This window comes from Paraglaciecola arctica BSs20135, assembly GCF_000314995.1.
Lineage (GTDB): Bacteria > Pseudomonadota > Gammaproteobacteria > Enterobacterales > Alteromonadaceae > Paraglaciecola > Paraglaciecola arctica.
Genome location: NZ_BAEO01000006.1, coordinates 115,343 through 173,013 on the forward strand (window position 1 = coordinate 115,343; position 57,671 = coordinate 173,013).

General features: G+C 38.9%; 45 protein-coding genes (2 of these 45 running past the window's edge). 9 read left to right on the forward strand and 36 right to left on the reverse strand.

From position 1 onward, the window contains the following. The 15 genes from GARC_RS01755 to GARC_RS01825 all read right to left on the reverse strand — a co-directional run. Nucleotides 1–569, reverse strand: the start of a protein-coding gene (locus tag GARC_RS01755) for a sodium-dependent transporter (RefSeq protein ID WP_007616114.1). The gene continues 769 nt to the left of window position 1, outside the view; only the first 569 of its 1,338 coding nucleotides appear in the window; it begins with the start codon at nt 567–569; the stop codon falls past the left edge of the window. Nucleotides 570–635: 66 nt separating this feature from the next. After that, nucleotides 636–2,675 (reverse strand): carboxy terminal-processing peptidase, encoded by a 2,040-nt coding sequence (gene prc, locus GARC_RS01760; RefSeq protein ID WP_007616115.1) that lies wholly within the window; start codon nt 2,673–2,675, stop codon nt 636–638. Nucleotides 2,676–2,679: 4 nt separating this feature from the next. Continuing rightward, nucleotides 2,680–3,324, reverse strand: coding sequence for an RNA chaperone ProQ (proQ, locus tag GARC_RS01765; protein WP_007616116.1), 645 nt, complete (start codon nt 3,322–3,324; stop codon nt 2,680–2,682). Between the two features lie 20 nt (nt 3,325–3,344). Next, entirely contained in the window at nt 3,345–3,632 is a 288-nt protein-coding gene (locus tag GARC_RS01770) for a hypothetical protein (protein WP_007616117.1), read from the reverse strand. Continuing rightward, nucleotides 3,629–4,129, reverse strand: coding sequence for a GAF domain-containing protein (locus GARC_RS01775; RefSeq protein WP_007616118.1), 501 nt, complete (start codon nt 4,127–4,129; stop codon nt 3,629–3,631). The genes GARC_RS01770 and GARC_RS01775 overlap by 4 nt, the downstream gene beginning before the upstream one ends. A gap of 53 nt (nt 4,130–4,182) precedes the next feature. Continuing rightward, nucleotides 4,183–4,878, reverse strand: coding sequence for an SIMPL domain-containing protein (locus GARC_RS01780; protein WP_007616119.1), 696 nt, complete (start codon nt 4,876–4,878; stop codon nt 4,183–4,185). A 131-nt stretch (nt 4,879–5,009) separates the two neighbouring features. After that, a complete protein-coding gene (locus GARC_RS01785; RefSeq protein ID WP_007616120.1) occupies nt 5,010–7,160 on the reverse strand; it encodes a prolyl oligopeptidase family serine peptidase in 2,151 nt (716 codons plus the stop codon). Between the two features lie 230 nt (nt 7,161–7,390). Continuing rightward, nucleotides 7,391–8,515 (reverse strand): pyridoxal-phosphate-dependent aminotransferase family protein, encoded by a 1,125-nt coding sequence (locus tag GARC_RS01790; RefSeq protein ID WP_007616121.1) that lies wholly within the window; start codon nt 8,513–8,515, stop codon nt 7,391–7,393. Between the two features lie 377 nt (nt 8,516–8,892). Continuing rightward, the gene (locus GARC_RS01795; protein WP_007616122.1) at nt 8,893–9,411 is read right to left on the reverse strand and encodes a gamma carbonic anhydrase family protein; all 519 of its coding nucleotides are present in this window, start codon (nt 9,409–9,411) and stop codon (nt 8,893–8,895) included. Continuing rightward, nucleotides 9,411–10,271, reverse strand: a complete 861-nt coding sequence (locus GARC_RS01800; RefSeq protein WP_007616123.1) for an acyl-CoA thioesterase domain-containing protein — start codon at nt 10,269–10,271, stop codon at nt 9,411–9,413. The genes GARC_RS01795 and GARC_RS01800 overlap by 1 nt, the downstream gene beginning before the upstream one ends. A gap of 38 nt (nt 10,272–10,309) precedes the next feature. Continuing rightward, nucleotides 10,310–12,169: a protein kinase domain-containing protein gene (locus tag GARC_RS01805; protein WP_007616124.1), complete on the reverse strand. Its 1,860-nt coding sequence runs from the start codon at nt 12,167–12,169 to the stop codon at nt 10,310–10,312. A gap of 14 nt (nt 12,170–12,183) precedes the next feature. Continuing rightward, nucleotides 12,184–13,059 carry a 23S rRNA (adenine(2030)-N(6))-methyltransferase RlmJ gene (locus GARC_RS01810; RefSeq protein ID WP_007616125.1) on the reverse strand — a complete coding sequence of 292 codons (876 nt, stop codon included), beginning with the start codon at nt 13,057–13,059 and terminating at the stop codon, nt 12,184–12,186. A gap of 99 nt (nt 13,060–13,158) precedes the next feature. Further along, entirely contained in the window at nt 13,159–14,382 is a 1,224-nt protein-coding gene (locus GARC_RS01815; RefSeq protein ID WP_007616126.1) for a 2-oxo acid dehydrogenase subunit E2, read from the reverse strand. Between the two features lie 52 nt (nt 14,383–14,434). Continuing rightward, nucleotides 14,435–15,412 carry an alpha-ketoacid dehydrogenase subunit beta gene (locus GARC_RS01820; RefSeq protein WP_007616127.1) on the reverse strand — a complete coding sequence of 326 codons (978 nt, stop codon included), beginning with the start codon at nt 15,410–15,412 and terminating at the stop codon, nt 14,435–14,437. Nucleotide 15,413: 1 nt separating this feature from the next. Then, nucleotides 15,414–16,598 (reverse strand): thiamine pyrophosphate-dependent dehydrogenase E1 component subunit alpha, encoded by a 1,185-nt coding sequence (locus GARC_RS01825; RefSeq protein WP_007616128.1) that lies wholly within the window; start codon nt 16,596–16,598, stop codon nt 15,414–15,416. Nucleotides 16,599–16,884: 286 nt separating this feature from the next. On the opposite strand from GARC_RS01825, the gene GARC_RS01830 reads away from it, so the two are divergent. Further along, complete coding sequence (locus GARC_RS01830) at nt 16,885–18,705, forward strand: M2 family metallopeptidase (protein WP_007616129.1); 1,821 nt, start codon at nt 16,885–16,887, stop codon at nt 18,703–18,705. 63 nt (nt 18,706–18,768) lie between these two features. Here GARC_RS01830 and GARC_RS01835 read toward each other — a convergent pair whose 3' ends face one another. The 5 genes from GARC_RS01835 to sohB form a co-directional block, all read right to left on the reverse strand. Further along, nucleotides 18,769–21,639: a TonB-dependent receptor plug domain-containing protein gene (locus tag GARC_RS01835; protein WP_007616130.1), complete on the reverse strand. Its 2,871-nt coding sequence runs from the start codon at nt 21,637–21,639 to the stop codon at nt 18,769–18,771. A 117-nt stretch (nt 21,640–21,756) separates the two neighbouring features. Next, complete coding sequence (locus tag GARC_RS01840) at nt 21,757–22,809, reverse strand: FecR family protein (protein ID WP_007616131.1); 1,053 nt, start codon at nt 22,807–22,809, stop codon at nt 21,757–21,759. Next, nucleotides 22,806–23,366, reverse strand: coding sequence for an RNA polymerase sigma factor (locus GARC_RS01845; RefSeq protein ID WP_007616132.1), 561 nt, complete (start codon nt 23,364–23,366; stop codon nt 22,806–22,808). Before GARC_RS01845 ends, GARC_RS01840 begins: the two co-directional genes overlap by 4 nt. A gap of 97 nt (nt 23,367–23,463) precedes the next feature. After that, nucleotides 23,464–26,037: a TonB-dependent receptor plug domain-containing protein gene (locus tag GARC_RS01850; RefSeq protein ID WP_039988392.1), complete on the reverse strand. Its 2,574-nt coding sequence runs from the start codon at nt 26,035–26,037 to the stop codon at nt 23,464–23,466. Nucleotides 26,038–26,391: 354 nt separating this feature from the next. Next, nucleotides 26,392–27,429, reverse strand: a complete 1,038-nt coding sequence (gene sohB, locus GARC_RS01855) for a protease SohB (RefSeq protein WP_007616134.1) — start codon at nt 27,427–27,429, stop codon at nt 26,392–26,394. A gap of 311 nt (nt 27,430–27,740) precedes the next feature. Here sohB and GARC_RS01860 point away from each other — a divergent pair, with 311 nt between their 5' ends. Next, nucleotides 27,741–28,484: a YciK family oxidoreductase gene (locus tag GARC_RS01860; protein ID WP_007616135.1), complete on the forward strand. Its 744-nt coding sequence runs from the start codon at nt 27,741–27,743 to the stop codon at nt 28,482–28,484. Between the two features lie 84 nt (nt 28,485–28,568). Here GARC_RS01860 and glnS read toward each other — a convergent pair whose 3' ends face one another. Further along, the gene (gene glnS, locus GARC_RS01865) at nt 28,569–30,239 is read right to left on the reverse strand and encodes a glutamine--tRNA ligase (RefSeq protein WP_007616136.1); all 1,671 of its coding nucleotides are present in this window, start codon (nt 30,237–30,239) and stop codon (nt 28,569–28,571) included. A gap of 248 nt (nt 30,240–30,487) precedes the next feature. On the opposite strand from glnS, the gene GARC_RS01870 reads away from it, so the two are divergent. After that, a complete protein-coding gene (locus GARC_RS01870) occupies nt 30,488–31,516 on the forward strand; it encodes a LacI family DNA-binding transcriptional regulator (RefSeq protein ID WP_007616137.1) in 1,029 nt (342 codons plus the stop codon). A gap of 21 nt (nt 31,517–31,537) precedes the next feature. On the opposite strand, the gene GARC_RS01875 is transcribed toward GARC_RS01870, so the two are convergent. The 5 genes from GARC_RS01875 to GARC_RS25770 all read right to left on the reverse strand — a co-directional run bounded on the left by GARC_RS01875 (nt 31,538) and on the right by GARC_RS25770 (nt 37,963). Continuing rightward, entirely contained in the window at nt 31,538–33,253 is a 1,716-nt protein-coding gene (locus GARC_RS01875; protein WP_007616138.1) for an alpha-amylase family glycosyl hydrolase, read from the reverse strand. A 10-nt stretch (nt 33,254–33,263) separates the two neighbouring features. Then, entirely contained in the window at nt 33,264–34,772 is a 1,509-nt protein-coding gene (locus GARC_RS01880) for an MFS transporter (protein ID WP_007616139.1), read from the reverse strand. Between the two features lie 135 nt (nt 34,773–34,907). Continuing rightward, nucleotides 34,908–35,375, reverse strand: coding sequence for an acyl-CoA thioesterase (locus GARC_RS01885; RefSeq protein WP_007616140.1), 468 nt, complete (start codon nt 35,373–35,375; stop codon nt 34,908–34,910). A gap of 8 nt (nt 35,376–35,383) precedes the next feature. After that, the gene (locus tag GARC_RS01890; protein WP_039988394.1) at nt 35,384–36,058 is read right to left on the reverse strand and encodes a rhomboid family intramembrane serine protease; all 675 of its coding nucleotides are present in this window, start codon (nt 36,056–36,058) and stop codon (nt 35,384–35,386) included. A gap of 153 nt (nt 36,059–36,211) precedes the next feature. After that, nucleotides 36,212–37,963: a hybrid sensor histidine kinase/response regulator gene (locus GARC_RS25770; RefSeq protein ID WP_007616142.1), complete on the reverse strand. Its 1,752-nt coding sequence runs from the start codon at nt 37,961–37,963 to the stop codon at nt 36,212–36,214. Nucleotides 37,964–38,458: 495 nt separating this feature from the next. On the opposite strand from GARC_RS25770, the gene GARC_RS01900 reads away from it, so the two are divergent. Beyond that, on the forward strand, nt 38,459–40,471 hold the full coding sequence (locus tag GARC_RS01900; RefSeq protein WP_007616143.1) for a hypothetical protein: 2,013 nt from the start codon (nt 38,459–38,461) through the stop codon (nt 40,469–40,471). A gap of 99 nt (nt 40,472–40,570) precedes the next feature. On the opposite strand, the gene GARC_RS01905 is transcribed toward GARC_RS01900, so the two are convergent. The 5 genes from GARC_RS01905 to GARC_RS01925 are packed head-to-tail and all read right to left on the reverse strand — an operon-like array spanning nt 40,571 to nt 45,393. Further along, nucleotides 40,571–41,179: a nucleotidyltransferase family protein gene (locus GARC_RS01905; RefSeq protein ID WP_007616144.1), complete on the reverse strand. Its 609-nt coding sequence runs from the start codon at nt 41,177–41,179 to the stop codon at nt 40,571–40,573. Then, nucleotides 41,176–42,183: an XdhC family protein gene (locus GARC_RS01910; protein WP_007616145.1), complete on the reverse strand. Its 1,008-nt coding sequence runs from the start codon at nt 42,181–42,183 to the stop codon at nt 41,176–41,178. The genes GARC_RS01905 and GARC_RS01910 overlap by 4 nt, the downstream gene beginning before the upstream one ends. A 5-nt stretch (nt 42,184–42,188) precedes the next feature. Then, nucleotides 42,189–43,361, reverse strand: coding sequence for an RDD family protein (locus tag GARC_RS01915; protein ID WP_007616146.1), 1,173 nt, complete (start codon nt 43,359–43,361; stop codon nt 42,189–42,191). 11 nt (nt 43,362–43,372) lie between these two features. Continuing rightward, nucleotides 43,373–44,557 (reverse strand): vWA domain-containing protein, encoded by a 1,185-nt coding sequence (locus tag GARC_RS01920; protein WP_007616147.1) that lies wholly within the window; start codon nt 44,555–44,557, stop codon nt 43,373–43,375. Further along, complete coding sequence (locus tag GARC_RS01925) at nt 44,557–45,393, reverse strand: AAA family ATPase (RefSeq protein ID WP_007616148.1); 837 nt, start codon at nt 45,391–45,393, stop codon at nt 44,557–44,559. Before GARC_RS01925 ends, GARC_RS01920 begins: the two co-directional genes overlap by 1 nt. A 251-nt stretch (nt 45,394–45,644) precedes the next feature. Here GARC_RS01925 and cysK point away from each other — a divergent pair, with 251 nt between their 5' ends. Continuing rightward, nucleotides 45,645–46,610 (forward strand): cysteine synthase A, encoded by a 966-nt coding sequence (cysK, locus tag GARC_RS01930; protein ID WP_007616149.1) that lies wholly within the window; start codon nt 45,645–45,647, stop codon nt 46,608–46,610. A 151-nt stretch (nt 46,611–46,761) separates the two neighbouring features. After that, the gene (locus GARC_RS01935) at nt 46,762–47,205 is read left to right on the forward strand and encodes a hypothetical protein (protein WP_007616150.1); all 444 of its coding nucleotides are present in this window, start codon (nt 46,762–46,764) and stop codon (nt 47,203–47,205) included. Between the two features lie 2 nt (nt 47,206–47,207). On the opposite strand, the gene ggt is transcribed toward GARC_RS01935, so the two are convergent. Next, a complete protein-coding gene (ggt, locus tag GARC_RS01940) occupies nt 47,208–48,953 on the reverse strand; it encodes a gamma-glutamyltransferase (RefSeq protein ID WP_007616151.1) in 1,746 nt (581 codons plus the stop codon). 180 nt (nt 48,954–49,133) lie between these two features. On the opposite strand from ggt, the gene rrtA reads away from it, so the two are divergent. Next, nucleotides 49,134–49,736, forward strand: coding sequence for a rhombosortase (rrtA, locus tag GARC_RS01945; RefSeq protein ID WP_007616152.1), 603 nt, complete (start codon nt 49,134–49,136; stop codon nt 49,734–49,736). Next, nucleotides 49,733–50,158, forward strand: coding sequence for a GFA family protein (locus tag GARC_RS01950; RefSeq protein ID WP_007616153.1), 426 nt, complete (start codon nt 49,733–49,735; stop codon nt 50,156–50,158). The genes rrtA and GARC_RS01950 overlap by 4 nt, the downstream gene beginning before the upstream one ends. An 83-nt stretch (nt 50,159–50,241) precedes the next feature. On the opposite strand, the gene GARC_RS01955 is transcribed toward GARC_RS01950, so the two are convergent. From GARC_RS01955 to GARC_RS01970, 4 genes are all read right to left on the reverse strand, one after another. Then, nucleotides 50,242–52,731 (reverse strand): S9 family peptidase, encoded by a 2,490-nt coding sequence (locus tag GARC_RS01955; RefSeq protein WP_007616154.1) that lies wholly within the window; start codon nt 52,729–52,731, stop codon nt 50,242–50,244. 230 nt (nt 52,732–52,961) lie between these two features. Continuing rightward, nucleotides 52,962–53,726 (reverse strand): SDR family oxidoreductase, encoded by a 765-nt coding sequence (locus GARC_RS01960; RefSeq protein WP_007616156.1) that lies wholly within the window; start codon nt 53,724–53,726, stop codon nt 52,962–52,964. 42 nt (nt 53,727–53,768) lie between these two features. Then, nucleotides 53,769–54,773 (reverse strand): NADP-dependent oxidoreductase, encoded by a 1,005-nt coding sequence (locus GARC_RS01965; protein ID WP_007616157.1) that lies wholly within the window; start codon nt 54,771–54,773, stop codon nt 53,769–53,771. 48 nt (nt 54,774–54,821) lie between these two features. Next, nucleotides 54,822–56,627 (reverse strand): acyl-CoA dehydrogenase, encoded by a 1,806-nt coding sequence (locus tag GARC_RS01970; RefSeq protein ID WP_007616158.1) that lies wholly within the window; start codon nt 56,625–56,627, stop codon nt 54,822–54,824. Between the two features lie 172 nt (nt 56,628–56,799). On the opposite strand from GARC_RS01970, the gene GARC_RS01975 reads away from it, so the two are divergent. Beyond that, nucleotides 56,800–57,671, forward strand: the 5' portion of a protein-coding gene (locus GARC_RS01975) for a GlxA family transcriptional regulator (RefSeq protein WP_007616159.1). The gene runs 103 nt beyond the window's last position; only the first 872 of its 975 coding nucleotides appear in the window; it begins with the start codon at nt 56,800–56,802; the stop codon falls past the right edge of the window.

Consider the following 57,671-nt stretch of genomic DNA (forward strand, 5'->3'; position numbering starts at 1 on the left):
GCACCGTCTAATGTAGATACATAAATAATCAATAAGGCAATAATGATGAAAAGAGCTGGCATTAAACGAACTGACCATAGTTCAATGCCTTGTCTAACGCCTCCAGTTACTATACTGGCGGTTAAACATAGAAATATACCAGAGAATAGAATATCTCTAGTGTAAGAAGACGATACTAACCAAGTTGAAATGGCATCTTGCCCAAACATATCACTGATAGTCTGCAAAAAGTGAGACAGCATCCAGCCAGCGACTAAAGCATAAAACGAGAGAATTAACGAAACGGTGATAAAACCCCAGACACCCGTTGCACGACCAATATTACTACCAGAAATTTTACCTAGTGCATCTACCATATTCGAACGAGTGGCGCGGCCTATGATTAATTCTGCCATCAGTACTGGGTAAGCCAAAAGAAAAGCCAAAATTATATAAACCAGTACAAATGCTGCGCCGCCGTTACTAGCAACTTGAGTTGGAAACCCCCATATATTACCTAATCCTACCGCCGAACCCGCAGCAGCCAGAACAAACCCCATTCGGGACGAAAACTCTCCACGTGCAGCCATGTGTTTCCCTTATTATTTTTATTATTATTTTTGAATCTGTAAGGGCTGCTTAACGCAGCCTCTTTTTTAATCTTCTTTGCTAGTAATTGCGTATTTACCCATGGTTAAAACATCATAGGTAATATTCGCAGCCTCTTCTAAAAACGGGTCCACCGATTCAAGCTCTTCTGGTAGGTCATCTAAGTTTTCTACTTTTTCTAAACCAAGACGAGCAAGACGTTCATTAGTACGAATAAGATTACGTTGTTCAATTTCAGCCTTTTCTTTTAATCGTTCGGTTTCGACCAAAGAAATTGTTTTATCTTCTTTTTTAATTTTGTATCGCACTATATCTTCGTTGATATAATTGAATTCTGTCTTAATCCTGTGATTGTGAAGTTCTGTTAAGCCTTTAAGGGTATTTTTATTTTCACCAAAAGTGGTGTAATTAGCCCTAGCAATACTGTCCCAAGGCAAAGCATTTTCTTCTTGGCTTTCGCCCCAGTCCGCATGTTCTATTACTGAAGGAAATAAGATATCTGGAATGACACCTTTATGCTGTGTACTGCCACCATTAATTCGATAAAATTTGGCTATTGTGAACTGCACACTGCCCAATGGGTTTTCATATAAGTCATAAATTCGACCTAAGGGACGGTGTTGTTGCACAGTGCCTTTACCGAAAGTCTGTTCGCCCAATATTATAGCTCGATTGTAATCCTGCATGGCCGCAGCAAATATTTCTGACGCAGACGCACTGTAACGGTCAACTAATACTGTTAAGGGTCCATTATAAAATACTTTACCATCAACATCTTTTTCTAAACGAATACGTCCAGCGCCGTCACGAATTTGCACCACAGGACCTTTATCAATAAATAAGCCTGAAAGTAATGTCGCTTCGGTTAGAGAGCCTCCACCGTTGCCACGCAAATCAACAATTACACCTAGAACTCCTTGTTCATTTAGACTGTCGATCTCTTTTTTAACGTCTTTGTGTAAGTTGTTATAAAAAGAAGGGATTGTGATAACGCCAAGTTTCTGATCTTTGTTTGGACCATCTTTAGGGATATAAACTTCAGATTTTGCAGCTCTATCTTCAAGCTTAATTTTGTCACGAGTGAGCTTAACAACCACTGGCACTGAGGATTCAGAAGATCCTTTTACCAATTGAAGTTTTACAATGCTGCCTTTAGGCCCCTTAATAAGCTCCACCACTTCATCCAAGCGCCAGCCTACAACATCAATAAACTCTTCGTCATCTTGAGCAACGCCTACAATTTTGTCTTCAGGTTTAATATTGTTAGATAAGTCGGCAGGTCCGCCAGGAACAACACTGCGAATAACCGTATAATCATCTTCACTAAGTAATACAGCACCAATGCCTTCAAAAGAGAGATTCATTTCCATTTGGAAACGTTCAGCATTACGTGGAGATAAATAACTAGTATGAGCTTCAATACTACGTGCAAATGATTGCATCACAGTTTGGAACACATCTTCGCTAGAGGTTTGTGTTAAACGTTTGATGGCGCGTTCGTAACGTTTTGTTAATAATTCTTGAGTTTTAGGCCAGTCTTTACCGGCTAGTTTTAAATTAAGGGCGTCATATTTAACTCTTTGGCGCCATAACTCATCTAACTCTTTAGTATTTTTTGGCCAAGCTGCGTCTTCACGATCATAAACAAACTTGTCATTAGCCAGTTCGAAGTTAAATTCCTTATCTAATAAGGTTAAAGCAAATTCGTATCTCTGTGCACGGCGCTGCATATTGAGTTGATAAATTTCATAAGCAATACTTAAATTACCTCGCTCAATCGCGTCATCAAACTTAGTTTTATACGCAGCAAAACCTTGAATATCCTTCTCGGTAAATACGTTGCGATTGAAGTCTAACGAACGAATAAAGCGATCAAATATCTTAAGCGATAATTCATCGTCTAAATCAATTTGTTTATAGTGAGCTCGTAAAAATTGCGAGGACACCCTTTTTGCCGAAGCCACATGTTGCGACTCTTGCGTTAGTTTGGGTAAGTCTTTAACACCCAAACTACTCTCTATCGCAATAGAGCCAGAACTCATCACCAATAATGCTGATGCCACAGAAATACGAATTGATTTAATCATTATTTTACCTTTTAGAACGAGCCAACCTCAGGTTTTCCAACTGAACTTTGACCACCATTCCTGTATCAAGTTGCACTTGAATGCCATCTTTACTGACATCAATAATAGTTGCTGGCATTGGACTCTTGCCAATTTTCACAGTTACAGCGGTTCCTTCTACGATATGTTGTTGCTCTAATCGTTCAGCTGGAGGCTGTTTTACCTTAGTTTGTTCTTTTTTTACTACTTTAGAAGTAGGTTTAAATTTAGGAGCGTCTTTCTTTTTGTAAGTATTCTTTACATCGGCACCATCTGCTTTTTGTTCTTTACGCTTTTCGGCAACTTTAGCTTTACTTTCATCAAGTTGCTTTTTAGCGTGTTCTACGTGTTCATCTTCAATAGCAGCGACATCATTGCCATCTAAATCAATACGTTGCGCACCTTTTTTGATGCTATGCAAATAGCGCCAACTATTAGTATAGTGCCGCAATGACGAACGTAGCAGTGTTTTACTGACTCGCTCTTCATTTGCTAAACGTTCTGCTAAATCTTGAAAAATACCTATTTTTAAAGGTTTTGCATCACCTTTATTACTAAAACAAGTGGGAAATTGCTCAACTAAGAAATTAATAACTTCTTTGCTGTTCGAAAATTTTTGTGGATTGTCCATTCAGTCTTCTAGTTAGTTCGTTAACGGGGTTCTTGGTGCTCATCATCCCAAGTTGCTAGAAGCTGGTCAACCCAGTCATACAAATCATCTTCATCTATATCGAGTAAATGTGCATCTTCTCGCCAATTTTCCCAAATATATTGGATCATATTCTCTAAAGATGTGGAATTTATGTCTTCATCTGCCTTATCGTAGAGCAAATGAAGAATTGTATTCATCCGATCTGTCGCTTCGTCAGCCCTATCATCCCAAAAATCCATATCTTCAACGGTTGCAAGTACAACTTGAATATCAATGGTATGTTTCACTTTACAACTTCCTTAGCTTCAAGATCATCTCCATGGCATAAGCTTGCTTGCAATATTTCTACAATTCGGCTTAAACCCTGTTTATCTTCTAAATCAAATCGAGCAATATCTGGGCTGTCGATGTCCAATACCGCGATAATTTGCTTATTTTGTACAATAGGCAACACTATTTCTGAATTAGATGCGGCATCACAAGCAATATGACCTGAAAATTGATGCACATCATCAATCAACTGTATGGATTTTTCTGATACTGCTGTACCGCATACTCCCTTGCCAATTGGAATACGAATACAAGCTGGTTGACCGTGAAATGGCCCCAAAACCAATTGCTGATCTTTTACCAAATAGAAACCAGCCCAATTGACATTCTCTAATGCCCAATAAAGTATCGCACTGATATTTGCCATATTGGCGATTAAATCTTTTTCTCCAGCAACTATAGCTTCGACTTGTTGAGCCAATTGAGCATAGTGTTGCTGCTTATTTTCTGTCATGAATTAAAACCTAATTAAAATGTAACTATTAATGTAATTATCTACGCAACTATTTATGTACCGTCTTGCAGTGCAAAAATCACTTTAACATTTGCCTGTGTAGACATTTCTCCAGGTTGGTAGCTTTCAGATGATTTGAATTGTCTGGATTGCATCATGATTGGTGTACCTTCACTTATAGATTGCTCTAATATGGATATCACTCCGGCTATTTTCAAGTCTAATACTTTAGCCATATTGGTGGCACGCTGTTTAGCATTTAACAAAGCGTGATTTAATGCTACTTGATAATTTTCATCCGCTTGACTGTTTGTAAAATTAAATTGATTAATATTATTAACGCCCAGGTTTAATACTGTATCTATTGATTGTTCGTACTGTGATAAAGAATTCACTGTTACGGTAATTTGCCTGGTTAAAATGAAGCCTTTTTGTTCCTGAGTTTGACCATTATATTCCACCCAAGGATTAAACTGCACCTGCAATGATTGCAGTGATTTTTTATCAATTCCAATTTTTAACAGGGCCTGCACTACCCCATTGGTTTTTTCAACTATAGCCTTATTGAGCTCAGCTGCTACCCTTCCCTTTTGTTCAATAGACATGCTGAAACTAAATCGATCAGGCACGCTAAAAACGCTACCTACACCTGTTACTTCAATTTGTCTTTGTTGTTGAACCCTAGAATGGTCTTTGGCGATTGCACTGTTAAACACTAATGTGAATAAAACTAAAAAATATATACGCATAGATTACCTCGGTAAATAGAAAATTCTGAATGAATTAGATATATCATGCCTATAGATTAATGAATGATTAATGAATCGACTATGAAAACTTTGACGATGGCAGCTTAAGGTCTAAGCTGCCATGGAGGATTCTAATCTATTAACTTCTGAGATAAAAAAGTATATTCCAATGCAGTTCTTTTGGCTTTTTCTTGCAAATTAGCTGACGCTGAATGCCCCCCATCAATATTTTCATAATATTCAAAATCATGTCCATACTGTTCTAACATGTAAGCCATTTTTCTCGCATGTCCAGGATGCACTCTATCGTCTTTAGTAGAGGTTACAAACATAATTGAAGGGTAATCACCCTGCGGATCAATGTTATGTAGTGGAGATATTTTTTCTAAAAACGCTCGTTCATTTGGGATATCAGGACTTCCATATTCACCAACCCAAGACGCCCCTGCCAATAACTTGTGATAACGCAACATATCTAACAGAGGTACCTGACAGACTACAGCGTTCCATAAATCTGGTCTTTGGGTGTACATCACGCCCATTAACAAACCACCATTAGACCCCCCCATTATGCCTAAGTGTTTGGCAGAGGTGATTTTTTTGGCGATTATATCTTCGCCAACAGCAATCATATCGTCAAAAATAACCTGTCGCTTGGTTTTAAGTCCGGCTTGATGCCAATTTGGACCAAATTCACCACCACCACGAATATTCGCCAATACATAAACACCGCCTTGTTCAAGCCAGTTTTTTCCAAGTAGCCCTGAATAACTAGGTTTTAGTGAGACTTGAAAGCCACCATAAGCGTATTGCAAGGTAGGGTTAGTGCCATCAAATATAATGTCTTTTTGTCGAACCACAAAATAGGGAATTTTTTCGCCGTCTTTTGAGCTAGCTTGAAATTGCTCTACTACAATATTTGACGCATCAAAACGAGCTGGGATAGATTTAATCGCAGCAATTTTTACATTGCTAACATCAACTTTAAATAGGGTGTCAGGCGCAACAAAACTTTCTTGGTTAATAAATATAATATCGCTATCTTGGTTGGCTGATGAAACTGACATCGAACCATTTTCTGGCATGGCCAATTTTTGCTGTGACCATTTTTTATTAAAGTCATAAACATAGATATTACTGACTACATTTTCTAACAGAGTTAATACTAGTTTATTGGCCGTAATAGATACACCGTCAACAGTGGATCTTTCGTTGGGATGGTAAACCAGATGTAAGTCTTTTATTTCTTGCTTTTGCAGCCAATGCTCTAGGTCAAAAGACACTAAATCACCACTATCAAAGGTTTCTTTTGAGTTCAGCGCAGACCACTGTTGCTTAAGAGATAACACTAGTTGCCCTTTGAAAACACCTTCAATGCTAACTTTTTGAGGAATGGGTAATTGAATGGCTTGGCTTCCATCATCAGGGAGCCAAAAATATTCTGATTCAAAAAATGTTACCGCGCGCACTACCATGTTTAAATTTCTATCTCCGAACTTAATAGAAAATGGCCATACACCTACATCGGTTTTAGTTCCCTCAAAGATATGCTTTGCGTCTGTAAGTTGTTGTCCTCTTTGTAATGACTTAATGATAAAAGGATAACCACTTTCGGTCAGAGAATCATCGTCCCAATTAGTAGCAATATTAATGTTGTTAATATCTTTCCAACTGACACCTGTTTTAGCCTCAGGAATAACAAAGCCATTCTCAACAAAATCCTGTTTTGAATGATCCCATTCGCGCATTTCAACTGAGTCTTTACCACCATCAGACAGGGATAAAAGGCACCTGTCATAATTACTTTCTAAACATTCTGAACCTTTATAAACCCAGTTTTTTTCTTCTAATGCAGATAGAGCATCTATACTCAGCAAGTCTTGCCATTTAGGTTGGGGTTTAGAATACTCATCTAAAGTGGTTCTTCGCAACATGCCTCTAACTTGGTTTTCGTCTTGCCAAAAGTTGTAAACAAAACCCCCTTTATAAGTACCATAAGGAATTTTATCTTTCGCATTAACGATTTCTAATCCAGCTTCTAGAAACTGAGCATAACGCTTATCAGCCATTAATTTATCGAGGGTAACTTTGTTCCACCCATTAACTTTAGCTAGAGCTTGTTCGCCTTCTACTTCTTCTAACCACAAGGGGGCTTCTACGACCTTTTCTGTCATGGGGAGGCTTTCTTCCAATTTGTTTTGTTGTTCTTTTTCGGAGTTACTGCAGCCAGCAATCAAACATGCACTGGCGATTGCAATGCTAGTAAATTTTAGTAGTTTCATTATTTGCGCTTTTAGGATTTTACTTGATGCTATTTATATCTAATATACAGTGTTTATTAACAATAAAAAACTCGGTCACGGCGACAGAGTTTTTATCATTAATTTGCTTTTAATTTATTTTTTGTGCCGGTCAATGGGCATGTCATGACTTCTAAAGATCCGCGTACTAGAAAATATATCAAGACACTTTTCTATCGTTCGTTAAGTTTATTTCATAAACTATGAACAATTTAGCCAAGTACCGCTTCTAGACTAGAAAGGCAATAATCGACATTCTTTTGGCTTGAACCACAACCCATTAAACCAATTCGCCATACCTTGCCAGCCAATGTTCCTAAGCCCGCGCCTATTTCCAGATTAAATTCATTTAGCAATCTACTACGAACTTGTCCATCATCAACACCGTTAGGAATACGTACAGTATTTAATTGTGGCAAACGATATTTCTGTTCAACAACCAACTCCAATCCCAGTTTATCTAACCCTGACTTTAAACTAAGGTGGTTTTGATGGTGTCTAGCCCATGCATGTTCTAGGCCTTCTTGTTGCAATATTAGCAGTGATTCGTGTAGCGCATATATACTGTTAACTGGCGCGGTATGGTGATAAGCGCGTTTCGTCCCTTTTCCCCAATAGCCCATTACTAGATCCATATCTAAAAACCAACTTTGCACAGGGTGTTTACGGTGTTTAATTACTTCGATAGCCTTTTCACTAAAAGACACAGGAGACAAGCCTGGAACACATGATAAACATTTTTGGGTACCAGAATAAATCGCATCTATATGCCAATCATCCACTTTTAACTCGCTACCTCCTAACGATGTCACTGCATCAACTATGCTCAAACAATCGAATTCTTTGGCTATTTGACACAACGCCTTAGCATCATTTAAGACACCAGTCGAAGTTTCAGCATGAACAAAAGCCAATGCTTTAGCATCGGGATTAGCCTGCAGAGCTTCCCTGACTTTATTAAGATCTGTAGGTTTCCCCCATTCATCTTGCACCATAATCGCTTGGCCACCGCAGCGCTGAACATTTTGCTGCATACGGCCACCAAACACACCATTTTGACAAACAATAACCTTATCGCCAGGCTCAACTAAATTAACAAACACAGCCTCCATACCGGCTGAACCTGGTGCTGATATTGGCATAGTTAACGCATTGTTGGTTTGAAATGCGTATTGTAATAACTGTTTGACTTCATCCATTAAATCGACAAATTTTGGGTCCAAATGACCAATAGTCGGTCTAGACAAAGCTTCGAGAACTTGAGGATATACATCAGAAGGGCCAGGGCCCATTAGTACACGTGTAGGTGGTATAAACGATGAAAATGACTGCGACATTAAGTACTCCAAAACTTTGCTAATTTATAATGTAATTTTTACAGGATTAACGCTTTGCTTCAAGACAAGCATACCGAGCATAGGTAAGATAAATACTTATACCTCAATGCATTCTTAGCTTGAATATCGAATTAACTTTTAATACTTAAGACTGCTCACAAAGCGCCATAAGATATTGTTTTTCATTGATGATTGAAATGAATTTGAAAATTATTCATTTTTTGTTCAGGCTTGGTCTATAGTTATTAGTCAAACCTCATGATTGTTTGTTTAGAGGTGTAAGAATTTATACTTAGCGCACGGCTCTAACAAAGCCATTCCCCTAAGCCCGAACTAGTAATAGTTTCGGGCATTTTTTTGTCTGGGCCCAAGTCAACCTAACATAGCTTTAATTCTGAAGAGAATCGTTTAGCATTTTTAACATAGTGTTCCGCTGATTGTTCGAGCATCTTTTGTTGCTGTTCAGGGATTGGTTTAATGACCTTAGCAGGTGATCCCATAACTAATGAACCATCAGGTATCTGCATGTTTTCAGTAATCAAACTGTTAGCGCCTATTACACAATACTTACCAATTATTGCACCGTTCAACACCACACTGTTGATCCCAATTAAACTGTAATCGCCTATTTCACAACCATGCAACATGACTTTATGACCAATGGTAACGCCTTTGCCTATGGTTAGAGGCACACCAAAATCAGTATGTAACACTGCTCCATCTTGCACATTACTATCTTCGCCAATTGTAATGACATCACAGTCGCCCCGCACCACAGTATTAAACCAAACACTGCTATTGGTTTTCATCACGACTTTACCTATGACGTGGGCACCAGGGGCGACAAATACTCCCTCTGCTAATTGAACATGATCATCACCCAAAGAGTAAATCATTACTTATCTCCTATTTTACGCATTAGGCCTTCTTGCATTGTTGAAGCGACCAATTTGCCTTGTCGATTAAAAAACTGCCCTCTCACTAAACCTCTGGCACCGCCAGAAAAGGGACTTTCAGCACAATATAATAACCATTCGTCAAAATCGAATGGATGATGAAACCACATCGAATGGTCAATAGTTGCCATGATCAGGTTTTTATCGCTAGTCGACACACCATGAGGGTGAAGTGCAGTTGATAAAAAATGATAATCTGATGCATAAGCCAACATCACTTGGTTAAGGTTAATATTGCCAAATAATGCTTCTTGTGCCTTCATCCAAATGTAACGTTTGGGTTGTTGCACTATGACTTTATCAGGATCAACAAAATCAACGGTGCGCATATCAATAGGTTTGTGATACCCAGCACTTTCACACATTCTATCTGACATAGCTTGATTGTTACCAAAGGCTTGGATATCGGATTTAATATCCTCCGGTTGCGGCACATCGGGCATATCGGCATATTGGTGATCTAGCCCCTTCTCAGGCGTTTGAAAAGAAGCGGTCATGTAAAATATGTTTCTACCATTTTGAATGGCTATCACTCTTCTAGTTGAAAAGCTGCGACCATCACGCACGTTTTCGACATCAAACACAACTGGCTTATTAGCATCGCCCGGAAGCAAAAAATAGCTATGAAATGAATGGCAGATACGACCTTCTGGTAAGGTGAGCTGAGCGGCGGCAAGCGCTTGACCTAATACTTGACCACCAAATAACGCTCGGAAACCTAAATCCCAACTTTGACCACGAAATAAGCCTTCTTCAAGTTTGTCTAAGGTTAATAATTCTACTAATTTTACTTCTGACATAAGTTCTCAGTCTATTCAGTACACTATGGGATCTTACCCTAAGTAAGTTGATAAGGATCTTTAGGGTAAAACTTATCAGGTAATTGACCTTGATGGGTAAAAAATCTGGTGTCTTTAAATGGTAACTTCATAAAGCCTGAGATCCCAAGCCCTTTAATAGTTGGAATAAGATCAATCACATCTTTTAATAAACTCTTAAACTCTAATTCCAAACCATGGTTAAGTAACTTGTAATCACTATGTATTTTAAGGTGTGTAGGTAAAGATTCAAATATGATACAGCCGGTATGATGGATACTGTTTAATTGCCTGATCACTGCCATTAATTGTTTAGGAAGCGTTAATAATTCGTCAGGATCATCACCATCTTCAAAATAAGAATGCATACGACTGTCGTGCTCAGTGAGTGAAACCGCACTCAATTCATAGGGAATTTGCATACTTTTATCTGGCATAAATGGTTTGTCTTCATCACTTCGTTCAACATGTAATGTATCTCGAGCATTAAACATACAGCACTTAAAAACACCGATTCGATTAATTGCCCTAGCGAAATATACAACATTATTAAGAGACGCTTCAAAAGATTTAATCAGGGTTACATCATACAAATTCAGGTTAGAATCTATATATACCCCGCTTGCTTCCCACCTTACCGCTAGACCACCTACAACAGGATACTTACCTAAGCGACTGACCGCAGCCACGAAAGCTTTTTCAGTATCGCCCATGCCCTGCATATAGTTTTTATAATAACGCTCAAATTGCGCGTCATCGATTAATCTAAGATCTTGTTCTGCTTGGTAAACCTCAATCCTTAAAAATGACTTTCGAGAACTGTAAACTACAGTATCAATTTCTTTTTCAAAGGGACTTACTCTACAGGGGATCAACGACACATGTGCATGCTCTATCTTTTCATTCAACACTACATTTTTCATGTATTGCATATTATGAATAAAATAATCCCCTCCTTGTTCACGCAACTTTGGAGAGTCACTCATCATTGCGGTTAACGTCTTGGCAAGTTCTTGAGGTAAACCAATGGAATTTGGGGTGATAACTTTATGCCCAAAACGACTAGATTGACCTGATGCCAAGGCATACAGCGTACTTGCTAATCCTTGTTCATCAAAGCGAACCGAAGATAAACCACCGTTTAATTGTTCTTCACCAATAAAATAGACATCTCCTAGGCGAGCATTAGTTTGTTGCATGTCACTAGACATTAAATCCATTACATTATTACCAACAAACTGTCCTTGATGGTCAATTTGCGCAAAAACAGATGACCCCCAATCTATCAGCCCAACTTGTTCGCTTATTTCATCAAAAACTATATTTGATGGTTTAATATCCCCATGTACTATTGGTTTACTTTGACCTTGTTGTTGATGCCCGCGTAAATACAATAATATATCCGCCAGTTGTGCGGCTATTTTAATCACTAGGCGTACCGACAATGGGCCGTATTTAAGAGATATTTTCTCTAAATCTGCACCTTTGGCCCTGTCCATAACTAAAATAGATTGTTTTTTGATCTTCTGATATTCAATTAGTCTAGGTACATAGGGGTGATTGACCAAGCTCAACATATAAGCTTCTTCTTCTAATCGGTCTTGAACGTGTTGAGGTAAATTTATTCTAGAAAATTTAAACACCTGCTGCTCACGCAAAGTACTATTTTGAGAAGCATTTTTTTTTGTAACTGTTCCCGCGAAAGCAAAACCAAAGGCTCCTTTGCCAATCAATTCAATATCTTGATAACCCAGTAGTTGCAGTTGCTCGGTACACAACTTAAACCAGTCTTTTAGCTTTTTGGCATCTTTATGGGACAGCAGATAAATAGACTGTTCATCGGGGATATAAAAATGTTTAATATTTGCAGGTGTCAGCATCACAGGGTTGCCAATTATTCCTCAATTAACCAATCAACTGTGAATGACGCGCTATCATTCTGTGCCATTAATGGTGTCAACTCCTGTAAACTTTCTCTTATTTGCTTATCTAACTGCCAAGGAGCATTAATAATAGCCATGCCAGAGCCATACATGCCTCCAGCCTGATTGGCACCGGTTACGCATAACTCAATTTTAAGCATATTCTTAAACGAGTGCTGAGTGAGGTTTTCTAGCATAGTCTCACTTTTACCTTTCTTACTGGTGCTGCTGTCAAAAGTTGAATCCGAGGTTTTCCTATCACTTATTAATGGATACCAAATCGCATAAATTGCTGAATTCCATTTTTTATAGGCAGCGACAACAGTATCAACAACTTGTTGATACTCACTAGCGACCTCATAAGAAGGATCGATCAGTACTATACCTCGCTGCATATCTGGTGGTGTTAAGGCTAATAAACCTTCATATCCATCTCTATGATGAATAGCGATATTTTTACCACCCATATTACTTTTTAAATTCTGTATTTCCTGATTGTGCCATTCCATCAGTATTATCTTGTCCTGTGGACGTAACATAGATTTAGCGATTTCTGGTGAACCTGGATATTGATTAAATTCTCTATAGGCGCTGACTAAAGACAAATAGTTGTTAATCGTTTTATTTTGTACTGAATGCCCTGTCAGGCGGTCAATTCCTTGTTTAAATTCGTTGGTTTTAAGGGATTCTTCAGAATTCAGCTGATACACCCCTGCACCACTGTGGGTATCAAAATAACAAAACCCTTTATCTTTGCTTTTAAGCTTGTCGATAAGCAACATCTGACAAAGATGTTTTAAGACATCTCCATGATTACCTGCATGAAAACTATGTCGATAACTTAACAATAGTGAATTCCTTCATAAATGGGGTTACTAAAAATGATGCTGTTAATTCTAAAGCAAAAATAAACCCGCTGTTAGCGGGTTTGAAATAAAATTTATAGCTTATCTAGTCATAGCTAACATAGTGATGGGATTTTCCAAGTAAGATTTCCAAAGGTTGTTAAATCTCACCATAGTCGCGCCGTCAATAATTCTATGATCTCCCGACCAACTCACGTGCATGATATTAACCGCTTTCACTGCGTCATTTTCATCAAATCTTGGTAGTCGCTGAATTTTACCAAGAGCCACAATGGCTGATTCAGGTGCATTAATAACCGGTGTGGCGACAGTACCACCTAGTACACCAATATTAGAAATGCTGATAGTACCACCTTTGAGATCAGCACTACTTAACCTTCCTTGACGGCCTAAGTCTACTAATTCGTTAGTTTTCTTAGCGACTTCCATTAAGGTCAAATGCTGCACTCCTTTAATATTGGGAACGACTAAACCAACCTTAGAGTCAACTGCTAAACCTATATTATGATCCTCAAAATAAGTCACTTCTGAACAATCAGCATTAACTTGGCTGTTAACTATTGGAAATTTTTCCAATGCCAATGACATCGCTTTGATGAAAAATGGCATAAAGCTGAGTTTAACGCCTTCTTTCTCAAAAGACGCTTTGAGTTGCGCTCTAGCCTGCATCAGGTTATCCATTTCAATTTCTTCACTGACACTAAAATGTGGCACTGTGAAAACTGAATGCATCATATGTTTTGCCATTGCGGCCTGTATGCCACGAATAGGCTCTACTCGTTTTCCGCCTGTTGTCACTGGAATGATAGCTGCAGATTGATCGATTGGTGATGAGCTTGCACTAAGATCATCTTTTAATACTCGGCCTTTGTCTCCGCTGCCGGCTATCTTGGACAAATCAATGTCTAATTCTCTGGCTAAGCGTCTAACCGCAGGGCTAGCTAATGCTTTTCCTGACTCTGGTTTAACCCTATCCATATGAGTTTGAGTAGCAGTAAACTTATTATCTTCAGGCTTAGCTGCATTGTTTTGATTCTGTATCATTGGAGCCGACTGTTGCGCGTCTTCACCAATAATCTGCATAGCAAACAATGGAGAATGCACTTTTGCAATATCACCCTCGGCATAATAAAGTTTGGTGACCACACCACTGTACTTGGCAGGAATTTCTACAAGTGCTTTGTCAGTCATTACCTCAACCACGGGTTGGTCTTCGATAATGTTCTGGCCGTCAGCGACTAACCACTTGACTACTTCGCATTCCACAATGCCTTCACCAATATCCGGTAGAATAAAATCTTGCATAGTTTGCTCCTTATAATTGAGCTAAAAATAGTCTTATAACCTTTAAATAACGCTAAAAATTGACGGTGCGTTTTATCGCTTCGAAGGTTTTTAGGTGATCTGGCATATATTCTTTTTCATGAGCCAAGGGATATGGAGTATCTAATCCGCAAACTCGGCATATAGGCGATTCAAGATGAAGGAAACATTTCTCTTGCACACTGGCGGCTATTTCACTAGCAAAGCCAGCTGTTAGTGGTGCTTCATGATTGATCAATAATCGCCCTGTTTTCTCAACAGAACTACATACTGTCTCAATATCCCAAGGTAAAATGCTCTGTAAATCAATTACCTCACAAGAGATCCCCTGTTCTTCTGCCATAGCAGCCGCTTTTTCTATAATTTCAACTTGTGCTCCCCATGCCAATAACGTGATATCAGAACCAAGTTTAATAACATCAGCCTTGCCAAGAGGTAACTGGTAATCATCTTCAGGCACTTCTCCAACTGAAGCTCGATATAAACGTTTCGGCTCCATAAACAGAACAGGATTGTCATCACGAATTGACGCTAACAACAAACCTTTTGCCTGATAGGGATTTCGCGGGATAACCACTTTCATTCCAGGTACATGAGCAAAAAATGCTTCAGGTGACTGAGAATGGTAATGACCACCGGCAATACCACCACCGTAAGGGGTGCGAATAGTCAATGTACCGCAAGAAAACTGGCCACCAGAGCGATACCTAAACTTAGCAGTTTCGTTCACAATTTGATCAAAGGCTGGAAAGATATAATCGGCAAATTGAATTTCAGCAACAGGCACAGAGCCTTGTGAAGCAAGTCCTGTAGCAAAACCAATTATGCCTTGTTCAGTCAAAGGTGTATTGAAGCAGCGCCCTTTGCCGAATGTTTGTTGTAGGTTGCTAGTTGCTCTAAACACTCCACCAAAATGGCCTACGTCTTCACCAAAAACCATGACTTTTTCGTCATCGTTCATGGCTGTGATTAATGCATTATTCACAGCCTGTAGCATATTCATTTTAGCCATGTTATAGCCTCCCTGACGTTTTTGGATAGGCTTCTGGGTACTTCTTGATATGTGTTTTTAGCTCAGCTAATTGTGCTTTTAAGTGCCACGGTGGTGTGTCGTAAACATCTTCAATGATTTGCTCTATTGGACAAATCGGCACTTGTTCAGCAAGTTTAAGTTCTTTTAAAATTTCTTGTCTGGTTTGCTCGATAAATTCTAAGTTTTGCTCTTTATTAAGCCAACCTTTGGCATCTATCCATGTTTTAAATCGCAGAACCGGATCTTTTAACCGCCAACGCTCTTCTTCATCTTTGGAGCGGTAGCCTGTTGGATCGTCAGAGGTTGAGTGCGCTGCAAGTCTGTAGGTCATGGCCTCTATTAACACTGGGCATTGATGTTCTAAGGCAATTTTTCTTGCTGCTTGGGTAGCTGAGTAAACCGCTAATACATCGTTTCCATCTACTCGTATAGTTCGCACCCCATAACCTATGCCTCTAGAAGCTATACCATCACCAGCGAATTGCTCTTCAGAAGGAGTTGAAATAGCGTAGCCGTTATTTCTACAAAAGAAAATGGCCGGACAATCCAGTACTGCTGCCATATTGACGCCAGCGTGAAAATCACCTTCTGAAGCCGCGCCCTCACCAAAATAACAAATGGTTACCGCATCAAGTCCAGCCATTTTTTGACCATATGCATAACCACTAGCCTGGGGGATTTGAGTGCCTAATGGAGAAGATATAGTCATGAAATTAAGGGCTTTAGAGCCATAATGGATAGGCATTTGCCTACCTTTATTTAACTCATTTTGATTGCTGAACATCTGATCCATAAATTCTTTAGTTGTAAAACCTCGGTAAGCCAGTGCACCTTGTTCACGATATTGCGACATAATCATATCTTGTGGCTCAAGCGCCGCAGCACTGCCTATTGTTGAGGCTTCCTCACCGGTACATGCGAGATAAAAACTTATTCTACCTTGGCGCTGAGCGGCCACCATTCTTTCATCTAAAAGCCTAATATATTGCATGGTATGCAGGATTTTGAGTGCGCAATGTTCAGTAATTTCAGGCAAGTCTGCTTTTGAATGCACTGAACCATCTGGTTGTAAGACTTGTAGCATTGGAATATCAATCAGGCCATTCTCAATAATGTTAACCTGATGAATCAGCCCAATATTGCCTAAATGATTTCTATCTTTCATTTATCTGCCTATAACTAATACAAACACAAATAATGTATTTGTATATTAATTGTAATCAAGATGTAAATACTAAATCAATATTAAAAACAGGGTCTTGCCAATTCTTTTTATAGCCAACAATAAAAAGAATAAATCCACTACTTACTCACCAATAAGATGATATCTATCCTAATCCATTGTAGACCAAGACGTTTTACCCGTTATTTTGTCAGTTGTACTTTTATATAAGAGATTTTGAGGTAAATTAGCTTAAGTACCTATCCAACAACAATTCTAAGAGGAAAACATGTTAAATGCCCCTTTGAGCGCGATGATGTTAGGCGTATCTATCGCTTTACTAGCCTGTAATCAAGAGCCAAGCACTGTTGCAAATACAGCTAAACCTAATGGTGAAGATGCCAAACAGTTTGTTGCAAAGGCACAACAAGATTTACAAAAGTTAAAGTTACCTGAATCACAAGCCGCTTGGGTCTATCAGACGCATATTAATCAAGATACCGCGGCCTTATCCGCTTATATTTCTGAAAAACATAGCAGTCTATCTTCTAAGTTAGCTAAGCAGTCGGCTAATTTTAATAAGGTAGAAGTAGACTCTGACACTCGCAGAAAATTAGATCTAATGCGTAATAGTTTAGTATTACCAGCACCTGCAGACCCAGAAAAATCAGCTCGTTTGTCACAAATCACTTCGGATTTGGAAGGCATGTATGGTAGCGGTAAATATTGTCGAACTGAAAATGACTGCATGGGATTAACTGACATGAGCAACATTATGTCGACTAGCCGCGATGAAGCACTATTACTAGAAATGTGGCAAGGCTGGCGCAACGTATCACCACCTATGAAAGCATTATATGAAGAGGAAGTCGCTTTGGCCAATAAAGGTGCCAAGGAATTAGGTTTTGCTGATATCAGCGAATTATGGCGTGGTAGCTACGATATGCCAGCTGACGATTTTGCCATTGAATTAGATCGATTATGGGGTCAAGTCAAACCTTTTTACGACGCTTTGCATTGCCATGTTCGAGCCGAGTTAGGTAATCAATATGGCACAGATAAAGTGCCACAAGACCAACCCATACCTGCGCACTTATTAGGTAATATGTGGGCACAGTCATGGGGTAATATTTATGACATAGTAAAACCTAAACAAGCGTTAGAGGTCATTGATGTAACTCAAGCATTAGCCACTCACAACTATGATGAAATTAAAATGGTTAAGCAGGCTGAATCTTTCTTTTCTTCTTTGGGTTTTGACCCGTTACCCGACACTTTCTGGGAACGTTCGCAGTTTATTAAACCCGTTGATCGCGAAGTAGTATGCCATGCCTCTGCCTGGGATTTAGACGATAAAGATGATTTACGCATTAAAATGTGTATTCAGAAAACGGGCGAAGAGTTTGCGGTTATCCACCATGAATTAGGCCATAACTATTATCAGCGAGCCTACAAAGATCAGCCTTTATTATACAGAGAATCAGCCAACGATGGTTTCCATGAAGCAATTGGCGACACAGTAGCGTTATCCATCACCCCTAAATATTTAAAAGAAATTGGTTTAGTAGACAATATTCCTGATGCATCAAATGATATCGGCATGTTACTTAAATTAGCGCTGGATAAAATTGCTTTTGTACCTTTTGGATTAATGGTCGATCAGTGGCGCTGGAAAGTATTTTCAGGCGAGGTAAAACCAGCAGATTATAACAAGGTGTGGTGGCAGCTAAGAGAAAAATACCAAGGCGTTATGGCACCCGTTGACCGCGCACCTGATGCGTTCGACCCTGGCGCTAAATATCATGTACCCGCAAACACCCCTTATACCCGCTATTTTATAGCCCACATTCTACAGTTCCAATTCCATAAAACGCTGTGTGATATCTCGGGTAATACCGATCCCATACATCGTTGCTCTATCTATGGCAGCAAAAAAGCGGGAGAAGCATTAAACAACATGTTGGAAATGGGTAAGAGTAAAACATGGCAAGAAGCATTGACTACTTTGACAGGAAAAGGTGAGATGGATGCCAGCGCAATACTGGATTATTTTGCGCCATTAAAGAAATGGCTAGACGAGCAAAACCAAGGACGAACCTGCGGTTTCTAATATTACCTAAGATTCAATTAATCTACAGTATCCACCACTTACCAATAAAGATGAGTGGTGGTTTTAAAATTCATAAATTGCCCTTAAATAGTAAAATCCACCATTAATTCCTATTGGTGAAGTGGCGGGGTATAATGCACCGGCGTCACCACTGAATGGATTATTATCAGGGCGGTTATCAAAGAGGTTTTTTGCGCCTAATGATAGTTTAAAGTTAGCATCGAGTTGATAACTTAAGTCTACATCTAGGGTTAATTCTGATCCTGCATAAATATCTAAACCTGCTGCCGCATCTAAGTGGTCTTCATAAAAGCCACCATAAAAATTAAGTCGAATATTGCTGCTAATTTTATTAAACGCTTGGATTATCGACAAACTGACCCGGTCGGCAGGTAGATTATCTTCAATCATTTGTATACGTTGTGGGGTAAGGTTTGACTCCAAATAAGACGAGCCGTCAACTCCAGTTCTAGTATATAAGGTCACTCTATCCACTTGTGTATCTGTCCAGTTGTAGGTAAACATTAAGCGGCTTGGAATATTAAACAGATAGGTTTCGTAATTTACGACCAAATCTAAGCCCTGAGTCTTAGTATCGAAATCGTTAGTGAAATATTTTGCGCTACCATAACTGATGGCTTCTGTGCTCCCCGCTGCTACTAGAGTTTGAATGTCCTGTTGAGTTAAAGTTAATGCCGAGGTGGTACTGATACGATCATGAAGTTTTATATTGAAGTAGTCCAATGTGAAGTAAAGCTGTTTATCAATTTCTCCTACTAAACCGAAACTAGTATTGATTGATTCTTCAGGTCGCAGAGGGGTAGCGCCAAGTTGGATGGAAATGGCATTAGTGGGTGGTAATGTCGCCTGATCCTCCAATCCATCGGGTGAAAATGCTGTGGTCACATTAACAACATTACTTTGCCCTACAGTAGGGGCTTTAAATCCAGTACTCAGGGATCCTCGTAATGTCAGTGAGTCATTCAATATCATGCGTGCAGACACTTTACCGTCAAGAGTCGAACCAAAATCACTAAAGTTCTCATATCGAGCGGCTACACCAAATAAAAAGGCATCACTCATATGTATTTCGAAATCACCATAAATGGCCCAATTCCCCCTACTCCACTTCCCTGCTGATTGGGGGTTGTATCCTGGAAAACCATTAGACCCAACGCCAAATCCTTGAGTCAATCCCGTACTTGGATCGAAAGCTAAATCACCTACTACATAAGATTCTAAGTCTCCTGCTTTTTGACGATAACTTTCCCTTCTCCATTCGAGACCTGTGGCAAAATTGATTTGATACTCTTCATCTATGTTAAATTGTTTGAATAAATCTAGATTAATATTTTTTTCTAATTGGCTAGCTAATCCCGGATTAAAAGAAAAAGGTGTATTTGGACCTAGTGATGGATTAACGGTGTTACTTACCGAGTAATCAATTTCAGAATAACCTAAACCGATACTCAGATCGTAATCCCACTCGGATGTTGTTTTCCCCTTAATTCCTAACGCCCATGATACGTCGCTAATTGTGCCGCCAAATTGAGGCGTAAAACCACCGGGTAATATTTCATTAAACGAGAAACAATTTTGTCCTATTGCCGTTGAATTATCAGCAATTAGCAAATAATCGCTATCATCTAATACATTATTATCGGTTATTAACACTTGCGGGCAACTAACCCCTTGTTCAATGCCGTCTAGGTCAGCAACCAATAATGTGGTTATACCATTTTCATCTGGGCTGCCTTTAAATACACCGTCTCGAGTTTGTGGATTGCGATAATAAAAGCCACCTTGGATTTTCCTTTGAGCTAAATTCGTAAAAGAATAAAGTTCGATGGCGGAATCAAACTCGTAACCCATATTAATTAAAAACTTAAGCGCATAGTTTACTTTAGGACTACCCCATACTTGCGCTGGGTCAGCAACCCCATCATTACCTGAATTAATCAGTTCCAAGGCGTCTGCTCTTTGAACACTCCTATTGGTTTCATTTTGTTGCTTATATTCAGTACTGATGTTTACAAATCCTTGTTCTTCGATGGCAAAACCTAAGTTACCCTGAATTTGTACTAATTCACCGTCACCTTCACCGAATTGGCCTATCCTAGCCTCAAACATGCCACCTTGGTTATTATCATTAAGCACAAAATTAATCACACCTGCTATGGCATCAGAACCATATTGTGCGGCTGCACCATCACGAAGCACCTCAATTTGTTGTAGAGATGATGCCGGAATATTTGATATGTCAACACCTTGCGCACCATCCGATAAACTCCCCCCTAAAAAGGTAATAGCAGAGGATCTATGTCGTCTTTTACCGTTTACCAAAATCAAGGTATGGTCAGAAGCCATACCTCTTAGATTAGCGGGTCGTACTAAACTAGAGGCATCATTTATTGGTTGGTCATTAACATTAAAAGAAGGCACCAAAGTTGATAACATAGAAGTGATATCTGTTGATCCCTGTTGGGTAAATTCAGCGACACCTATTATGTCCAGAGGAACGGGTGAGTCAATTACCGAACGGGGTGCAGACCTGGTTCCTACTACTGCAATTTTCTCCATGCCATTTAAGTAAAAGATATCATCTGTTATATCCGAGTTTGCTAAATCCTGTAAATTGCTTGGATCAACTTGCATTATCGTTTTTACGCTCAGCCCCTTTTTATCTTTAACAGGATATAGAGCAGTGCCTTCCAATAGTTTTACTAATGCTAATTCAATAGTGTAATAACCACTTAAACTGTTAGTAATTTCTTTTTCTGCAAGTTCAATAGGAAATAAAAGCGTGGTATTGGCTTGTTGGGCAAACAAGATAAGAGATTTATCTGCCGTTAGAGGTGGGATATCAAATTGATACTTATTATTGGCAATCGCCTGATATGAAATTACAATTATTATTAAAACGAATAAACGCATATAAGAGCACAGAAGAAACTGACCACAATTCAATTTTGCAGTCTAGCACGTTGATCTCATTTAGAATACGGCCAAAATATAGCAAATTTGGCATCTTGATATTTAATTAATCATGAACTAAGAACCCGACGACAATACTATCGTTTGGTTATCACGTTTTGAATAAACAATATTAAAGTTGTTTTCAAGGGCAAACAATAATCCTTGAATATCCCCTGCTTTAAAATATCCTGCAACACGCCTTTGTTTTACTTGTTCATCGGCTAAAGTAAAAGTTATGGATGTATAACGGCTTATTTCCTGTAATGCTTCGGCTAAAGGTTCACCATGGAATACCAACATACCTTGTTGCCAAGCTAAATCACTCTGAACTTGTTCATTCGATAAGGTCTGTTGTTGTATAGATTGCTGGTTAATCAGCGCTTTTTGTCCCGCTACAATTAACTCCCCATTACCATCGAGTGGGTGTAATGATTCGGCAATGGTAGGAATAGAATTAATTTCCTGTTGGTTTTTGACTAATACTTTACCATCGGTTACTAACAGTTCTAATTCGTGGGGGTTAGTGATTTGTACGTTAAAAGCGGTGCCTACTGCTGTTACAGTATTATCTCCCGCTGTAACAATAAATGGTCTTTGTTCATCATGGGCAACATCAAAGTGAGCTTCACCACGAATAAGATGAATATCTCTATGGGTATCAGAAAAATCAATCGACACCTGGCTATTAGTATTTAAATGGATCACTGATCCGTCTGCCAAGGATAACTCTCGGTGTTCACCTACATTTGTTTCAGCCTCAAGCACTACCAAAGATGGATCATCCATAGAGGACATAAGTTGGGTGTTAACTAACCAGGCGAAACAACTTATCAATACAAACGCTAGGCTTGCGGCAATATTCATATTGGTTCTTTTACTAAAAGTATTGGTTTGTCTGTGGTGACTATCTCGTAACGGAAATAAAGTATTTAATTCATTTAATACGCTTAACTCGTCCCATGTTTGGGCGAATTCAAATAGGCATTGTCTATGAGTTTTACTGATGTTTACCCATTCAGCAAAGGCCAGTTCCTCGGTCTCACTTAAACCACGGTCAAATCGGCTGATCCATTCACAGGCTTGTTGTTGGATATCTTGCTTGTTACTAAATGCTCGGATGTTATTCATTTATTGACTGCTTCATTGTGTTTAACTACAGTAGCAGCTTTTTCTACATCTGAATTGGATAATTGCTGCAAATATAAGGAACATTGCAACAAACCTTTAGCCACATGTTTTTCAACTGTGCTTTCACTTAAGCCAATATATCTAGCGATATCCTTCTGACTCATGGCATAAACTTTTTTCAATAAAAACACCCGCTTAACTTCTACTGATAAGGTATCTGTAGCTCTGCAAAAATTTAAGAAGCGCTCTTTACTTTCGATCTGGCTTTCTAAACTTTTACTGGTTAAATCATTAGGTAAACTCTTCATACCATCCAATGACTGATTTTTACGTTCACTGGCCCTGGAAATATGATTTAGCGCCAGATTTCTAGCGGTTTTTAGCATGTACGTTCGCTCAAACTTTATTTCTTGTTTGAGACCAGCTTCATAACTCTTGATAAAAGTTTCTTGGACAATATCCTCAACGTCATCACTTCTAACAATGCCACCTATAATTTTAGCCAAAACCGCACTACACTTTAAGAATGTCATTTCCATTGTCGATTTATGCGTCATTCATTGATCCATAGTAAGCAAATTCACTTATATCACTTTCCTTTAATAATTAGAAAAAACCTTGTCTATTATAACAAGGTTTTATACTTACATTAATTTAAAAGTTGTATGTAGCTTTTACATAGTAAAAACCACCATTGTAATCAAATGGTCCACTTTCATAATAAGCCCCACCGACAACAGCATAAGCATCATCTTTTAATTTCTCAGCTTCTTGATCAAGCAAGTTATTTGCACCTGCACTTAAGGTTATTTGATCATTTAAGAAGTAATTAACTTCTAAATCAATTGTGACTGCAGCACTAGCCATTCCAGACCAACCAAAACTCGTATCATCAGCGTGAGTCGCATAATAATTATCAAAATAGTTGGCCCGTACAAACATACTTACAGAATCCCAATCTTGTGAAACAGTAAAAGTAGAACGATAATTAGGCATACCTTTTTCTAATCGTTTTACTTTACCGTCACTCGTTGTATCAGGGTTAAATTTATCAACACTAGTTTCATTCCAGTTAAAAGCTAATGCGAATTTTGTATCACCGCTATCAAATATTTCCATTGAGTAATTAGCAACAATATCAATACCTTGAGTCGTTGTATCGAAATCATTAGCGAAGTACGTTACAGCGGAAGTTAATTCTGGATTTTGAACACCAATAGCTTCTAATTGTGCGTAATCTTCAGGACGAACTGTAATTTGACTTGATTGTGTAATGCGATCTTCAACTTCGATATTATAATAATCTAAGGTAAAGAAAAGATCTCCAGACTGATATACACCACCAAATGCAAAACTCGTGGAGTTTTCTGGAGTAAGCTCTTTACCACCATAAAATGCTGCCAAAGGATCGGTAGGAGGAGCTGTGAAACTTTGAATTAGATCACCATTTACGATTGATGTTGCTGTATTTACCACATTAGCTTGTCCTACAGTAGGCGCACGAAAACCAGTGCTGGTTGAGCCTCTAAGTGAAATTTCATCTGTAAGAGTATATTGTAGCGTTAACTTGTAGTTTGTAGTGTCGCCAAAAGATGAGAAATCTTCGTAACGCACCGCTCCACCGATTAATAAGTCTTCGGTTACATAAGCTTCAACATCTAGATAAAATGCAATATTTCGACGAGTGTTCTTACCAGCGGCTTCAGGGCCAAAACCTTTAAAGCCATGAGAGCCAATGTTAAAGCCTTGATCTGCATATGGTCCTGCTATCCAAGAGGCTTCTTCACCAGCAACAATTTCAAAGGATTCTTGACGCCATTCAAACCCACCTGCAAAATTAATGGGTTCATTCAACCCAGCTTCGATACCTTTTACTAAATCCAAGTTAAATGTCTTTTCTAACTGAATGTATTTACCCGTGTCAAAGCTCGTTGGTGTATCTAAACCTAATGACGGATTAAGTGTGTTTGTTAAATTAAAAGATACTTTACTTCGTCCAACTGAACCGCTAATGTCAAACATAACGTCGGCCAAATACCCTTCTTTTATTTCTCCTTTTGTACCAACAGTCAAAGAGGTATCATTAATAGTACCACCAAATGCTGGAGTATAGCCGCCAGGGAATATTTGGTTCATTGCAAAACAATTAGGGTCGGCTACCATTTCTTGATAAGCATCAGTATTAAGTACATTAGGTACGTTTGCCGGTACCGTCCCACATGAAGGTTCTAGGCCTTGTGATAGACCTATATCGCCAATTAGAAGCGTCTCACCATCATCAACAGAATATACATTGCCACGGTTATGTGGGTTACGATAATAGAAGCCGCCAATAGCATCACGTTCAGAGTAATTACCAAACATGTAAACTTCTTTGTCATCGCCTAAATCAAAACCAGCATTAGCAAATATAGTAAGGTCATCATTAATCTCAGGATTACCCCAAGTTTGGGCTGGGTTACCTACAGCTGTGTTCCCTGCATCAATTAATCCTTGAGCGTCGCTTCGTTGGACACCGCGATTGGTTGCATCGGCGTTCTTAAGTTGAAAACTCAAATTAACAAAACCATCGTCAGTCAAGGGCAAACCAATATTACCGTCTATAATAGTTGCATCCCCATCACCTTCGTAATATTCACCTTGTTTAATGGATAACGAGCCACCATCAGCTGCATCTTTAAGTACAAAGTTCATTACGCCTGCAATAGCGTCTGAGCCGTACTGCGCTGCAGCGCCATCTCTAAGTACTTCAACTTGCTTTAACGCTGCGCTAGGAATAACAGAAATATCAGGGCCTTGTGCACCGTCATTAATTCCACCGCCTTGAAAAGCTATAACTGCCGCTCTGTGACGTCGTTTTCCATTAACTAAAATCAAAGTACTGTCAGAAGATAACCCTCTCAAGTTAATCGGCCTAACCAGAGTCGCGGCGTCTGAAATAGGCTGTGTTCGTGAATTAAAAGAAGGGACTGCACTGATTAACATATCAAGCATATCCACTGAACCTGATTTAGACAGTTCATCTCCACCAATAATATCAATGGGTACTGGTGAGTCAGCTACAGAGCGAGGTGCGGCTCGAGAGCCTACAACTGCTATTTTTTCTACATTATCATCTGAGCCAGCTTCTTGAGCTATTACGGGGGATATCGATACAACACTCGCCGCGGCAGATGCTGCGATAACATAACGAATATTTTTCGCTAGTTTAGTTATTGAAGTTTTCATAGTTGTTTTCCAGCTTAATATTTTTTTATAATGCTTAAATAGCCTAGGTACAAAAGTAACCATATAAATAGACCAATTAAGTGCTTTGTGTGCCCTGTTGACGTCCGTACAAAAAAACGGCGTAGTTAATTTATATACCCGTAATACCGTAAAAACAAACAAATTACGGAAAATAAAAAATATATATTTTTTGATAGAGGATTTTGGTTTGTGTCTTGTCTATCAGGGCTTGAGGGGAGATTTGTTAGCAGTATTATTAGTGATTTTAAGTGTAGTTATCGGTTTAGGTACCTTGTACCTTAATTATTAAAAACTGGAGAAAGCACCATTGCTTTCTCCACAAAAGAATATTATTTAGCGAAAGTTTGTTTCACTTTTGCTCCATAGTTTCATCAACAATGACTCAACTGAGATACTAGCCGCTAAGCCTAGTCTTTCTGGCAAACTTTTCTTCATACTATATTTGACAGTGAAAATTTTCTTATTTTCATTGGCAGCCAAAATATAGTCGTCTGATGTTTGGATATCATCAACTAAACCAAGCTCCTTAGCTTTAATTCCATACCAATATTCACCTGTTGCCACTTTAGCAATCTCTAACTCTGGTCGTTGTGATTGTACAAAGTCCTTGAACATGTGATGCACTTCTTCAAGCTCTTCTTTAAATTTTTCCCGTCCTTGGTCGTTGTTTTCACCAAACATAGTTAAGGTGCGTTTAAACTCACCTGCAGTATGTTGTTCAAATTCTATATTGCTTTTTTTCAACAACTTATTGAAGTTTGGTAGCTGGGCTATTACGCCAATAGAGCCGATAATGGCAAACTTGGCCGCAAATACATGGTCTGCTACACAGGCCATCATATAACCACCACTTGCCGCGACTTTATCCACAGAGATAGTAAGTTTTATATTTTTGTCTTTAATTCTTTGTAACTGAGATGCCGCTAAACCATAGCCATGCACTACCCCGCCACCACTTTCAAGTCTGACTAAAACTTCGTCTTCAGGCTTAGCTACACATAAAATAGCGGTAATTTCTTCTCGAAGGTAATCCACTTCATGGGCGTCCATAGAACCAGAAAAGTCGATAACAAAAAGCTGACCTTTTTGGGGCTCATTGGTATCTTTATTTTTTTGCTCTTTCTTTTTAGCCTTTAATTTTTTCTTTTGTTCTTTTTGAAATAATTTAAGGTCGTCTTTGTTGAGTAATTCACCTCTTGCAAAATCAGTGATCGATTCTAATTTATCTGACAATGAATTAATTTCAAGGTGGCCTTTTCCTTGTTTTTGTTTACTGACTAAACTAATTATGCCTCCAAGCGTCAGTAGAATAGCCACTACTATCGTTAATGCTTTGGCGATAAACAATCCATATTCGTATAAAAATTCCAAACGGGTTTACTCCTAAAAAATGTTTTGGCTGATATGGGGGTAAAAATGTAAAAAAAAAGCCAAACTACAACACTTGGCTTTGAGTTGTCTAATTGTATCCGTAGTTTTCGACCACTGATATATCAGAAACCACTATATTTGCTCCACCTGTAACAATAAATAATAACTTTGCTTACTATTGTCTTTATTGATTGTTTGCAAAGCCTCGATAAAAACTATTTCAAAAATAATGGGCAACTGTTGACCTATGACTTTCTAAGGCCCGTAGTTCAGTGATACCATTTCACTATTGATTTGATTAGATGTTTATTATGCATACTTACACTCCACAAAAAGATTATTTAAAGAATAAAACCATGCTAGTTACAGGTGCCGGAGACGGCATTGGTAAACAAGCGGCCTTACACTTTGCAAAGTATGGAGCAACCGTGATTTTACTTGGCAAAACGGTAGCTAAGTTAGAAAGTGTTTATGACGAAATAATCAACAATGGAGGAAATGAACCGGCTATTGTGCCATTGGATTTAAAAGGTGCTACTGCAAAACATTATCGAGATATGGCCAATACTATTAGCGATCAATTTGGTTGTTTAGACGGTTTGTTGCATAACGCCAGCATGTTAGGGCATTTAGGTCCCTTTACGCAGATCAGTGAGCAAGATTGGCAGGATGTATTTCAGGTTAATGTCACCAGCCAGTTTTTAATGACTCAAGCCTTATTGCCCATATTAAAAAAGGCGCCTCATTGTTCGGTAATATTTACTACATCAGGTGTTGGATTAAAAGGCAGAGCATACTGGGGACCCTATTCAATCTCTAAATTTGCTACTCAAGGCATGATGCAAATATTGGCTGATGAGTATGAGAATAGTAACATTCGATTTAATTGTATCAATCCAGGTGCCACAAAAACGGCGATGCGAGCAAAAGCATTTCCTGCTGAAAATGTAGAAAATTTAAAAACACCTGAAGAAATAATGCCGTTATATTTGTACTTAATGGACGATAAAACAAGTTCTGAAAATGGTCAAACGTTCGAAGCTCAACCTAAATAACCTGAACTCGAAATAAGCCATTAGATTAAAGTAAAATCATAAAAAAACCGGACATGGCCGTCCGGTTTTGTTTTATTAGCTAGTTTATATTCCTTGATCCATTTTAGCCCAAGTATCCCTTAATCCAACCGTACGATTAAAAACCAATTTGTCTTCTTGGCTATCTTGGTCTTTGCAAAAGTAACCTGTTCTTTCAAATTGTACTGGAACACTCAGTTGTGCATTAACAAGGCTAGGCTCTACTATCCCTTGCTTAACTATTAAAGACTCTTCATTAATACTGCCTAAGAAATCTTCTTCCGCAGCAGGATTAGGGACTTTAAACAATCTGTCATACAAACGTATTTCAGCTGCAACACCATGTGAAGCAGACACCCAATGGATCACACCTTTAACTTTGCGTCCATCCGCAGGGTCTTTGCCTAAGGTATCTTTATCGTAGCTGCAGTAAACAGTAGTGACGTTTCCATTCTCGTCTTTTTCAACTCGTTCAGCCTTAATGACATAGGCATTTCTTAAGCGTACTTCTTTGCCTAATACTAAACGTTTAAACTTCTTGTTGGCTTCTTCTCTGAAATCTTCTGCTTCGATATAAATTTCTTTGCTAAAAGGCACATTTCTGCTGCCCATTGATTCATCTGCCGGATGGTTTGGCGCAACTAAATTTTCAAGGTCTTCACTTGAATAGTTTTCAATCACCAGTTTCAAAGGTTCAAGAACCGCCATAGCTCTTGGAGCATCGGCATTCAACTCGTCTCTTAAACAAGATTCAAGCATGGACATTTCAACCATATTGTCCATTTTGGTAACACCAATACGTTTACAGAATTCACGCACAGAGGCCGATGTGTAGCCTCGGCGGCGTAATCCGGCAATAGTTGGCATACGTGGATCATCCCAACCATTGACCTGGTTTTCTTCAACCAGTTGGATCAACTTACGCTTGCTCAATACTGTATATTCAAGATTCAGTCTTGAAAATTCGTATTGATGCGGTGTGGTATCAATGGTGATATTGCTCAGGACCCAATCATATAAACGTCTATTATCTTGGAATTCTAAGGTACATAACGAGTGAGTTATGCCTTCAATTGCATCAGAAATACAATGAGTGAAATCGTACATTGGATAAATGCACCACTTATCACCTGTTTGATGATGATGAGCAAAGCGAACTCTATATAAGGCTGGGTCGCGCATGCACATAAAAGCTGAGCTCATGTCGATTTTAGCTCTAAGTAGACATTCCCCTTCTTTAAACTCACCGCCTCTCATCTTTTCAAATAAAGCTAAGTTTTCGCTGACAGAGGTATCACGATAAGCACTATTTTTACCTGGCTCTTTTAGCGTACCGCGTAATTCACGCATCTGTTCTTGGCTTGAAAAGTCCACATAGGCCAAACCTTTATTGATTAACTCAATGGCAAAGCCATATAGTTGATCAAAATAATTCGACGAATAACGCACATCACCATTCCAACTAAAACCTAACCATGACACGTCTTGTTGTATGGCGTTAACATAGTCGATGTCTTCTTTTTCGGGATTAGTATCGTCAAACCTTAGGTTACATTGCCCCTGATAATCTTCGGCAATACCAAAATTAAGGCAAATAGACTTAGCATGACCAATGTGTAAATAACCATTTGGCTCAGGTGGAAAGCGAGTCTGTATTTTAGTATGTAAACCTTCGCTAATATCTTTGTCTATGATTTGACGAATAAAATTGGTCGGACGATTGTCGGCCTCGGCCATTAATGAACCCTCTTGGTAAACCTACGAATAATGAAGGCGGATATTATACCAGTATCGAATATCAAGATAAGGGTTTTTACTTCTGTATTAGCTATTTTATCTAGCCTAAAGGTAGTTAATTACCATATGGCCTTATGTTCATAATGAAAAGTCGTTGTTAAATGCTAAAGAAACAATCTAAGATACTGGCAAATATAGTAATTATTATTGTTGTTCACTTTAGATTAGGAAATTGGTACCCATCCACTATGAGAGATAAAGCTACTTCTTTTGATATTGCCCATCGAGCAGGTGTATCCCAGTCTACTGTTTCTAGAGCGTTGCGCGACAGCCCGTTAGTCAATAAAGAAACGCGGGACAAGATCCAAGCGATCGCCACAGAATTAAATTACAAGGTGGATAAAAACGCCAGCAATTTACGGCGCCAGCACAGCTTGACGCTTGCACTGTTATTGTTTGAAGATCCCACCTCAGACGATTCACTTATCAACCCATTTTTTCTATCTATGTTAGGCAGCATTACCAAAGCGAGTACCAAAGCCGGTTACGATTTATTGGTTTCCTTTCAAAACTTAAACGATGATTGGCACGCTGAATATGAGGACTCTAACAAAGCCGATGGCCTTATTTTATTAGGCTATGGAGATTATACTGATTACAGAGACAAACTGACAAAATTGGAAGAACAAGGCACTCATTTTGTTAGATGGGGAGCCCATGATATCGATCATGCTGGGGTGTCTATTGGCTGTAATAATATGCAGGGTGGCTTTGATGTGACTCAACATATGCTCAATATGCAGCGCCGCCAGTTTGCCTTTATAGGAGAAGCAGGCAGTCAAGCACCTGAGTTTAAAGAACGCTATTTAGGTCATTGCCAAGCCCTGAAAGATGCAGGTTTGCAAGTTAATAATGCCATGCAATTTGACGCTATTTCTACAGAACAGTCAGGTTATCAAGGAGTACAAAGGTTACTAGATTCAGGCAACAAGTTTGATGCTTTGTTTTGCGCCAGTGATCTCATTGCTCTAGGCGCATTACGTTGTTTACAAGAAAAAGGTCTGAGTATCCCTGAGGACGTAGCTATTGCAGGTTTTGATAACATCCCTATTTCTAGTTTTGCTAACCCAGCACTCACCACTGTGCATCAAAATACTAAACTGGCTGGGGAAATCTTAGTCGATAGTTTATTAAGGTTAATTAGTGGTGAAGAGGTGTCTCATTACCTTATGCCAGTAGATTTAGTCGTGCGCCGATCCAGCGGCGCACAAACCTAACTTATTCGCATTATAATCAGGTTATTTATTGTCCATCAGCCGTTGTAATTCAAGCAGTAGTAATGGGTTTTTAATGGGCCCTTGGCGCAACCAAACCTGTACGCCATGAGCTGCAACGCTGCTCTGCAATTCAAGTTTAGACTCATTGATGTTCACCGTATCATCAGATATTTGGCTTAGCCAACGTCCAGGCTGCATATACTTTTTAATTACAAAATCGGTTTTTTTATCACCTTTATTCAATAAAACCAAGGCTGTTTGAGAGACTCCATCTTTGACTAACACACGGTAGAATGCCGCTTTGTCACCTGACAATTCAACATTAACTTGTAAACCACTTTGTAAAGCTGCTACCTGCTTACGCACATTAGCGATTTTAGATAACCTCTGAAAAATCTTATGGCTTTTTGCCAATTCTATATTGCTTTGACCTAAATAATTTCGATTACCTTGGTGCTCGGCCTTACCCCGCATAAATCCCATCTCAGAACCTTGATAAATCACAGGTATACCTCGGCTGGTAAATAACCAATTATTGGCGTCAATAAACCCTTCATCTGAAGTATTCATTCTAGGCATGTCATGGTTATCGTAAAAAGTAGTTAACTCATAGGGATTAGTATAAGGCCCGTGGGTTAAATGCAGATACTCTTCGAGATCACCATAATCACTTTTAGGATTTTCAAAGGTTTCGACGATGGCTTGTTTACCTACAAAATCTAATACGCTGATACCGCCATTTTTGGGTAAGGTATGTTGCGCCAAAAAATTTGCGTTGAAGTCATAACTTTCACCAAACATAAAAAAATCTGGATGTTTTGCGTGGATCTTATCAGACATCAATTTCCAAAACGGATGCGGGACATGTTTAATCGTGTCAATGCGAAAAGCATCTGCCCCCTGCTCTATCCAATATAAATAGGAGTTAATTAAATAATCTTGTAACTTTGCATTGCGATCATCCAAATTCGATAATTGCATAATGTCTGGGGTGTGACGAAACATATCATGCAAAGGATTGTTGCCATCTAATTCTTCCGGCTTTAGGTTTTGATGATCAGCGACTAAATTACCGTCAATATCATAGAGTTCACCAAATTTAGGCTGATCTTCAGGCATATCAAAAGAAGGTGAGCCATGATTAGCCACAATATCAAACACTGACTTCAAACCAAATTGCTCACGCATTTGTTGAGTGTATTCTTTATAACCTAGGTTTTTAGAAGGATAATGTTCATCAATCTTATAAAAATTATTTGCCCAATATCCGTGGTATCCGGTTTTTCCCCCATCTTTAAAGGCGCCTCCAAATTCTATTGGTTCACCACCAGAAAAAGCTTGGTCAGGATTGTCCAAAATAGGCGTTAACCACACAGACGTAAAGCCCATATCGCTAATGTATTGGCCATTGTTTAACACACCTTTAAGGTCACCTCCTAAATAACCCACATTGGCGGTTTCTCCATTTTCCCCAAGCAATGGAAGATTAAAAGTAGGGAATTCCTCGCCTTGTGCTATTTGATTATTAGTTGGATCACCGTCAACAAAACGGTCTGTCATAACAAAATACACGGCTTCTTGCGCAAAAGGATGTGTGGTTCCGTAGAACTCTTGTACAGCTGTATCACTTGTTGTGTTGGCACTGTTTACCATCTGTTTATCTTGCGAATGGCAAGCCTGCAAAAATAAGCCGGTCGCCAAACTGATACTGAACAATTTTAATTTGGAAGCTAACAAGGTTTGACTCCTATTCTGGGATTTTGACGCGTAGGGTCATCACACCCGCGATCAACATACTGCAACCGCCTATCACTAAAGCGTAAACAGGCTGATTATCAAATACTTTAGTAATCAAAAATCCTAAAATACTGGCCGCTAATATTTGTGGGATAACAATAAAAAAGTTAAATATGCCCATATAAACACCCATTTTTTTGGCGGGCAGTACATTAGATAAAATGGCATAAGGAACCGACAAAATAGATGCCCAAGCAAAGCCAACACCAACCATAGACAACACTAACCAAGCTGGATCTTTTATAAATATAAAGGAGATAAAACCTATACCACCCAGCGACAAATTAATCAGATGAGCAAATTGTAAGTTAGAGAATCGCACAACTACTGGAATAATAATCGCGGCGAAAATTGATACACCATTGTAGGTAGCCATTAGGATAGAAACCCAATCAGCCCCTTCGTTATATACTGCTGACGTCACATCAGTACTTGAATAGTGGAAAGAAGTAACAGCTGAGTTGGTATAGATCCACATGGCAAACAATGGAAACCAAGAGAAAAACTGCACAACGGCCAACTGACGCATAGCCTGAGGCATAGCAAATAAGTCGTTCATAACTTCCGAAAAGCCATTGTTAATGCGCTCATTTTTTCGCAAATAACCAGCCACTAATTGGCATACACCAAATGCAGCCAATCCACCTGCCATTATGTATAAATTTTGATCTAAGCTTTCTATATTGGCGGCAATCAACAAGTACAACACTAAGCCAATAACTGAATATACCGCCCCACCTTTAAAATATTTAGCACTGCTACGTACTTCTTGTGGTGCAATGGACGCTCCACTTTTAGCAGCCTGGGCTTCTTCAAAGGCGGCTAGTTGTTCGGGAGAATATTCTTTGGTTGATAACACTGTCCAAATCACAGCCACTAGAAAGATACTGCCACCGGCATAAAACGAAAATTTCACTGAGTCTGGGATCATACCTGCTGGTGCAACATTACTAATATCAAACCAATTGGTCATCATCCAAGGCAAGGCCGAGGCCACCACTGCGCCTACGCCAATAAAAAAGGTTTGCATGGCATAACCCATGGCCCGTTGCTTTTTAGGCAACATGTCACCCACAAATGCTCTAAAGGGCTCCATTGACACATTAATCGAGGCATCCATTATCCATAACATACCCGCGGCTAACCAAAGTGTTGGTGAGTTGGGCATAATGAACAATGAAAAACTAGCGGCAATGGCGCCCCATAAAAAGTATGGCCGTCTTCGACCTAAACGGTTCCAAGTGTTATCACTCATATAACCAATAATAGGTTGTACAATTAAACCGGTAATGGGCGCTGCAACCCATAAAATGGCGAGATTACTATAGTCGGCACCTAAGGCTTCGAATATTCGACTTACATTAGAATTTTGCAGCGCAAAGCCAAATTGGATCCCTAAAAATCCAAAACACATATTCCAAATTTGCCAAAAATTTAACTGGGGTTTTGTTTTTTGCATCAAATATTCTCTAATACAGATGTGAAATAGTGCTGAAGTGCAATTAATTCACAACTGTTAATAAAAAGTAAACTGTTACAATAGAGAATACCTTGAGTCTAGGTAAATCAACAACTTAATGCATACGTATTCACACTAAACGCCAACACCCGCTTGATTTATTAAAGCTATTTCAGGAGATGACGATAATTTTTCTCGCAACCAATCAGGAACTGACGTTTTTTGATAGTTTTGCGTGTCGACCATTACATAAGTAGTAGTGCTCTTAGCGATAAGTTTTTGAGTTTTAAAATCTGTGATCACTATTTCAAAACCATAGGAAGTATTGCCAACTTTTGTTGATGACACAGTTATTGCCAGAACATCGTCAAACTTCGCAGATGAATGCCAATCAATATATAAGCTTACCACTTGGCTATCTAAACCTTTATCAAGTAATTCTTGAAAACCACCCACAGCTGCCCTGAAATACTCGGTCATAGCAATATCTATATAATCTGCATATCGGGCATTAAACACTACTTGCTGAGCGTCACATTCACCATACCTAACTCGTAATAACAAAGTGAACGGCTTTTTTATCGGGGATGTAGTTGGATGCATGGAGTTCCTTAATGTAATCGGGGGTTGTCTTGTATTTCTTCTGGTTCGTATTCTTGCCATTCATCAAGCATGTCACTTTCATCATCAGCGGATTCGCCTTCCCAGTCGTAGCGTTGAACCACGGGTTTAGGATCACTATCTCGCCATAATAAAGCAGCAATAACACCGGCGACTGCACCAAAAAAGTGATACTCAAAAGATATACCAGATTCCCTAGGAAAAATAGTCATAGTCATGCCACCATAAAGCAGAAAAGCAATCATCATAATGGCCACCGAACTTTTATCTCGGCGAAATATACTGGCAACAAACAAAAAGAAAAACAATCCATGGGTTATACCACTAGCCCCAATGTGGGTTGCTTGACGAGCAAACAACCACACCCCTACTCCCGACAGGATCCACACTAGACTTAAAACCTTCCACCATGACTTGGGATAACCATAATACAAAAAACTGGCCAATATCAGGATGGCAAAAGTATTATTAAAGATGTGCTCTAAAGACCCATGAACCAAAGGAGCCGTGAGGATACCTAAGACCCCTGCACCGTCTAAAGGTACTAGGCCCATAAAAGATAAATTCCAAGCAAATAATATCTCAGCCGATTTAATGCACCACAGTATAGTAATAGCGAATACTGAATAGAGGATACTTTGGGATAGTCGTTTATTTTGTTTCATGCCTCAGATATTGGGTAGTGTTTTGGATTTTAAAGAGCAAAGTTAAAAATGCTATTGTTGGTTGTCTCTGGTGTTTGCATTATTAATTCAGATCACAGCTTAATAAAGTTCTAATAGAATAGCTGAGTAAACCCTCCTTAAAATAAAACGGCATTACATGAACTGTCGTTGTATTAGCATTCTTAAGTGAGCCGGTTTGACTGGCTTATGTAATAATTTATAACCACTTAGTGCGACTTCTTTTAAACGCTTAGGCTCTGTATCACCGCTCATGATAATGGCAGCCAAGTCCTCTTGATTGAGTAATTTTTTAACTTGATTGATCGCATCTACACCGGTTTTATCTTCACGTAATCGATAATCAGCAATAATAAGGTCAGGGATAAATTGTTGTTTTTGAATCATGTCACAAGCCTCACTCGCAGACTCAGCAGCTATAACTTGGCACTGCCATTGACTGAGGAGTTCACTTAGACTGTCTCTAATTGTAATTTCATCATCAATAACCAGTATCTTTTTATTTTCAGTGTACTGTTGCAGTGAATATTTTGGAGCTTCATGGAGTAAAACTGGGGCATTACATAGAGGTAGCTTAATACTAAAACAACAGCCTTTTCCTTTTTGTGAATGCAGTGTGATAGGAATATTCATTAACTGACAGAGTCTTTTTACTATAGATAATCCTAATCCTAAGCCTTTCTTTTTATCACGTTCGGGGTTATTTAACTGATAAAACTCTTCAAAAATATGCTCTTGTTCGATTTCAGTTAATCCATCTCCAGTGTCTGCAATTTCTATCAATAAACCATCTTTGTGAGTAAGTAATACTTCGACTTTGCCATTATTAGTGTAATTAATCGCATTTGAAATAAGATTACTTAAGATACGTTGCAACAAAATAGGGTCGGTATAAACATAATGATCACTCGAATGAAAAAGCAATTTTAACCCTTTTTCATCAGCCTGCATTTGGAATTGTTGTTTTAAATTATCCAATATACTCCCAACACTACAAGCTTCTCTATTTAAGGTAACAATTTGTGCGTCTAGTTTTGAAACATCTAATATTGAACTTAATAATTCATTCATCCCTTCAGCACATTTTTCTAACTTAATATAAAGCTCACGCCCTTTGTCAGAATTTAATTCTCGATAGAGAGCTGAGAGGAAAAAATTTAATGCTTGCAGTGGTTGCCTTAAATCATGGCTTGCAGAGGCTAAGAACCGGGTTCTTGAGGCAGCAAAGTTTTCAGCTTCCTTCTTTTTAATCTCTAAATTTTCGGCTAATTTTTGATTCCTTTTAATAAGCCAAATGTTTTGAGCGTTACCGCGATGAAACACCAACGCTATTTGGATCATAAAAATTAAAAATAGTAAGATAGATATCGCCAGTAAATAATGAGGTTCATCCATGGCGATGGAATAACCAAGAGTATAAATGGAGAATACGGCTATGTTATAAACGAGAAAATATGCAAACCAATAACTACCTATACCTACAGAGCCTGCAGCTAATCCAAATATAATAAGATTTAAAAAAACAGACGCTTCAGGGTATTGATTAAAGTCTACAATCAGAACTGTCATTCCCCATAGACAACCTGCTACAAACGACAATATTAGTGAAAGCCCTTCAAACATACGAGTTTGGTTGATATTAAAGTTGGCTTTATACCAACCATAGGTTAAATAACCGCGTATCAGCGTGGTAAATAAGATGGCAGACAACCAACCAAATAAGATGGTATTGGAAATCAGCGAATAAAATACAAAACATAAAACAATTGGGAAAAGCCCTTGTACAAATAAGGTGCTCTTAAATAATTTCAAATAAGCTTTTCTATGTTCAGACTCAATGAGTAATAACTCATCATCACTATATTTTTCTGTTGTGAATATTTTCATTTTTTATTTTAAATTCGCCTAAATACAATAATTTATGCTGTCACTAAATGATGGTTCCTATAGTCCATTAACTGTTAAATAGTCACAAGGATTTTTCTCTTTTGGAGGCAGCAGCATCATCTTATAAAGATGAACTTAGGGTCATATATGCTGTAATATTCATCAATTAAAAATGCTGACAGAAAAGATTAACAATACAAATATATAGATCCCTTATTTGAGTAGATTGCTTAGACTACCCCTAAGGTAAAATTTTGGGGACCATTATTAGCTGTTAATTTGGTTTGACAAACCATAACTTATTCGCGTTAAATAGCTGATTTTAATTATAAAATAAAAACGTAATATATGAGTTAATATAAAATGGAGCGTAAAATGTGACTTACTATAAATTCATATGTCAGGTATTTAAAAATTAAATTGTATAAGCACACGAATATCAATTTTCGGAAAATATATTTGTATATTGTTTGTTTTACAATAGCAATCTGCTCCATGTTTTTTACAGAATTAGTTTTCGCCGAACAATATAAAATGAAATTGATTGTTGATTTCAGCCGCTTTAGTGAGGTTAAATCTGATGCGGTATGGTTGCCGCCGTTAGTGAGCCCCTTAGAAGAGGTGTTTTTTGTCGCGCAAGATAATGGACTAATTTATTTACTTGATAAAGATGAGCCAAATAATCAACACGCTATTTTAAACTTGCCTCTAGAATCGAATACCCCAACCTTTATTACTCTTACTGCTATCAGCCTTCACCCTAGTTTTTCTTTGTCTGAAGAACCAGGATATGCCACATTTTATACCGCACATACCACTGAATTCGAGCTAGATAAATCCACTAACCGATTAGGTCTGTCTGATACTGATATTGATACTGAAACCAATTTTAACTTTGAAACTGTGATCACTGCTTGGACATATGATTTTGATAAACAAAAGATAAATCCAGAAACTCAAAGAGAAGTATTACGTATACCCATCACATCCAAAGACAAGGGGATCCAACAGCTCACTTTTGATCTTTATCAGAAGCCATGGAACCCTGATTATGGTCAACTGTATTTTTCACTAAAATACGACAATGAACTGAAGACGCATTCTTTGTACTCAGGAGTGATATTACGTATTTATCCGCTGATGTTTGGTACCCGAGAATATACTATTTCTCAGAATAATCCTTTTATAAAAACGCCTGAAATAAATAGTGAAATTGTAGTAATGGGCGCTCATGATATTCAACATTTTTTTTGGGCTAAAAATAGTCATGAATCAATCTTCATCCAACATAACAATAATGTGCAACACTGGTTAAGCAAAGCTAAGGTTGGCGATGATTTGCAGTCCCAAGCTCAACCCGATTTTCTTTGGCAGCAAACCAACAAAATGTCACCAATGTTACTTTATCAAGGCCGTAATTTTCTTAATCTCAGAAATAAAATGGTGTTTTTCACACTGATAGATGACCAGTGGTATTTAACCTCCCGCCCACTTGAACCATTAAGTAATGAATCACCAATAATCGAAGAAGTCAGCGCCACACAAGGCATAATATTAGGAACGAATGTTAGCATTAGCCAAAATAATGAAAATGAGATAATCATTTTTGACCATCATCAGAATAAACTGTATTCACTGCAATCAACTAATTCACAGGTCATTCAAACAAATGATTCAGGATCAGTATCTAGTGGTTTTGAAGCTACATATATTATTTTGTTTATCAGTATATTGGCAGTTTTAATAGCCGTTCTATTTTTTACTAAACGCAACAATCTTGTTCACAAACTAGCTTTGGATCCCTTAGATAATAAATATGCTCGATTTGAATATCTACAAACAAAAGAAAGCATTTTACTGTATAAAATTAATCAGCAGAAAGAACACAAACCCCTTAACCTAAAAGACATCATTCGCTGTGAAATTTTATTAAATAGTAAAGTTATAGCTATTATCGATAGCGAAGCTGGAAACGCCATTAGTAATCTAAAAGAAACAGAGATAAGAGCCCTTTACACCAAAGAGCAAAATATGAAAATGGGCGCTGAGCAAACTCGTCAAATTGAGGTCATATTATCGGATACAGATGCTAGTTATCCTGTTTGTCTATACCTTAGAAAAGGTAATAATAGAGTGACGGGTACCAAATACTATAGGTGTGTCGATATACTCATTGATCTGTGCTGGGTAATTTCAAAACAGCTCAATCCCAAAGTGACTGAGACTCGGATAGTTCCTGTTGTTACATTCCCCCACCGTCATATTCCTGTGGCGACTAGTCAAACTGCTGATCCAGCATCGAGTCGAAACAATAATGCTAACAAATCAAATAAAATGCTAGCGAGCTCAAATCTCCCAACACCAAAACCAGAAGCCTTAAAACCTGAAGCTCAGTCTACTCCAAAGACTGAAGTCGTTAATGCTCTCGAGAAGTTAGTACACCTACATAAGCAAGGATATTTAAGTGATGAAGAATTCAGCTTAGCTAAAACCAATTTATTGCAATAAATTGGTGGTGACGTTGAAATGCTCCCCCCTGAAATCACAAGATCAGGCGACCTAATATAAATAATAAATGAGTCAATTTAGAAGTAGATGTAAATTTAGCTAATGCTTGATTTTTGCGTCTTTAATAGCAATCCCTATAAGGTCCTTTTGAGTATCAATATCCAATGCAGCTTCTGGCATTTCTATAGCGATAACCTGTTGTGAGTATTTCCCTAGTATCGCTTTCGCCCCTCTATCAGCGGTTAATTGACTTAGCTCAGCAAAGTATTCCCTTGGAAAAATAGATGGGGCCCCTACTTTTCCTGCATATTTTGCCGCTATAATATTTTGCGGGTAATTCTTTGATTGACTCAACATATCCATAATCATTTGTTGGGTTATCAATACTTGATCGGCTAATGCAATCAATACATGAGTGGTGTCGCTTGCAAGGAATTGTATACTTTTAGCTAAAGTGTGGCCCATGCCGTTTTCCCAAGAATTAATGACATATTTATTGATGCTTAGTGGTAATACATCAATTATCAAAGCGGCGTTTGAGCCTAGCGCTATATGCCCATTGTCTATGCCATCAATCCATTTATCACCTTGATAATATTGTGACAGGCAATGGCAGATCATGGGTTGACCATGAATATTAGTTAACTGCTTTATTCCCTCAAAACGTTTACTTTGACCAGCAGCCAATAATAACAACTCGGTTTTCACTGATTTAATACGCCACTGATAGACAAACCGTCGGCGTTTTCTAACGCTGCATGCACCTCGGCTAACATGGATAACGCGATGGATTCAGGTAATTCACCGCCTAATCGCAAACCTACAGGGTTAGCCAAAGGTTTAGTTAAATCATTTCTGGTTAAGTTAGCGATATCTAACACTCGGTCCGTCCGATGTGTTGGCCCGAGTAATCCAACATATTTAGCACTACTGCTTTGCACTAATGTTAAAGCTGATGCATCAAGTTTTATGTTATGCGTTAATATCAAGGCAGCGTCTATCTGCTGCAACCAAGTTGCGCTTTGCAGTTCCACAAATGGTTGACGAATAATTTGACTGGCTTTGGTAAAAAATTCAGTTTTTGCGTAACCCATTCGAGGATCAATAAGTAATACCTGCCACCCTAGTTCTGCAGCTATGGACACTACTGGTTTCGCATCCACACCTGCTCCAAATACAGCCAGTAATGGGGCTGGACTAAGTTGCTGTACAAAAAACTCAACCGCACCAGCTACTTGTATACTTGCCGCTAAGGTTTGTTGCTTGTCAATTACTTCCAACACCTTATTTAGCGGTAAACCTTCATCGATTTGTTGATGATATTCGGCCTTTTGTCTTTGTTCTAAACAGCCATTTAATACATCAAGTTGCAGATAATCATTATCAGCATTAACAGGTTGCAACAGTATTCTCACCATGCCCCCGCAACCTATACCTAGTTGCCAAGCAAGATCTTCTTCTTCACGCATATCGTATTCTATAATACGGTTTTGTTGATTGTCCCAACAGCGCCTTGCTTGACGCATTATGTCCGACTCCAAACAGCCACCACTTAATAAACCAAAATATTGTCCCATATCGTTGATCAACATCATGGCACCAGCCTTACGGTAAGACGAGCCGTCAGTTTGTATAATAGTAGCCAATACCCATAAATGTTTATCCCGGTTCTCAGACCAGTGGCTGAGTAGCTGACTTATCCTATTTGCCATCCGGATTATTCCGCCATTTCTTTAATAAAGGGCACTTTTGGCTTGCGTAAATCAATCACTAAAGTCTCAGAAATTTTGTCTTGAATAGCTTGGCGATTGGGATCCCAAAAAACTTGTAAAAACCCCATTAGTCCAGTGGCAAAACCAGCTGCGTATCCGCCGTAACGACCAAAACTCTCCCATAAATTTAGCGGTTGGTTATCAAGTTTGATAACTTTCATTCCCAGTAAACTTTTACCAGGAGTTTGACCTTTCCACCATGCAGTAAATATACTGAAATAAAACGCAGCCCACCCAAATCCTAAACCTAATTCCTCCGCCCAATTTTCTAGCCGAGCAAGCAATCCCTTTGACTCCTTATTTTCATCTTCATCGTTAGAATATTCTGAAATGATATCTTCAACTTCTGAAGGCACAAATTCGTTAACTGGCGTAACCGCTTTGTTGGTGACAGCAAACTGTTTCAAATACTTTTGTAATTGCTGTTTCTCATCATCATTAATGCTCTCCGATACTCCTTCAACATATCCGTCCAACACACCCTCTATGGCATTTTCATCTAAACCTGAAGCAATAACATCTTGGATAAGGTTTTCACCTAAGTCTTGTAAACAATTGAAAGCAGGTTTACATTCTCCTTGCTGAATTTGTTGTTTTAGTGCTTTGGTATCTAGCAGATACTTTGCTGTTAAAGCAACTAACCCTATACCATCAACACCCTTGACATTGTTAACTGACGCTTCAGTTGGTTTGTCATTCAAAGGGTTGTTATCAGTCATCTCATCAACAATGCCCATAGCTACAACAAATAGCAACCAAGCCACCAATAACCTCAACATAATTCGTACCACATTGAAGCGTTTTTGGGTTTCTAATCGATTACCCGCTATAAAAAATGTCCAAGCAGCTATGGCGGCTAAGACCAAGCTACTCACTTGCGTTAATAAGATCACAAAAAACAAATCTATAAGCATGCCAAAACCACGGCGAAATGGCCCAGCAAGTGGTGTACCTAATAATTCATCAGCCACAAAAAATGCATAGGGAGTGACAATTTGTCGGGTTTCTTTGGGCGTTAAATGTTCATTGTCAGCGCTAGAGTCTGTCGTTCCAGACTCTAGCGTAAGATGTGATTGACTGTCAGCTTGACGAGTCGGTGTGATACTGGGCTTTTCCATTACAGGTTATTTTATCCACTTCTTTTAGTTAGACTTTTGATCCCCTCTCCTATTCCATCTAGCGTAAGGGGAAACATTCTGTCGGTCATCAGTTCTTTCATTATGCTGACTGAAGCATAATAATTCCAATATTGACTTAACTGCGGGTTTAGCCATATTGCATGTTCAAAATGATTAAGTAAACGTTGCATCCACACTGATCCCGCTTCTTCGTTCCAATGTTCTACGCTGCCGCCTGGATAGGTTATTTCATAAGGCCCCATAGTAGCATCACCAACAAATATCAATTTGTAGTCAGGTCCATATTTATGAATAACACTTGCGATAGGTACAACTTCTCTGTCACGCCTTTTGTTGTCTTTCCATACACCTTCATATACACAATTATGAAAATAAAAATATTCAAGATGTTTAAATTCCGTATGCACAGCTGAGAACAACTCTTCACATTCTTTAATATGAGCATCCATCGAGCCACCCACATCAAAAAACATTAAGACTTTAACCGCGTTGTGGCGCTCTTTCACCATATGAATGTCTAGAAACCCAGCATTTTTTGCGGTAGCACCTATGGTAGTAGGAATATCTAGTTCTTCGGTAGCACCTGTCCGAGCAAACTTACGAAGTTTACGAAGCGCAACTTTAATATTTCGGGTGCCCAACTCAACATCACCAGCTAGATTCTTAAACTCCCGTTTGTCCCACACCTTAGCAGCAGAAAAATTTCGGTTACCTTCTTGGCCAATACGGACACCTTCTGGATTGTATCCATTTGCACCAAAGGGGGATGTGCCCCCCGTCCCAATCCATTTGTTGCCCCCCTGATGGCGTTTTTCTTGCTCAGCTAAGCGTTCTTTAAGCGTTTTCATTAGCTCTTCAAGGCCACCCAAAGCTTTTATCTGGGCTTTTTCTTCTTCGCTAAAATGTCTTTCCAAGGCATTTTTTAGCCATTCTTCGGGGATGTCTTTACCGAATAGGTCAATACTTTGCACACCTTCAAAATAATCAGCAAAGGCCCGATCATACTTATCGAACTGACTTTCATCTTTCACCATTATCATTTTTGCCAAGATATAAAAATCATCAATACTGGCAAATATCACGCCTTTTTCTAGCGCGTTAAGCAAGTCTAAAAGCTCCCTTAGACTCACTGGCAACTTGTATTCTCTGAGTTTAAAAAAGAAATCGACTAACATTAACGACGCGCCATAAAGACCAGTTTTTCAAACAAATGAATATCTTGTTCATTTTTTAACAAAGCACCATAAAGTGGTGGAATACTTTGTTTGCCGTCTTTGTTTTGTAGGGCTTCAGCTGGAATATCTTCTGCTACCAGTAATTTTAACCAATCTAATAATTCTGAAGTCGAGGGTTTTTTGCGTAACCCTGGTACTTCACGCAGGTCAAAAAATGATTGCAGCGCTTGGTTAAGTAATACTTTCTTAATATCAGGAAAATGCACATCCACAATTTGGCGCATTTCATCAGCATCAGGAAACTGAATATAATGAAAGAAACAACGACGTAAAAACGCGTCAGGCAATTCTTTTTCATTATTTGAAGTAATAATAACAATAGGACGCTGCTTGGCTTTAACTAACTGCTGAGTCTCATAAACAAAAAACTCCATTTTATCGAGCTCTAAAAGCAAATCATTTGGAAACTCGATGTCTGCTTTATCTATTTCGTCAATCAATAATATGGTTCGTTTTTCCGCTTCAAATGCCTGCCATAACTTACCTTTGACTATGTAGTTACCAATATCATGGACTTTTTCATCACCTAGCTGTGAGTCACGCAAACGGGAAACAGCATCATATTCATATAAGCCTTGCTGCGCTTTAGTAGTCGATTTGATATGCCATTGGATCAAATTAGCATCTAAACTTTTTGCTAACTCTTCTGCCAACATAGTTTTGCCGGTACCCGGTTCACCTTTAATCAATAAGGGTTTTTCTAAGGTGATAGCCGCGTTGACAGCCAGTTGCAACTCACGACTCGCAATATATTTTTCTGTTCCTTTAAACGCCATGTAAATCCTCAAAAATTATTAACATATGATTAACCATAAGATATAGCGAAATAGCTCTTTAAATAAAGCCTTCTACCCTTACCTATAAGTATGAATGTCATTATGATAAAACAGTTTTATAGGCTTTATGTATCAATAATACTTATAGAGCCTGTTGTTGTTTCATATATAGGCCCTAAGAATTACCAATTGACGGTGAACTAATCAGGGTTACACTGTAAAAAATAGAAAAATTAAGCAAGGAAATAACTATGCAAGTATACGACGACCATTCACTCGCCATTGGTAAAACACCTTTGGTTAAACTTAATCGTGTTACAGGCGGCAACGTTTACGCAAAAATTGAATCTAGAAATCCTAGTTTTAGTGTTAAATGCCGTATTGGCGCAAATATGATTTGGGATGCTGAGAAAAAAGGTTTACTTAAACCGGGCAATGAAATTGTTGAGGCAACTAGCGGAAATACTGGTATAGCCTTGGCGTTTGTTGCTGCATCTAGAGGTTATAAAATCACCCTGACAATGCCTAGTTCAATGAGTTTAGAGCGTCGTAAATTACTTAAGGCCATGGGTGCAAACTTGGTTTTGACTGAAGCGCCTAAAGGCATGAAAGGTGCTATTGCTGCAGCTAATGAAATTGTTGCCTCTGATCCATCAAAATATATTCCTATGCATCAGTTTGAAAATCCAGCTAATCCAGAAATTCATGAAAAAACCACTGGCCCAGAAATTTGGAATGATACAGACGGTAAAGTTGACATTTTTGTTGCTGGTGTAGGCACAGGTGGCACCATTACTGGTGTCAGTCGTTACATCAAAAATACTCAAGGCAAGGCAATTACTACAGTAGCAGTTGAACCTACAGATTCACCTGTTATCACTCAAGCCAAAGCGGGTGACGAACTCACACCTGGGCCCCACAAAATTCAAGGTATAGGTGCAGGTTTTATCCCTGGTAACTTAGACCTAGACATTGTTGACGCTGTTGAACAAGTGAGTAATGAAGAATGTATGGCTATGACACATCGCTTGATGAAAGAAGAAGGCATATTAGCGGGGATCTCTTCAGGAGCAGCAGTAGTTGCAGCGAAACGTTGGGCAGAAAAACCTGAGAATGCTAACAAAATCATAGTGGTTATCTTGGCCAGCGCGTCAGAGCGTTACCTAAGTAGCCCATTATTTGCTGGTGAATTTTCTGATTCAGAAAATGTCCAATAATGGCAAAAACTGCAGGGTTAAGTAAATACTGTTTACATTAACCTTATATAATTAGGGAGGCTTGTGCCTCCCTTTTCTTTTGATGATGCCAAAAACAGGATAAGATAAGATTACATTGATAAAATAACATCAACCAAAAATGGGATGTAACATGCTAAAAAATATCAGATTTATCTTTATATTTGCAGTTTTATGCAGTGCATGTGGTCAAGACTCACCTAAGCAAGGTGGAGGCAAATTCGGCATGTTAGACAGTGGCAACCCTGAATTCACTGCAGTAGAATTTTTTGATCATATTTATCATAGTGAAGGAATTGATGGCGCCATTAAGGTAAGCACCCCTAAAATGAAGCGCTTGTTACGTTCTTATCACACCAATAAAGGTGTTCAAAAACATGTGTTAAATATGCGATTTGATAAGGTAACTATTCAACCTAGATCCCGTAGCGCAGGCAGAAATGAATTTGCTAAAGAGGCGCAAATATCTATATTTTTTGAAGGCGAACTCGATGGTGACATATTTAAAGATATGCGTAATGTCGAACTTCTAAAAGTAGGTAATGACTGGAAGGTAGATGAAGTTAGTTTAGAGTAGGCCTAATACCCCACAGCCACGCCTTCCCGCCTTGGATCTGCTCCACCAATTAGCACACCATCAACTAATTGGATCCCATGTAGACCGCTGTTTAATTCTCTAACTTGTACCTTGTGACCCATTTTTTCAAGTATTGGCTTTAATTCTTCAATTAACGTACCTTTTTCCAGCGCCGTATAATCGTTTCTATTGGTCACTTTAGGTAAATTGATAGCTTGTTGGATATCTAGGCCCCAATCGACTACCCCCATGATAGTTTGTGCTACGTAACTCACAATACGACTACCACCAGGCGACCCCAACACAAGAGTAAGTTGGCCTTCCCCATCGAACACCATAGTTGGACTCATGGCACTACGAGGACGTTTTTTAGGCTCAACTCGATTCAATACAGCCTTGTTATATTTATAAGGATTAAAAGAAAAATCTGTAAGCTGATTATTAAGTAAGAAACCATCAACCATCACCCCAGAACCGAAGGCAAATTCAATGCTTGTTGTCATCGACACTGCATTACCTTCTTTATCTACAATACTAAAATGGCTGGTATTGGGCTGCTCATGAGTTTTACCTTTTGAAAAATTCGTTGTAGGAAAAGGTTTACCCGCCAATATGTTGCCCATATCTTTATCTAAACTGATTTTCTTGGAGCGCTCAAGCAAATAACGTTTACTGAGCAAAGCACTAAATGGTACTGGGCTAAAGTCACTATCGGCGATGTACATTTCTCTGTCTGCATAGGCCAACCTAGATGCTTGAGTAAACAAGTGGACTGCCGCCGCTGAACTGATAGGGTATTGACCAATATTATATGGCTCAAGAGTACGTAAAATTTGCAATACATTTATGCCACCAGAGCTAGGCGGCGCCATTCCACAGACTTGATAAGAACGATAACTGCCACACACGGGTGAACGTTTAACGGCTTTATATTCGGCTATGTCTTGTGACGTTATCAAACCCGGGTTAATAATGGAAAACTGGGCAGCTCTTGCTATATCTTCAGCAATTTTACCCTTGTAGAAACTATCTGCGCCATTTTGGGCTATGGTGGTTAACGTTTTAGCTAAGGCGGAGTTCTTTTTGACTGTGCCCTCTGTCAGTGCTTTACCGCTAGGATAAAAATATACCGAGGAGGTTCTAAACTGATTCAAACCAGGATGGATTTTCAGCTCTAGCAAAGATGCGAGGCGATTTGAAACAGTAAAACCATTTTTCGACAGCGCAATACTATCAACAAACAACTCTGACCATGCTAAGTTTCCAAATTCTTTATGGGCCATATCTAATGCTTTTAAGACCCCTGGTACACCAACAGATCTTCCACCTACTACAGCATCAATCCATTTTATCGGTTTACCATTTTCTAGGAATAGATCTATTTTGGCTTTAGAAGGGGCTGTCTCGCGACCATCGAAGGTGTGCAATTTTTTCGCTTTATTATCCCAGTAAAGAATAAAGCCACCGCCCCCAAGACCTGAAGACTGAGGTTCGACTAATGTCAGCATAGCTTGCACTGCAATGGCGGCATCAATTGCACTTCCACCTTTAACTAATACGTTTTTACCCGCCCAAGATGCATATGGGTTAGCCGCTACAACCATAAACTCTTTTGAGTGAAATGCGCTCTTTTGTTGTAGTCCTGTTGCCGCTTCTGGCTCTCGATCTTCTCGTTTCTGTTCACCCTGTGAAGATAAACTTAACAAAACAGCTAAACAAAAAACAAAGGTTGGTTTAATTAAACGCACAGATTTTCCAAACAACTTAGAATAGGCGCGAACACTATCGAGGCAAGCCTACTTTTGCAAATAGTTATCTTTATTAGCCAATAATATTTTTGTCTAATAAGTAACAATGACAACAACACAAGCTAACTTAATTATTAGAAATTAGTTACCATAGGTTTATTCTAAATCCATTAAAATACTATGTTCAATCTACCTGTACAGACAAAACACAGCCTCGCTCCCCTTTTTATTGTCATAGTTAGCATTATATTGGCCTTATCAGAGCCTATGAGCAGTGAATTATTCGCTTATGATAGACAGCAGCTTAATGGGTTTCAGTGGTGGCGACTTATAACCGGCCATTTCCTGCATACCAACACAGTACACTTGTTATTGAATACCGCTGGCTTAACTTTATTGTGGGCCTTGCATGGTCACTACTACCAAACATCACGCTATCTGATTATATTTTTGTTGTTGTGTTTAGGCACATCAGGCGGCTTGTATTTATTTGCCCCACAAATGCAATGGTATGTTGGACTGTCTGGGGTACTCCATGGCTTGTTTATAATTGGTGCTTATTTCGATATCCACAACAAATTCAAAACTGGATGGATATTGCTAATTGGTGTATGGATTAAAGTACTACATGAACAAATCTACGGAGCCAGTGAAGATGTAGCCCAGTTGATAGCAGCCAATGTGGCGGTTGACGCTCACTTGTTCGGTACCATCACCGGCAGCATCATAATTATGTACTATTTTATACTAGATAAAATTCGAACTAAGAAGGAATTGTCATGAGTCAAGCAGTGCAAATGAGTGGTAAGTGTTTATGTAAAAAAGTCACCATTAATGCCCAAAAAGTGACACCCCATGTGGATGCTTGTCACTGTGCTATGTGCAGAAAGTGGTCTGGTAGTTCTTTACTAGCTATGGATTGCGGCTCAGAAGTAGTGTTTGAAGGGCAACAATATATAACAACTTATGATTCGTCTGAGTGGGCTGATAGAGGATTTTGTAAAAACTGTGGCACACATTTGTTTTACCGTCTTAAGCAGACCCATCAATATAATATACCTGCCGGTCTATTTGATACTGATGTCAGCCTAGAATTCACCACTCAAATATTTATAGAAGAAAAGCCCGATTATTATGAGTTTGCTAATAAGACCCAAATGATGACAGGAGAAGAGGTATTTGCTGCTTTTGGTGGCAGCGAATAATTTTATTAATCAAAGTTTAAGTTATCCTGCTTCAAAACTGGGCAACACATTGATGTATTTATTACCAATGTGTTGCGCATTATCTATAAATTAGTTTCGAACAACTTGTATATCCTTCTATATTCGTCTAACCATGAACTAGGTTGCACAAAACCGTGGGATTCCACTGGATAAATTGCTGTTTCGAAGTTCTGTTTTTCTAATTCAATTAAACGTTGTACCAGTCTTACTGTATCCACAAAGAACACATTACTGTCTATCATAGGTGCATTGATCAGTAAGTGTTTTTCTAATCCTTCTGCAAAATAAATAGGTGAACTTCTTTCGTAGGCAATAGGATCAACGTCTGGCGTGTTAAGTATGTTCGAGGTGTAACCGTGATTATAGTGTGCCCAATCACTGACAGGACGTAATGCTGCTCCAGCTTGGAATAAATCTGGGTAGTTAAATAATGCCATAAAGGTCATAAAACCGCCGTAAGACCCACCATAAGTCCCTACTCTTTTTGCATCCACATCAAGGTTTTCTACCAACCAATCAACACCGTCTTCTAAGTCTTGAATTTCGGGCGTGCCCATTTGTCGATAAATAGCAGTACGCCAATCTCTGCCATAACCGGCTGAGGCTCGATAATCCATATCAAGTACCACATAACCTTGTTGCACTAACAGATTGTGAAACATAAATTCTCTAAAATAACCCGACCAACCTAGATGAGAGTTTTGTAAATAACCCGCACCATGGTTAAACACTACCGCCTTGTGTTTTTGTCCGGGTTGCATGTCTCTGGGCGTATACACCCGCGAAAAAATAGATTGTTGTGTGTGTGAGGATTTAATCGGCACTATGTCTGGAGCAAGCCAATCGATGTCTAAAAAAGCCTGACTAGTGGTTTCGGTAAGCTGTACAGCCGATTGATTCGCCACCGACTGTAAGAATAATTCTGGCGGGCGAACTAAGCTGGAATGCGTCAGCAATAATGACTTTTCATCAGGGCTTAATTGATAATCAGTCATGCCATTCAAATTGGTTATTTGTTGCAGAGTATTGTCGGCTAACGCAACCTTGTATATCTCGTATATGCCTGGATGTTTTTTATTGCCTTTAAAATACATATATTGATCGTCAGAGGTTAATGTTAAAGCATCAACTTCAAAATTACCTGCCGTAATTGCCCTTGCGTGGCCCTTTAAAGGTTTAATATAAAGATGTGAATATCCAGATTGTTCAGACAAAAAGTACAAATCATCAGTATTATTTAACCAACCAAAACTGTTAAATTTGTAATTGATCCAAGCATCATCGTGTAATCTGTGTTGATTAACTAAGGTTGCATCTTCTTTATTAACGGTAACTAGCCATCTATCCTTGTTGTCCCATGCTTCTAACATAATGGCGACATTTTCACCCTTGTTATGCCATTGAATGGGGCCTTGTGACCAATACCAATCTTGCATAAGCACAATGTCTCGAGGTAGACGGTTGGTGCTATATTTTTCGCCTTTGGCTTGCGCATTTTCACGTTTCACTGCTTCCAAAACGTCTTCGTTATATCCAGGTAGGCTGTTAAAACTGAGCTTTCGTTTTGACCTATCTTCAAGGTTAATTAACCATAAATTGTGATGCCCTGTTTTTGCGTCTGCGACTCTGCGGCGTACATCGTCTGTGGCTATTCTGCCATCTTCATTAATGTAATTAGGCATAAGGTCATCATCATCGCGCCAACTAGACTCTTCTTGCTCTACCAATACAAGCCATTTGCCGTTAGGTGATAAACTTACTTCAACCGTTTCATTGCCTTCTGTAAAATAAAAATTAGCAGGTGCTAAGGTCTTATTTTGAAGCGCAAGTTGTTGTTCTTTTTCAAAGCGTATTACTTTATGTTGACGTTTTAACGCCACCACCTCAATTAGTTGTTGTTGCTGCTCGGCAATATAATCTTGTGGATCTTTCACAGCAGTAGGTTCATCAGCAAACTGCCATGTGACCAGTTGCTCATATAACCCCTGCTCAGGGTGGATCGCATAAATAGCATTACCGCTTTGGAAACTTAAACGCCCATCATTAAGAAAGACTAGATTGTGAGGCTGCCTATTATCTTTTGTGAGCTGCTTTAGATTATTGTTAGCGAGGTTTTTAACAAAGATATTGCCTTCAAACACCCAAGCGGCAGTATCTTTGTTTTGATTCAAAATTCGGTCTTCATAGGCGTGTAAATGTAGCTGTGCTAATTCAACCTTATTACCATTACCTTTTTCATTTATAGATTTTTGCCATAAATCAGACAAAGGAGAAGATTGCTGTTTTTGTTGGTAATAAACACTTTGGCTATTGTCGCCCCAATATGCAGAAGTGGGTTGACGACCCATCCAATCAGGATCAGCCATAATTTGTTCTAACGTTAATAGCTTAGATTGATTATTAGCTGCAATTGATTGTGCAGCTTTGATTACCTTCGGCGGCGGTTCAACAGTTTTACTAACTATGGGATCCGCAGTTTGGGTTGCCGAACAGGCAAATAGAAAAGAAGTGGCAGTAGCTAATAATAAGCCTTTTTTATTTAGTTTTAACACTTAGTAAACCTTAGACAATATTGAAATATATTCCAACACTATTAAAGCGCATTACAGGGTCATTTGGCAAAACAAAACCTATAGAATTTAACATCTTAGGTACCCCTTGTTTGCGGGCCATAAAGAGTTGTCATGATTTACAACTAAGTGAGTAGCACCTTTAATACTTGCGGAAATAAAAACGGCAACTAAATAGTTGCCGTCGATAAACTTTTATACTCAATTAGAGCCTAACTTAAAAATCCACCATCAACCACAACAGTAGTACCAGTAGTGTAGCTAGATGCGTCTGAGACTAGATACAATACAGTACCGGCCATTTCATCAGGCTGTGCGGTTCTACCTAATGGAATTTGCATTAATGCTGTTTTAAGGATTTTATCGTTACCTGTAAGCGCTGAGGCAAATTTAGTTTCGGTTAAACCGGGCAATAAAGCGTTAACTCTAATGTTTAAGCCACCACATTCTTTTGCAAATGCTTTGGTCATACTAATAACAGCCGCTTTGGTAATCGAATAAATACCTTGCCCCAAACCTGGTGATATACCGTTTACAGATGCAGTATTCAAAATCACACCACCGCCCTGCTCTTTCATCATTTTACCGGCTGCAGTAGACATAAAGAAATAACCACGAATATTTACATCAACGGTTTTATCATAGGCCGCTAAATCGGTATCCAAAATATGCCCAAAATAAGGGTTAGCGGCTGCATTGTTAACCAAAATATCCAAACGCCCATATTTTTCACTGATTTGCGCGAAGATGTTTTCAATCTGTGCCATTTCGCCTACGTGACAGGCCATGGCTACTGCATCACCACCGTCATCTCGAATACTTTGAGCTACGGCTTCACAACCATCAATTTTGCGACTAGAAACAATCACTCTCGCACCATAAGCGGCTAGTAATCTTGCAATCGACTCACCAATACCACGGCTTGCACCTGTAACTAAGGCGACTCTACCGGTTAAATCAAAAATATCTTTTTTCATACAGCATTATCTCTCTGTGAACTCGTCTCAAACTTGGAATTATTAATCGGCTTCAACTTTAAGCACCAGTTTACCCATGTTTTCGCCGTTAAATAACATCAATAAGGTTTCTGGGAAGTGCTCAATACCTTTAACAACATGTTCTTTAGCAATCAATTTACCTTCTGCAATCCAACCGGCCATTTCGGTTGCTGCTTTAGAATAGTTAGCCACATTATCAAACACCACTATGCCTTCCATTCTGGCTCTATTGACTAGTAACGAAAGGTAATTAGACGGACCTTTAACAGCCGTTGTATTGTTGTATTGACTGATAGCACCACAAATCACTATCCGCGCTTTCATACGTATTTGGGTTAAAACATTATCAAGAATGTCGCCGCCCACATTATCGAAATACACATCTACGCCTTTAGGGCATGCAGCTCTAAGCGCCTTTTGCACATCTTCACTTTTATAATCAATTGCTGCATCAAAACCTAGTTCATTTACTAAGTAGGCACATTTATCAGCGCCGCCAGCAATCCCTACAACTCTGCAGCCTTTAATCTTAGCGATTTGCCCTACTATTGATCCCACTGCTCCAGCGGCACCTGAAACTACTACTGTTTCTCCTGCTTTAGGTAAACCTGTATCCAACAATCCAAAATAAGCTGTCATTCCAGGCATACCTAATACACCTAAATAACGTTCTAATGGCGCTAAGCTGGGGTCAATTTTATGCAGCCCTTCGATACCCACAACTGCATACTTCTGTACACCACAATGACCATAGACGTAATCGCCTTCTGAAAATTCACTGCTAGTTGATTTAAGTACTTTACCTACGGTACCGGCGCGCATAACCGCACCAATTTGCACTGGTTCAATATAGGATTTACCGTCATTCATCCAACCTCTCATGGCAGGATCTAACGAGATATACTCCACTTGTATCAATACTTGATTGTCGGCTAACTCTGCCACTTCGGTTTCGACATAGTCCCAATTCTGCCTAGTAGGAAGGCCAACTGGTCGTGCTGCTAATAAAAACTGTTTATTTTTCATAATGTTTCCGTATTTATCTAATTTGCAATATGGTCGTGGTCGAATCGATTAAAACCATTCGGCTTGCATTTCACTGCAGCTGTCGTCCATATCATTTAATAATGCAATGTCTCTCTGCACTGCAGGCAACTCCCAGCGCACAAAATATTTAGCGGTTTGTACTTTACCTAAATAAAACGCCTTATCTTCATCAGTTAAAGCTGTATTTTTCAATGCGTTTTCAGCCACATTTGCCTGGCGTATCCACATCCAACTCATCACTACTTGGCCAAATATATTCATAAAACATGTGGCATTAGCTAACAATGTAGGCAGTTTTTCAGACTTTAAGTGCTGCCCTAACATTGGTAATAAGGACTGCATCTGCTGGATATAGGGTAATAAATTGGCTATCAACTGCTGACTTTGTTTACCTGTAACCTTAGCAAAATCGGCTTCCATTCTTTGTTGCAATAATTTTAAGCCTGCACCATCAGCTTGCCAAAGTTTTCGAGTTAATAAATCCAGAGCCTGAATACCATTAGTACCTTCGTGAATGGGATTAAGTCTGTTGTCACGCCAGCATTGTTCAACCGGGTATTCACGGGTATAACCTGCGCCGCCTAATACTTGTATCGCCAAATCATTGGCTTTAGGGCCATATTCTGACGGCCAAGCTTTAACTATAGGTGTCAACAAATCCAGTAACTCAAAGGCCTGTCTTTTTTCATCATCTGTTGTGAGAGTGTGTGAATCATCAACTAAGCGCGCGGCATAAAAACATAGAGCCATAGCCCCTTCAACATAGGATTTTTGCGCTAATAACATACGTTTCACATCACCATGCTGAATGATAGTAGCTGGTTTATCTGTGGGTTTGTTATTAGGAGCTACGCGGCCTTGGGTGCGTTCTTTAGCGTATTCTAGTGAATATTGATAACCACTGTAACCAACCATAGCGGCACCAAAACCCACACCCAAGCGCGCTTCATTCATCATTAAGAACATATAGCGTAAACCTTGATGTTCCTCGCCAATAAGATAACCGTGACAGTCTTGGTTTTCTCCAAAACTTAGTGCGGTAGAGGTAGTTCCTCTATATCCCATTTTATGAATAAGCCCGGCCAAGGCGACATCATTTCGTTCTGCAGGATTTCCAGCTTCATCGAGACGAAACTTCGGCACCACAAATAATGAAATACCTTTGACGCCGGCTGGTGCACCTTGAATTTTTGCTAAAACCAAATGCACTATGTTGTCTGACAATTCATGATCGCCAGCAGAAATAAAAATTTTATTACCTTTAATGCGATAATTTCCATCTTCATGTTTAATCGCTGAGGTATGAATATCTGCCAAAGACGAACCAGCATGGGGCTCTGTTAATCCCATTGTGCCGGTAAATTCACCGGTTAACATTTTAGGCATAAAAGCATTTTTAAGCTGCGGAGATGCAAAATTGCGTATTACGTTTGCCGCAGCAATAGTCAAAAATGGGTAACCAGTACTTGATGGGTTAGCTGCCATAAAATAACCGGCGCAAGCAGTCATTATAGTTTCAGGTAATTGCATACCGCCTTCATCAAAGTCAAAACGCCCTGCAATAAGTCCTGATTCAACATAAGCATCAAAGGCTTCTTTTACCTCAGGGATCATATGCACTTTTTTACCGTCAAAAGTTGGCTCATAAGCGTCACCTTTGGCGTTGTGGGTAGCAAACTTTTCTGTAGCAATTTTGTTTGCTATATCCATAACCGCATCAAATGTTTCGCGGTTATGTTCCACAAACCTGTCTCGCCCACAAAGACTTTCTGTATCCAATAATTCGTATAATTGAAACGCTAATTCTTTACGTTTTACTAGTTCGTTTTTCATATTGCCTAACCTTTACCAGTGATTACAGATGAAGACTGTAAATATTCTAAATGATAGCGATAGATTGACAAAAATATCCCTTCGCTATTATTGTCATATATGACATATTAATGGTCATTTATGACAGTTATAACGAGGTGTTATTTATGACTAATCACTGCGGTTATTTACAGTGTTTAAAGTAACCATTCTAGGCTTTGATCAAGCCTATGCAAGTGCCATTACAGGCGCCCTCGATTTGTTTGCGTTAGCTGGCGTCACTTGGCAACGTATGCAAGGACAGCAACCATCACCTTTTTTCGAAGTACAGATTGCGTCCATTAAAAAGCGTCCTGTGCGTTGTATTAATCAACTGGTAATCCATAGCCATATTGCAATTGAAGACGTTGAACACACAGACTTATTGCTGATCCCAACAATTGGCGGCGAACTCATTAACGTCATTAATAACAACCAAGCCTTATTGGCACATATTCAAAAACACTTTGCTAACCAATCTGATATTGCCAGCAATTGTAGCGGCGCATTCTTATTAGCAGAAGCAGGCCTTTTAGATGGCAAAGAAGCCACAACTCATTGGGGATATGCGAGCTTGTTTAAATCTCGCTATCCCAAAGTCAATTTGTGTGCAGAAAAAATGATCACCTCCGCCCAAAACATCTACTGTTCTGGAGGAGGCATGGCATGGTTTGATTTAGCATTGTTATTAATTGAGCGTTATTGTGGCCATGATGTGGCCACAACAACGGCTAAAGCCCACGTCATTGATATTTATCGAGGCGAACAAGTAGCCTATGCCAATATTCTCACTAAAAAATATCATCAAGATCCCGATGTATTGATAGTACAAGAGTGGCTAGAGGCAAACTACAGCCATAGGATAGTTGTGAGTGACTTACCTTTATTGGTTAACCTGTCCCTAAGAACCTTTAATCGTAGATTCAAAAAGGCCACCGAACATAATCCCTTAGAATATTTACAAACCTTAAGAGTTGAAGCCGCTAAAAAACAACTGGAAACTACCAACAGCAGCGTAGAGCGTAT

Bases quoted from the DNA above. Each gene is read 5' to 3' on its own strand.
- prc (WP_007616115.1), bottom strand. From the start codon at position 2,675: ATGATTAAATCAATTCGTATTTCTGTGGCATCAGCATTATTGGTGATG.
- proQ (WP_007616116.1), bottom strand. From the start codon at position 3,324: ATGGACAATCCACAAAAATTTTCGAACAGCAAAGAAGTTATTAATTTC.
- GARC_RS01775 (WP_007616118.1), bottom strand. From the start codon at position 4,129: ATGACAGAAAATAAGCAGCAACACTATGCTCAATTGGCTCAACAAGTC.
- GARC_RS01780 (WP_007616119.1), bottom strand. From the start codon at position 4,878: ATGCGTATATATTTTTTAGTTTTATTCACATTAGTGTTTAACAGTGCA.
- GARC_RS01785 (WP_007616120.1), bottom strand. From the start codon at position 7,160: ATGAAACTACTAAAATTTACTAGCATTGCAATCGCCAGTGCATGTTTG.
- GARC_RS01790 (WP_007616121.1), bottom strand. From the start codon at position 8,515: ATGTCGCAGTCATTTTCATCGTTTATACCACCTACACGTGTACTAATG.
- GARC_RS01795 (WP_007616122.1), bottom strand. From the start codon at position 9,411: ATGATTTACTCTTTGGGTGATGATCATGTTCAATTAGCAGAGGGAGTA.
- GARC_RS01800 (WP_007616123.1), bottom strand. From the start codon at position 10,271: ATGTCAGAAGTAAAATTAGTAGAATTATTAACCTTAGACAAACTTGAA.
- GARC_RS01805 (WP_007616124.1), bottom strand. From the start codon at position 12,169: ATGCTGACACCTGCAAATATTAAACATTTTTATATCCCCGATGAACAG.
- GARC_RS01815 (WP_007616126.1), bottom strand. From the start codon at position 14,382: ATGCAAGATTTTATTCTACCGGATATTGGTGAAGGCATTGTGGAATGC.
- GARC_RS01820 (WP_007616127.1), bottom strand. From the start codon at position 15,412: ATGGCTAAAATGAATATGCTACAGGCTGTGAATAATGCATTAATCACA.
- GARC_RS01825 (WP_007616128.1), bottom strand. From the start codon at position 16,598: ATGAAAGATAGAAATCATTTAGGCAATATTGGGCTGATTCATCAGGTT.
- GARC_RS01830 (WP_007616129.1), top strand. From the start codon at position 16,885: ATGTTAAATGCCCCTTTGAGCGCGATGATGTTAGGCGTATCTATCGCT.
- GARC_RS01835 (WP_007616130.1), bottom strand. From the start codon at position 21,639: ATGCGTTTATTCGTTTTAATAATAATTGTAATTTCATATCAGGCGATT.
- GARC_RS01840 (WP_007616131.1), bottom strand. From the start codon at position 22,809: ATGAATAACATCCGAGCATTTAGTAACAAGCAAGATATCCAACAACAA.
- GARC_RS01845 (WP_007616132.1), bottom strand. From the start codon at position 23,366: ATGACGCATAAATCGACAATGGAAATGACATTCTTAAAGTGTAGTGCG.
- GARC_RS01850 (WP_039988392.1), bottom strand. From the start codon at position 26,037: ATGAAAACTTCAATAACTAAACTAGCGAAAAATATTCGTTATGTTATC.
- GARC_RS01860 (WP_007616135.1), top strand. From the start codon at position 27,741: ATGCATACTTACACTCCACAAAAAGATTATTTAAAGAATAAAACCATG.
- glnS (WP_007616136.1), bottom strand. From the start codon at position 30,239: ATGGCCGAGGCCGACAATCGTCCGACCAATTTTATTCGTCAAATCATA.
- GARC_RS01870 (WP_007616137.1), top strand. From the start codon at position 30,488: ATGAGAGATAAAGCTACTTCTTTTGATATTGCCCATCGAGCAGGTGTA.
- GARC_RS01880 (WP_007616139.1), bottom strand. From the start codon at position 34,772: ATGCAAAAAACAAAACCCCAGTTAAATTTTTGGCAAATTTGGAATATG.
- GARC_RS01885 (WP_007616140.1), bottom strand. From the start codon at position 35,375: ATGCATCCAACTACATCCCCGATAAAAAAGCCGTTCACTTTGTTATTA.
- GARC_RS01890 (WP_039988394.1), bottom strand. From the start codon at position 36,058: ATGAAACAAAATAAACGACTATCCCAAAGTATCCTCTATTCAGTATTC.
- GARC_RS25770 (WP_007616142.1), bottom strand. From the start codon at position 37,963: ATGAAAATATTCACAACAGAAAAATATAGTGATGATGAGTTATTACTC.
- GARC_RS01900 (WP_007616143.1), top strand. From the start codon at position 38,459: ATGTTTTTTACAGAATTAGTTTTCGCCGAACAATATAAAATGAAATTG.
- GARC_RS01910 (WP_007616145.1), bottom strand. From the start codon at position 42,183: ATGGCAAATAGGATAAGTCAGCTACTCAGCCACTGGTCTGAGAACCGG.
- GARC_RS01915 (WP_007616146.1), bottom strand. From the start codon at position 43,361: ATGGAAAAGCCCAGTATCACACCGACTCGTCAAGCTGACAGTCAATCA.
- GARC_RS01920 (WP_007616147.1), bottom strand. From the start codon at position 44,557: ATGTTAGTCGATTTCTTTTTTAAACTCAGAGAATACAAGTTGCCAGTG.
- GARC_RS01925 (WP_007616148.1), bottom strand. From the start codon at position 45,393: ATGGCGTTTAAAGGAACAGAAAAATATATTGCGAGTCGTGAGTTGCAA.
- cysK (WP_007616149.1), top strand. From the start codon at position 45,645: ATGCAAGTATACGACGACCATTCACTCGCCATTGGTAAAACACCTTTG.
- GARC_RS01935 (WP_007616150.1), top strand. From the start codon at position 46,762: ATGCTAAAAAATATCAGATTTATCTTTATATTTGCAGTTTTATGCAGT.
- rrtA (WP_007616152.1), top strand. From the start codon at position 49,134: ATGTTCAATCTACCTGTACAGACAAAACACAGCCTCGCTCCCCTTTTT.
- GARC_RS01950 (WP_007616153.1), top strand. From the start codon at position 49,733: ATGAGTCAAGCAGTGCAAATGAGTGGTAAGTGTTTATGTAAAAAAGTC.
- GARC_RS01960 (WP_007616156.1), bottom strand. From the start codon at position 53,726: ATGAAAAAAGATATTTTTGATTTAACCGGTAGAGTCGCCTTAGTTACA.
- GARC_RS01965 (WP_007616157.1), bottom strand. From the start codon at position 54,773: ATGAAAAATAAACAGTTTTTATTAGCAGCACGACCAGTTGGCCTTCCT.
- GARC_RS01970 (WP_007616158.1), bottom strand. From the start codon at position 56,627: ATGAAAAACGAACTAGTAAAACGTAAAGAATTAGCGTTTCAATTATAC.